Annotated in this window: 56 protein-coding genes and 1 pseudogene (2 of these 57 only partly in view); 32 read left to right on the top strand and 25 right to left on the bottom strand. The window is 65.1% G+C overall.

The features are described 5' to 3' along the window. A protein-coding gene (locus DCO45_RS04605) for a chorismate-binding protein (RefSeq protein WP_116924725.1) crosses the window boundary here: on the top strand, positions 1 to 369 show its 3' end. The gene continues 1,476 nt to the left of window position 1, outside the view; 369 of the gene's 1,845 nt are visible here — the last part of the coding sequence; its start codon lies beyond the left edge, outside the window; its stop codon occupies positions 367 to 369. A gap of 243 nt (positions 370 to 612) precedes the next feature. Continuing rightward, entirely contained in the window at positions 613 to 2,181 is a 1,569-nt protein-coding gene (locus tag DCO45_RS04610; protein WP_116924912.1) for a transporter associated domain-containing protein, read from the top strand. A 117-nt stretch (positions 2,182 to 2,298) separates the two neighbouring features. On the opposite strand, the gene DCO45_RS04615 is transcribed toward DCO45_RS04610, so the two are convergent. The 3 genes from DCO45_RS04615 to DCO45_RS04625 all read right to left on the bottom strand — a co-directional run bounded on the left by DCO45_RS04615 (position 2,299) and on the right by DCO45_RS04625 (position 3,865). Then, positions 2,299 to 2,661 (bottom strand): 5-carboxymethyl-2-hydroxymuconate Delta-isomerase, encoded by a 363-nt coding sequence (locus DCO45_RS04615; protein ID WP_116924726.1) that lies wholly within the window; start codon positions 2,659 to 2,661, stop codon positions 2,299 to 2,301. Positions 2,662 to 2,731: 70 nt separating this feature from the next. After that, on the bottom strand, positions 2,732 to 3,529 hold the full coding sequence (locus DCO45_RS04620; protein WP_230775496.1) for a ScpA family protein: 798 nt from the start codon (positions 3,527 to 3,529) through the stop codon (positions 2,732 to 2,734). A gap of 129 nt (positions 3,530 to 3,658) precedes the next feature. Beyond that, positions 3,659 to 3,865, bottom strand: coding sequence for a DUF3460 family protein (locus DCO45_RS04625; RefSeq protein ID WP_021026491.1), 207 nt, complete (start codon positions 3,863 to 3,865; stop codon positions 3,659 to 3,661). A gap of 44 nt (positions 3,866 to 3,909) precedes the next feature. On the opposite strand from DCO45_RS04625, the gene DCO45_RS04630 reads away from it, so the two are divergent. After that, positions 3,910 to 4,404: an outer membrane protein assembly factor BamE gene (locus DCO45_RS04630; protein ID WP_116924728.1), complete on the top strand. Its 495-nt coding sequence runs from the start codon at positions 3,910 to 3,912 to the stop codon at positions 4,402 to 4,404. A 162-nt stretch (positions 4,405 to 4,566) separates the two neighbouring features. Further along, on the top strand, positions 4,567 to 5,241 hold the full coding sequence (locus DCO45_RS04635) for a YitT family protein (protein WP_116924729.1): 675 nt from the start codon (positions 4,567 to 4,569) through the stop codon (positions 5,239 to 5,241). A gap of 21 nt (positions 5,242 to 5,262) precedes the next feature. Here the strand turns inward: DCO45_RS04635 and DCO45_RS04640 are convergent, their stop codons facing one another. From DCO45_RS04640 to DCO45_RS04655, 4 genes are all read right to left on the bottom strand, one after another. Further along, positions 5,263 to 5,640 carry a hypothetical protein gene (locus DCO45_RS04640; protein WP_116924913.1) on the bottom strand — a complete coding sequence of 126 codons (378 nt, stop codon included), beginning with the start codon at positions 5,638 to 5,640 and terminating at the stop codon, positions 5,263 to 5,265. 5 nt (positions 5,641 to 5,645) lie between these two features. Beyond that, positions 5,646 to 7,796: a methionine--tRNA ligase gene (metG, locus tag DCO45_RS04645; protein WP_116924730.1), complete on the bottom strand. Its 2,151-nt coding sequence runs from the start codon at positions 7,794 to 7,796 to the stop codon at positions 5,646 to 5,648. A gap of 123 nt (positions 7,797 to 7,919) precedes the next feature. Then, a complete protein-coding gene (locus DCO45_RS04650) occupies positions 7,920 to 9,185 on the bottom strand; it encodes a patatin-like phospholipase family protein (protein WP_116924914.1) in 1,266 nt (421 codons plus the stop codon). An 83-nt stretch (positions 9,186 to 9,268) separates the two neighbouring features. Beyond that, positions 9,269 to 9,847: a restriction endonuclease gene (locus tag DCO45_RS04655; protein WP_116924731.1), complete on the bottom strand. Its 579-nt coding sequence runs from the start codon at positions 9,845 to 9,847 to the stop codon at positions 9,269 to 9,271. 109 nt (positions 9,848 to 9,956) lie between these two features. Between DCO45_RS04655 and apbC the strand changes: the two genes are divergently transcribed. The 4 genes from apbC (at position 9,957) to DCO45_RS04675 (ending at position 14,716) form a co-directional block, all read left to right on the top strand. After that, entirely contained in the window at positions 9,957 to 11,048 is a 1,092-nt protein-coding gene (apbC, locus tag DCO45_RS04660; RefSeq protein ID WP_116924732.1) for an iron-sulfur cluster carrier protein ApbC, read from the top strand. Then, complete coding sequence (locus tag DCO45_RS04665) at positions 11,048 to 12,019, top strand: LysR family transcriptional regulator (protein ID WP_116924733.1); 972 nt, start codon at positions 11,048 to 11,050, stop codon at positions 12,017 to 12,019. The genes apbC and DCO45_RS04665 overlap by 1 nt, the downstream gene beginning before the upstream one ends. 118 nt (positions 12,020 to 12,137) lie before the next feature. Further along, the gene (locus DCO45_RS04670; protein ID WP_116924734.1) at positions 12,138 to 14,429 is read left to right on the top strand and encodes an FdhF/YdeP family oxidoreductase; all 2,292 of its coding nucleotides are present in this window, start codon (positions 12,138 to 12,140) and stop codon (positions 14,427 to 14,429) included. Beyond that, positions 14,429 to 14,716 (top strand): hypothetical protein, encoded by a 288-nt coding sequence (locus tag DCO45_RS04675; protein WP_133248069.1) that lies wholly within the window; start codon positions 14,429 to 14,431, stop codon positions 14,714 to 14,716. Before DCO45_RS04670 ends, DCO45_RS04675 begins: the two co-directional genes overlap by 1 nt. A gap of 31 nt (positions 14,717 to 14,747) precedes the next feature. On the opposite strand, the gene DCO45_RS04680 is transcribed toward DCO45_RS04675, so the two are convergent. Beyond that, positions 14,748 to 15,773: a sensor domain-containing diguanylate cyclase gene (locus DCO45_RS04680; protein ID WP_116924736.1), complete on the bottom strand. Its 1,026-nt coding sequence runs from the start codon at positions 15,771 to 15,773 to the stop codon at positions 14,748 to 14,750. Positions 15,774 to 15,958: 185 nt separating this feature from the next. On the opposite strand from DCO45_RS04680, the gene DCO45_RS04685 reads away from it, so the two are divergent. From DCO45_RS04685 to DCO45_RS04700, 4 genes are all read left to right on the top strand, one after another. Further along, a complete protein-coding gene (locus tag DCO45_RS04685; protein WP_116924737.1) occupies positions 15,959 to 18,475 on the top strand; it encodes an FtsX-like permease family protein in 2,517 nt (838 codons plus the stop codon). A gap of 108 nt (positions 18,476 to 18,583) precedes the next feature. After that, a complete protein-coding gene (locus tag DCO45_RS04690; protein ID WP_116924738.1) occupies positions 18,584 to 18,982 on the top strand; it encodes a group II truncated hemoglobin in 399 nt (132 codons plus the stop codon). A gap of 214 nt (positions 18,983 to 19,196) precedes the next feature. After that, on the top strand, positions 19,197 to 19,790 hold the full coding sequence (locus tag DCO45_RS04695; protein ID WP_116924739.1) for a LemA family protein: 594 nt from the start codon (positions 19,197 to 19,199) through the stop codon (positions 19,788 to 19,790). Positions 19,791 to 19,856: 66 nt separating this feature from the next. Next, on the top strand, positions 19,857 to 20,972 hold the full coding sequence (locus DCO45_RS04700; protein ID WP_116924740.1) for a M48 family metalloprotease: 1,116 nt from the start codon (positions 19,857 to 19,859) through the stop codon (positions 20,970 to 20,972). A gap of 169 nt (positions 20,973 to 21,141) precedes the next feature. On the opposite strand, the pseudogene DCO45_RS04705 reads toward DCO45_RS04700, so the two are convergent. Together DCO45_RS04705 and radC are read right to left on the bottom strand one after the other, a co-directional pair. After that, positions 21,142 to 21,801: pseudogene (locus tag DCO45_RS04705) on the bottom strand (Smr/MutS family protein); the annotation flags it as partial. Continuing rightward, positions 21,798 to 22,496 carry a DNA repair protein RadC gene (radC, locus tag DCO45_RS04710; protein WP_116924741.1) on the bottom strand — a complete coding sequence of 233 codons (699 nt, stop codon included), beginning with the start codon at positions 22,494 to 22,496 and terminating at the stop codon, positions 21,798 to 21,800. The gene radC and the pseudogene DCO45_RS04705, both read right to left, overlap by 4 nt. A gap of 277 nt (positions 22,497 to 22,773) precedes the next feature. On the opposite strand from radC, the gene DCO45_RS04715 reads away from it, so the two are divergent. From DCO45_RS04715 to serS, 3 genes are all read left to right on the top strand, one after another. After that, positions 22,774 to 23,259 (top strand): FKBP-type peptidyl-prolyl cis-trans isomerase, encoded by a 486-nt coding sequence (locus DCO45_RS04715; RefSeq protein ID WP_232539547.1) that lies wholly within the window; start codon positions 22,774 to 22,776, stop codon positions 23,257 to 23,259. A gap of 2 nt (positions 23,260 to 23,261) precedes the next feature. Then, complete coding sequence (gene ispH / locus DCO45_RS04720) at positions 23,262 to 24,245, top strand: 4-hydroxy-3-methylbut-2-enyl diphosphate reductase (RefSeq protein WP_021026409.1); 984 nt, start codon at positions 23,262 to 23,264, stop codon at positions 24,243 to 24,245. A gap of 116 nt (positions 24,246 to 24,361) precedes the next feature. Further along, entirely contained in the window at positions 24,362 to 25,678 is a 1,317-nt protein-coding gene (serS, locus tag DCO45_RS04725; protein WP_116924743.1) for a serine--tRNA ligase, read from the top strand. A gap of 66 nt (positions 25,679 to 25,744) precedes the next feature. On the opposite strand, the gene DCO45_RS04730 is transcribed toward serS, so the two are convergent. Continuing rightward, on the bottom strand, positions 25,745 to 26,494 hold the full coding sequence (locus DCO45_RS04730; RefSeq protein ID WP_116924916.1) for a type 1 glutamine amidotransferase: 750 nt from the start codon (positions 26,492 to 26,494) through the stop codon (positions 25,745 to 25,747). 263 nt (positions 26,495 to 26,757) lie between these two features. Between DCO45_RS04730 and yghU the strand changes: the two genes are divergently transcribed. Then, complete coding sequence (gene yghU, locus DCO45_RS04735; RefSeq protein WP_116924744.1) at positions 26,758 to 27,594, top strand: glutathione-dependent disulfide-bond oxidoreductase; 837 nt, start codon at positions 26,758 to 26,760, stop codon at positions 27,592 to 27,594. Between the two features lie 25 nt (positions 27,595 to 27,619). On the opposite strand, the gene DCO45_RS04740 is transcribed toward yghU, so the two are convergent. The 3 genes from DCO45_RS04740 to DCO45_RS04750 form a co-directional block, all read right to left on the bottom strand. After that, a complete protein-coding gene (locus DCO45_RS04740; protein WP_165841119.1) occupies positions 27,620 to 28,105 on the bottom strand; it encodes a ribosomal protein L7/L12 in 486 nt (161 codons plus the stop codon). A 100-nt stretch (positions 28,106 to 28,205) separates the two neighbouring features. Then, complete coding sequence (locus tag DCO45_RS04745) at positions 28,206 to 29,120, bottom strand: NAD(P)-dependent oxidoreductase (protein ID WP_116924917.1); 915 nt, start codon at positions 29,118 to 29,120, stop codon at positions 28,206 to 28,208. A gap of 70 nt (positions 29,121 to 29,190) precedes the next feature. Beyond that, entirely contained in the window at positions 29,191 to 30,084 is an 894-nt protein-coding gene (locus DCO45_RS04750; protein WP_116924746.1) for a LysR family transcriptional regulator, read from the bottom strand. Positions 30,085 to 30,156: 72 nt separating this feature from the next. Here DCO45_RS04750 and DCO45_RS22890 point away from each other — a divergent pair, with 72 nt between their 5' ends. Beyond that, a complete protein-coding gene (locus DCO45_RS22890) occupies positions 30,157 to 30,327 on the top strand; it encodes a hypothetical protein (RefSeq protein ID WP_165841120.1) in 171 nt (56 codons plus the stop codon). Here the strand turns inward: DCO45_RS22890 and DCO45_RS04755 are convergent. The 3 genes from DCO45_RS04755 to DCO45_RS04765 form a co-directional block, all read right to left on the bottom strand. Next, positions 30,324 to 31,970 (bottom strand): ATP-binding cassette domain-containing protein, encoded by a 1,647-nt coding sequence (locus DCO45_RS04755; protein WP_116924747.1) that lies wholly within the window; start codon positions 31,968 to 31,970, stop codon positions 30,324 to 30,326. The genes DCO45_RS22890 and DCO45_RS04755 overlap by 4 nt on opposite strands. A 226-nt stretch (positions 31,971 to 32,196) precedes the next feature. Then, entirely contained in the window at positions 32,197 to 32,805 is a 609-nt protein-coding gene (locus tag DCO45_RS04760; protein WP_165841121.1) for a M17 family peptidase N-terminal domain-containing protein, read from the bottom strand. A 76-nt stretch (positions 32,806 to 32,881) separates the two neighbouring features. Then, positions 32,882 to 33,871 (bottom strand): LysR family transcriptional regulator, encoded by a 990-nt coding sequence (locus DCO45_RS04765; protein WP_116924749.1) that lies wholly within the window; start codon positions 33,869 to 33,871, stop codon positions 32,882 to 32,884. An 81-nt stretch (positions 33,872 to 33,952) separates the two neighbouring features. On the opposite strand from DCO45_RS04765, the gene DCO45_RS04770 reads away from it, so the two are divergent. The 14 genes from DCO45_RS04770 to DCO45_RS04835 all read left to right on the top strand — a co-directional run bounded on the left by DCO45_RS04770 (position 33,953) and on the right by DCO45_RS04835 (position 46,545). After that, positions 33,953 to 34,588, top strand: coding sequence for a DsbA family protein (locus DCO45_RS04770; RefSeq protein ID WP_116924750.1), 636 nt, complete (start codon positions 33,953 to 33,955; stop codon positions 34,586 to 34,588). Between the two features lie 17 nt (positions 34,589 to 34,605). Continuing rightward, positions 34,606 to 35,001: a nuclear transport factor 2 family protein gene (locus tag DCO45_RS04775; RefSeq protein WP_116924918.1), complete on the top strand. Its 396-nt coding sequence runs from the start codon at positions 34,606 to 34,608 to the stop codon at positions 34,999 to 35,001. Further along, positions 34,998 to 35,291 carry a TagF domain-containing protein gene (locus DCO45_RS04780; RefSeq protein ID WP_243419243.1) on the top strand — a complete coding sequence of 98 codons (294 nt, stop codon included), beginning with the start codon at positions 34,998 to 35,000 and terminating at the stop codon, positions 35,289 to 35,291. Before DCO45_RS04775 ends, DCO45_RS04780 begins: the two co-directional genes overlap by 4 nt. Before the next feature lie 66 nt (positions 35,292 to 35,357). Further along, positions 35,358 to 36,308 (top strand): MBL fold metallo-hydrolase, encoded by a 951-nt coding sequence (locus tag DCO45_RS04785; protein ID WP_116924751.1) that lies wholly within the window; start codon positions 35,358 to 35,360, stop codon positions 36,306 to 36,308. 156 nt (positions 36,309 to 36,464) lie between these two features. Next, positions 36,465 to 38,273, top strand: coding sequence for a translation elongation factor 4 (gene lepA, locus DCO45_RS04790; RefSeq protein ID WP_021026425.1), 1,809 nt, complete (start codon positions 36,465 to 36,467; stop codon positions 38,271 to 38,273). Positions 38,274 to 38,299: 26 nt separating this feature from the next. Continuing rightward, positions 38,300 to 39,268: a signal peptidase I gene (lepB, locus tag DCO45_RS04795; RefSeq protein ID WP_116924752.1), complete on the top strand. Its 969-nt coding sequence runs from the start codon at positions 38,300 to 38,302 to the stop codon at positions 39,266 to 39,268. 25 nt (positions 39,269 to 39,293) lie between these two features. Further along, positions 39,294 to 39,662, top strand: coding sequence for a DUF4845 domain-containing protein (locus DCO45_RS04800; protein WP_043339557.1), 369 nt, complete (start codon positions 39,294 to 39,296; stop codon positions 39,660 to 39,662). Beyond that, positions 39,663 to 40,346, top strand: coding sequence for a ribonuclease III (gene rnc, locus DCO45_RS04805; protein ID WP_116924753.1), 684 nt, complete (start codon positions 39,663 to 39,665; stop codon positions 40,344 to 40,346). Between the two features lie 100 nt (positions 40,347 to 40,446). Next, entirely contained in the window at positions 40,447 to 41,430 is a 984-nt protein-coding gene (era, locus tag DCO45_RS04810; RefSeq protein ID WP_116924754.1) for a GTPase Era, read from the top strand. A gap of 114 nt (positions 41,431 to 41,544) precedes the next feature. Continuing rightward, positions 41,545 to 42,306 carry a DNA repair protein RecO gene (gene recO / locus DCO45_RS04815; RefSeq protein ID WP_116924755.1) on the top strand — a complete coding sequence of 254 codons (762 nt, stop codon included), beginning with the start codon at positions 41,545 to 41,547 and terminating at the stop codon, positions 42,304 to 42,306. Further along, positions 42,303 to 43,073: a pyridoxine 5'-phosphate synthase gene (locus tag DCO45_RS04820; protein WP_116924756.1), complete on the top strand. Its 771-nt coding sequence runs from the start codon at positions 42,303 to 42,305 to the stop codon at positions 43,071 to 43,073. Before recO ends, DCO45_RS04820 begins: the two co-directional genes overlap by 4 nt. Positions 43,074 to 43,097: 24 nt before the next feature. After that, the gene (gene acpS, locus DCO45_RS04825; RefSeq protein ID WP_116924757.1) at positions 43,098 to 43,490 is read left to right on the top strand and encodes a holo-ACP synthase; all 393 of its coding nucleotides are present in this window, start codon (positions 43,098 to 43,100) and stop codon (positions 43,488 to 43,490) included. 55 nt (positions 43,491 to 43,545) lie between these two features. Beyond that, complete coding sequence (gene nagZ, locus DCO45_RS04830; RefSeq protein ID WP_116924758.1) at positions 43,546 to 44,631, top strand: beta-N-acetylhexosaminidase; 1,086 nt, start codon at positions 43,546 to 43,548, stop codon at positions 44,629 to 44,631. Between the two features lie 156 nt (positions 44,632 to 44,787). Beyond that, positions 44,788 to 46,545 carry an ABC transporter ATP-binding protein/permease gene (locus tag DCO45_RS04835; RefSeq protein WP_116924759.1) on the top strand — a complete coding sequence of 586 codons (1,758 nt, stop codon included), beginning with the start codon at positions 44,788 to 44,790 and terminating at the stop codon, positions 46,543 to 46,545. A gap of 92 nt (positions 46,546 to 46,637) precedes the next feature. On the opposite strand, the gene DCO45_RS04840 is transcribed toward DCO45_RS04835, so the two are convergent. The 4 genes from DCO45_RS04840 to lysS all read right to left on the bottom strand — a co-directional run bounded on the left by DCO45_RS04840 (position 46,638) and on the right by lysS (position 50,316). Then, positions 46,638 to 46,811, bottom strand: a complete 174-nt coding sequence (locus DCO45_RS04840; protein ID WP_021026435.1) for a DUF1328 domain-containing protein — start codon at positions 46,809 to 46,811, stop codon at positions 46,638 to 46,640. A 128-nt stretch (positions 46,812 to 46,939) separates the two neighbouring features. Then, entirely contained in the window at positions 46,940 to 47,563 is a 624-nt protein-coding gene (locus tag DCO45_RS04845; protein WP_116924760.1) for a mechanosensitive ion channel family protein, read from the bottom strand. Positions 47,564 to 47,653: 90 nt separating this feature from the next. Further along, positions 47,654 to 48,667, bottom strand: a complete 1,014-nt coding sequence (locus tag DCO45_RS04850) for a hypothetical protein (RefSeq protein ID WP_116924761.1) — start codon at positions 48,665 to 48,667, stop codon at positions 47,654 to 47,656. A 107-nt stretch (positions 48,668 to 48,774) separates the two neighbouring features. Further along, a complete protein-coding gene (lysS, locus tag DCO45_RS04855; protein ID WP_116924920.1) occupies positions 48,775 to 50,316 on the bottom strand; it encodes a lysine--tRNA ligase in 1,542 nt (513 codons plus the stop codon). Between the two features lie 266 nt (positions 50,317 to 50,582). Between lysS and DCO45_RS04860 the strand changes: the two genes are divergently transcribed. Beyond that, positions 50,583 to 51,140, top strand: coding sequence for a YggT family protein (locus tag DCO45_RS04860; protein WP_116924762.1), 558 nt, complete (start codon positions 50,583 to 50,585; stop codon positions 51,138 to 51,140). 103 nt (positions 51,141 to 51,243) lie between these two features. On the opposite strand, the gene accD is transcribed toward DCO45_RS04860, so the two are convergent. The 4 genes in view from accD to DCO45_RS04880 are tightly spaced (at most 60 nt apart) and all read right to left on the bottom strand, a layout consistent with a single transcriptional unit that may run on beyond the window. Beyond that, on the bottom strand, positions 51,244 to 52,116 hold the full coding sequence (accD, locus tag DCO45_RS04865) for an acetyl-CoA carboxylase, carboxyltransferase subunit beta (protein WP_021026440.1): 873 nt from the start codon (positions 52,114 to 52,116) through the stop codon (positions 51,244 to 51,246). Between the two features lie 60 nt (positions 52,117 to 52,176). Then, the gene (gene trpA, locus DCO45_RS04870; RefSeq protein WP_116924763.1) at positions 52,177 to 52,986 is read right to left on the bottom strand and encodes a tryptophan synthase subunit alpha; all 810 of its coding nucleotides are present in this window, start codon (positions 52,984 to 52,986) and stop codon (positions 52,177 to 52,179) included. Further along, positions 52,983 to 54,251 carry a tryptophan synthase subunit beta gene (gene trpB, locus DCO45_RS04875; RefSeq protein ID WP_116924764.1) on the bottom strand — a complete coding sequence of 423 codons (1,269 nt, stop codon included), beginning with the start codon at positions 54,249 to 54,251 and terminating at the stop codon, positions 52,983 to 52,985. Before trpB ends, trpA begins: the two co-directional genes overlap by 4 nt. After that, positions 54,244 to 54,477, bottom strand: partial view of a phosphoribosylanthranilate isomerase gene (locus tag DCO45_RS04880; RefSeq protein ID WP_116924921.1) — the final stretch only. 489 nt of this gene lie beyond the right edge of the window; only the last 234 of its 723 coding nucleotides appear in the window; its start codon lies beyond the right edge, outside the window — the gene reads right to left on this strand; the stop codon is at positions 54,244 to 54,246. The genes trpB and DCO45_RS04880 overlap by 8 nt, the downstream gene beginning before the upstream one ends.

Below are 54,477 nucleotides of genomic sequence, written 5' to 3' on the forward strand. Positions count from 1 at the left end.
GCGCATGGCGAGTTTGTGCGCTTCAAGACCAGCCGCCGCGCGCACTATGAGCGCTGGGCGCCGCAGGACAGCAGCGTGTTTGACACCCTGCTGTGGAACGAGGCTGGCGAGATCACCGAGACCACCCGGGGCAATATCGCCATGCAACTCGATGGCCGCTGGGTCACCCCCGCGCTGCATTGCGGCTTGTTGCCCGGTGTAGGGCGCCGCCTGGCGCTGGAGGCGGGTCAGGTGGTGGAAGCGGTGGTAACACTGAGCGATGCGCCGCGTGTTGAGGCCTGGGCTTTTCTCAACAGCCTGCGCGGCTGGATACCGGCTCGGGTGTTGGGTGAGGCGCCGGTGGGGCCGCAGGCCGGAATGGCTGGCTGAGCCCGGCAAAAAGGCCGGTGCCTGCAGAATCACAGCATGTCGCCACCGTGACGAATGGGCCAGAGGCCCAGGGTTTTTTTGCCGCACGCTACCATGGAGGCTGTTTAGCAACCCTTCGGATTTTATGCCCGACAACCCGGACCCTGAGCCTCTCCCGTGTGCGACCACGCTGTCGCTGTTCTTTCGTTCTAGCCCCAGTACACCGCTGACGGTGTCTCTGCCCGTTGAAGGGAGCGCCGCATGATCGAGCTGCTCTCCGACCCGCAGATATGGATTGGTCTTCTCACCTTGGTGGTGCTGGAGATCGTTCTGGGCATCGACAATCTCATCTTTATCGCGATCCTGGCCGACAAGCTGCCGCCCCACCAGCGGGACAAGGCGCGTGTCATCGGCCTGTCGCTGGCCCTGGTGATGCGCCTGGGGCTGCTCACCGCCATCTCCTGGCTGGTCACGCTCACGCAACCGCTGTTTTCCGTCGGGCCGCTCAGTTTTTCGGGGCGCGACCTGATCTTGCTGCTGGGCGGTTTGTTCCTGCTGTTCAAGGCCACGACCGAGCTGCATGAGCGCATGGAAGGCGTGAGCATGAGCAAGTCCAGCAGCACGGTCTACGCCAGCTTCTCGGCCGTGGTCGCGCAGATCGTGGTGCTCGATGCGGTCTTCTCGCTCGACGCGGTAATCACGGCCGTGGGCATGGTCAACAACCTGGGCGTGATGATGGCAGCGGTCATCATCTCGATCGGTGTGATGCTGTTTGCCTCCAAGCCGCTGACCCGCTTTGTCAATGCGCACCCGACCATCGTCATTCTCTGCCTGAGCTTCCTGCTGATGATCGGCTTCAGCCTCGTGGCCGAAGGCCTGGGCTTCCATGTGCCCAAGGGCTATCTGTACGCCGCCATTGGTTTCTCGATCCTGATCGAGACCTTCAACCAGGTGTCCTCGCGCAACGCGATCCGCCATGAGCAGCGCGTGCCGCTGCGCGAGCGCACGGCCCTCAAGGTGTTGTCGCTGATGGCCGGGCGCAGTGGCAATGCCCAGGCCGAGCATGCGCAGGACGACCCGGCCGCCGCCGAGGCCGAGCTGACCTTTGCGCCCGAAGAGCGCATCATGGTGAGCGGCGTGCTGGCGCTGGCAGACCGCAAGGTGCGCTCGATCATGACGCCAGTCTCGGACGTGGACTGGGTTGATTTGGATGACGATGCCGAGGCCATCCAGCGCTCGCTCGCTGACAATCCGCACAGCCATTTGCCGGTGTGCCTGGGCCATGTGGACCAGCTCCAGGGGGTGGCGCGCGCCAAGGACATGCTGATGGACCTGATGCGGCATGGCGCCATCCAGCCGGCCACCATCCGCAAGCCGCTGATGGTGCCCGAGGGGGCTGGCGTCATCGCGCTGATCAACGACCTGCGCCAGTCCAAGGGCCATATGGTCATCGTGATCAACGAGTTCCATGTGATGAGCGGCGTGGTGACGCCCGTCGATGTGCTCGAGGCGATTGCCGGCGAGTTTCCCGACGAGGACGAGAGCTTCACGATCCAGGCGGTGGACGGGGAGCCCGACACCTGGATTGCCAGCGGCGCAGCCGATGTGCACATGGTGCAGCAGCTGCTGGGCTCCAGTGAGCTGGTGTCGTCGGCCGATGCCTTCACCACCTTGGGCGGGTTGCTCACCGAGTTCAACGGCGCGCTGCCCCAGCAAGGCGATGTGGTGGTGATCGATGGCTGGCAGTTTTCCGTCACCGAGGCCACCGATGGCGTGATGCGCAAGATCCGCATCGAGAAGGAAAACAAGGGCCAGATGCCTCTGGAGCACTGACCCCTGCGTAGGCGGCTGCCTGGCACCGCCTCTGCATGAATAAGGCCTGCCGTCTTCAGAGAGACGGCAGGCCTTTGTATTGGCGGTGCCGCGAAGCTCGCGGCCCCTGAAGGCTGCTTACAGCGTGCCCTTGTAGTACGCCCCCCGGTCCATGTCGACAATGTCCACGCTCAGCTGCACCAGCATGCCTTCGGGGTGGGGCGTGAACTCGCGCAGCACCGCGCCGATGCGGTCGGACAGGTCACGCTTGGCCTCGGGCGTGCGGCCGGCCAGCAGGCGCAGCTCGGCATGCACAAAGCCGCGCAGGGCGGTGGGGTCGGCGCCAATGACGAACTGCTCGGTGCGCACGGTGCGGCTCTTGAGGTCCTGCTCGTTTTGCACCTGGCCGCTGGCGATGACGGCGGCGTTGAGGGCATCGAGCAGATGGGCCTCGGGAAAGTTCTCCAGGTTGCTGGTGTATTCGATGACGAGATGCGGCATGGTGTGTCTCCGATGGAATAAAGGGCAGTGAAAAGGGGCTTGGGCAGCGGCTCGGTCCGATCCCGCCGTGCTAGACGGGCGTATAGGACAGCCGCACATAGATGGGCGCAAAGGCTTCTGCCTGGGTGATCTCGATCAGCGTTTCCTTGGCCAGCTCCAGCAGCGCGATGAAGGTCACCACCAGCACGGTGCTGCCTTTTTCCGGCTCGAAGATGTCCTCGAACTCAACAAAGCGCCGCCCTTGCAGTCGCTTGAGGATCGCGCTCATGTACTCGCGCACCGAGAGCTCCTCGCGGGTGATCTTGTGGGTCTGCACCAGCTTGGCGCGTTTGAGGATGTCGCGCCAGGCCTCTTGCAGCTCGGACATCTCCACATCGGGAAAGCGCGGCTGCAGCGCCTGCTCGATAAAGACCTGGGCCTTGATGAAGTCGCGCCCATACTGCGGCACGGCACCCAGGCCCTGGGCGGCGAGCTTCATCTGCTCGTACTCCAGCAGGCGGCGCACCAACTCGGCACGCGGGTCTTCGGCTTCTTCGCCCTCGGCCTGCTTTTTGGGCGGCAGCAGCATGCGCGACTTGATCTCGATCAGCATCGCGGCCATCAGCAGGTACTCGGCGGCCAGCTCCAGGTTGCGGCTGCGGATCTCGTCGACATAGCTCAGGTACTGGCGGGTGACGCTCAGCATCGGGATGTCGAGGATGTTGAAGTTCTGCTTGCGGATCAGGTAGAGCAGCAAGTCCAGCGGGCCTTCAAACGCCTCCAGGAACACCTCCAGCGCATCGGGCGGGATGTACAGGTCGGTGGGCATGGCAAACAGCGGCTCGCCGTAGAGCCGCGCGAGCGCGACCTGATCCACCACCTCGGGCATGGCGGCAGCCCCAGCGGCGGGGCGCACGTCGTCCTCAGCCTGGGTCAGGTTGCCGGGTGTTGCCATGCGCGGGGGCTATGCGGGATCGAAAGCCGCTGCGGGCCAGGCGGCCGGCAGCGGGCAGGGCGATCAATCGTGGTTGGTTTGGTACACGTAGGGCTTTTGCGCCACACGTGCGGTTTGGTACTCGGCTTGCTGCTGGCGGTCCAGATCCTTGTCCCAGAGCAGGGCACGGCCTTCGCGCTGGCCTTGTTCCAGCTCGGGCTTGTCGGCCTTGAGCTTGAGCAGGAACTGGGTGGTGTCGGATTGGTAGTCGGGGCGGCGGAAGAAAGACATAGCGTATATTTACCTCTTGTGCCTGGATTCTACCGAACCTGACCATGTCCTTCTTCACCAAGCTTGCAATCGCCACCTCTGCGCTGGCCGTTTCCGTGTTTTTGGCGGGCTGCGACCAGCAGCGCATCAAGGAACTGGAAGAGCACGTCTCCACCGAGCAGGACGTGCGCGACCGCTTTGGTGAGCCCAACCAGATCTGGGACGAGGCCGATGGCTCGCACACGCTGGAGTACACGCGCCAGCCCGCCGGTGCGCAGAACTACATGATCACCATTGGCACCGACGGCAAGATGAGCGCGCTGCGCCAGGTGCTGGCCCCTGCCTACTTTGCCAAGGTGCAGCCGGGCATGGATCAGCAGCAGATCCGCCGCCTGCTGGGCCAGCCGGCCAAGCGCACCAGCTATCCGCTGAAGAACGAGGCCGAATGGGACTGGGGCTGGATCGACCCGCCCAGCACCAAGATGCTGTTCACCGTGGTGTTCGACGCCCAGGGCAAGGTGCTGCGCAGCAACAGCACCCAGGTGGTGAATAGCCGCTGAGCGCTGCCTTCATTTGCACTGAAGGGCCCTGAACTGTTGCGGATATGCCTAACCGTAACGGGCTGAAACTCTTTAAAATTCGGGTTTATACCTAGCATTACCCATGCCAGGCAGCCCCGCGCACCACCCTTGTGCGGGCATGAAACTTGCTGTCAACCCGACATGTCCTCACCGCTATCCCGCCCTGATGGCCCCACGGCCCTGCCTGGCCCTGTCGCCGCTGCGCCCGCGTCGCTTGGCCCTGCGCTGCGCCATGGCCGCTTTGAAGATGCACAGGCGCTGTTCACCGGCTCGCTGTTTGTTTCGATCACCCTGGGGCTGTTTGCGCAGGCCGGGCTGCTGACGGGCAGCACGGCAGGCTTGGCGTTCTTGCTGCACTACGCCACAGGCCTGCCGTTTGGCGCGATTTTCTTTGCGATCAATCTGCCCTTTTACTGGTTCGCCTGGACGCGCATGGGGCCGGAGTTCACGATCAAGACCTTTGTCTCGGTGGCGCTGCTGGCGCTGCTGGTCGATATCGGGCCGCGCTTTATCCATATCGATTACCTCAACCCGCTGTATGCCGCGATTGCCGGAGGCCTGTTGATGGGCACCGGTTGCCTCTTCCTGGCGCGCCACCGCTCCAGCCTGGGCGGCGCCACCATCGTGTCGCTCTACCTGCAGGACCGCTATGGCATCCGCGCCGGCAAGGTGCAGATGGTCATCGACTGCACGGTCGTGCTGCTGGCGCTGTGGGTCGTGCCCCTCGAGCGCGTGGCGTACTCGGTGCTGGCCGCCATCGTGATGAGCGTGTTCCTGTGGATCAGCCACCGGCCCGGGCGCTATGCCGGTAACTGACCCGGCCTGAGCCCGCGCCATTCAGGGCCCGCTGGGGATGGCTCTTTCTGGGGGCATGGCCGGTGGCGCTGGCTGTGTGGGTGCTGGCAGCGGCTGGGCCTGCTGCTGCGGCGGGAAGGTCTCGCCCGGCTTGGGCTCCCGGTAGCGCACGGTGATGCCGCTGTTGTCCTGCTCCTCGCCGGTGGCCATGTCATAGGCCTTGCCGACGCCTTTGCCCACCACCTTGGCCGTGCCCACAGCTGCATCGGCCGCCAGCCCCACGGCAGTGGCGGTCACGCTGACGGCAGCGGCGCCCACGGTCACCACGCTGCAGCCGCCCAGCAGCGATGCGCAGATGCAGTAAAAAGCCCCTGCGGCTAGGGAGCGCAGGGGCTTGCAGCGGGGGCGGTCAGCAGCCATGCAGATCAATGGATGCGCATGCCGGGCAGCGCGCCGGGGAAGGGCTCGAGCACATAGATGCCGGGGTGGGCCTTCTCATCGGCGTGGCTGGCGGCCAGCACCATGCCTTCGGAGATGCCGAACTTCATCTTGCGCGGCGCCAGGTTGGCCACCAGCACGGTGAGCTTGCCTTGCAGCTGCTCTGGCGTGTACATGCTGCTGATGCCGCTGAACACATTGCGCATCTTCGGCTGGCCGTCATCGCCCTTTTCGCCGACATCCAGGGTCAGCTGCAGCAGCTTGGTCGAGCCTTCGACGGCCTTGCATTCGACAATCTTGGCGATGCGCAGGTCGATGCGGGCAAAGTCGTCAATGCCGATGGTCTCGGCCAATGGCTCGCCGCCGGGGGCGTTCGGGTCCACCACGGCCTCGGCTTTTTTGTCTGCCTTCTTGGCCTTGGCAGGCGCTGCAGCGGCGGCGGCCTTTTCCTGGCTGGCAGGGGTCTCGAACAGCGCCTCGAGCTGCAAGGGGTCCACGCGTTGCATCAAATGCTGGTAGATGCCAATCTGGTGGCCGGCGCCCAGCGCCTTGTCTACGTCGCCAAATTGCTCGGGCGGCACGATCAGGAAGTTCGCCACTTCGGCGGCGACGCCCGGCAGCATCGGCTTGAGGTAGATGGTCAGGATGCGAAAGGCCTCGATGCAGACCGTGCACACGTCGTGCAGGCGCGCCTGCATGTCGTCCTTCTTGGCCAGCTCCCAGGGCTTGTTGGCATCGACATAGCTGTTGACCTTGTCGCACAGCAGCATGATCTCGCGCGCGGCGCGGGCGGTGTCGCGCACCTCGTAGGCGGCCACAATCGCCTCCTTTTGCGCGCGCAGCACGGCCAGCAGCTCCTGGCCATCAGCGCTCACTTCGCCCAGGCGGCCTTCAAAGCGTTTGCTGATAAAGCCAGCGGCGCGCGAGGCGATGTTCACGTACTTGCCGATCAGGTCGGAGTTGACGCGCAGCATGAAGTCTTCGGCAGTGAAGTCGATGTCCTCGTTCTTGCCATTGAGCTTGGCGCCCAGGTAGTAGCGCAGCCACTCGGGGTTCATCTTGAGGGCCAGGTACTTGAGTGGGTCCAGGCCCGTGCCCCGGCTCTTGCTCATCTTCTCGCCGTTGTTCACCGTCAGGAAGCCATGCACGCAGATCTTGGTCGGGGTCTTGCGGCCGCTGAACTTCAGCATCGCCGGCCAGAACAGGGTGTGGAAGGTGATGATGTCCTTGCCGATGAAGTGGTACTGCTCGAGCGCCGGGTCGGCCATGTAGGCGTCGTAGTCTTCGCCGCGCTGGGCCAGCAGGTTCTTGAGCGACGCCAGGTAGCCCACAGGCGCATCCAGCCAGACGTAGAAGTACTTGCCCGGCGCATCGGGGATCTCGATGCCGAAGTAGGGCGCATCGCGCGAGATGTCCCAGTCGTCCAGGCCTTCGCTGGTCGAGCCATCGGGGTTGGTGCGCACGCCAAACCATTCCTTGATCTTGGCGGCCACCTCGGGCTGCACATGCTGGCCGTCCTGGGTCCAGCTGGTCAGGAACTCGACCGCGCGCGGGTCGGACAGCTTGAAGAAGAAATGCTCCGAGCTCTTCATCACCGGCTTGGCACCAGACAGCGCCGAGTAGGGATTGATCAGATCGGTGGGCGCATACACCGAGCTGCAGACCTCGCAGTTGTCGCCGTACTGGTCCTTGGCGTGGCAGCGCGGGCATTCGCCCTTGATGAAGCGGTCAGGCAGGAACATGTTCTTCTCAGGGTCGAAGAACTGCTCGATGGTGCGCGTCTCGATAAAGCCGGCTTTTTTCAGGTCCAGGTAGATCTGCTTGGACAGCTCGTGGTTCTCGGGGCTGTCGGTATTGCTCCAGTTGTCAAAACCGATGTGGAAGCCGTCGAGGTACTGCTTGCGGCCGGCGGCGATGTCGGCCACAAACTGCTGGGGCGTCTTGCCGGCTTTTTCGGCGGCAATCATGATGGGCGCGCCATGGGCGTCATCAGCACCGACAAAGTTGACCGCATTGCCCTGCATTCGCTGCGCACGCACCCAGGTATCGGCCTGGATGTACTCCATGATGTGGCCGATGTGGAAGTTGCCGTTCGCATACGGCAGGGCGGTGGGGACGAAAATCTTTCGTTGAGACATAGGGTTGCGGAACTTTCTAATCACAGAGAGGACGCAGGCCAGCGGCCGTTGCGGATTCTGGTCACAGGCAGGGCGGCGCGCGGCCAGCCCTCGCGCCCGCGGGCGCTCCAGAACCGAGCAATTCTAGGCGCTTACGGGGCCAGCTGGCGCGACCAGGGGTTTGGCGGGGCCGGTGGGGCGGCTGCCCCAGCCAAAAAAGGCACAGACCTCGTCGCGCCGGGCCATGGTGTCGGCTCGGCCCAGCGCCATCAGTGCCCGGGTGTAGCCCGGCTCGAACAGCAAATAGCTGGCCAGTGCTGCGCTGCCCACGTTCTGGCTGTGCATGGACACGCCCATCGCGCCCAGCAGCGTGCGCACCGGCGTAGGGAGCTCTTGCAGGTGGGCCAGCGCCAAAGCGTCCAGCGACTGCGACGGCGTGATTACCAGCAGGTCCAGCGGACGCAAGGCACTGCGGGCGCGCTCGGCCTCGGGGATCAGGCTCAAGGTGTGGTTGATGCGCTGGGCCCGCTCCACATCGACCGACAGCGCATCGAGAAAGATGGTGGACAGGGCGTGGCCGGCCACCTGCGCGAGCGAGGGGTACGGCGGGTGTTCGCCCTGGGGCAGGTTCAGCACCTCGTGTGAGCGGCCGACGCCGACGACAACGATGCGCTGGGCGCCCAGGTGCACGGCTGGGGCGAGCGGCGCGGTCTGGCGCATCGCACCATCGCCCAGGTAGTTGTACTGGCCGCGCAGCATCAGCTCGGCGGGCGCAAAGATGAAGGGGATGGACGAGGAGGCCATCAGGTGCTGGTGGCTGATGCGGTCCTGGATGGCGCGGCGCTGCGTGCGCGACCAGGCGGGCACATGCGGGCCGGCTTCATAGAAGGTGATGTGCTCGCCTGTGGTGTAGCTCGATGCGGTGATCGCCAGCGCCGACAGCTTGCCGCTGTGCAGCAGGTGCGGGATTTTCTCCAGCGGCAGCTCGGCCTTGAGCAGCTCCAGGAGCGGCGCGTTGTCCAGCAGCGAGCGCGGTTTGCTATGGTGCCAGCGCGTCAGCGCCCAGCCCAGCGTCAACAGGCTCAGCCAGCGCGCGCCGCTGCGCATCACGCCAAAGGCATCGGCACGGTAGACCTGGCTGGTGGAGAAATTGCGCCACACCCGCGAGAGGCGCTGCACGGCCAGGTCGAAATGGTCAGCGCCGCAGGCAAGACCTGCGGCATTGATCGCGCCGGCCGAGGTGCCAACCGCGATGGGAAAGGGCGTTGGTTCATGGTCGGCCCCGGCGTTCTGGCGCAGGCGCGAGAGCGCCTGCAGCACTCCCACCTGGTAGGCGGCACGCGCGCCGCCGCCGGAGAGCACGATGGCGGTGGCGGCGGAATGGGGGCTGTAGTGCAGAGCGGGCGACATGGCCTGCACCATAGCCGAAACTGCAGGCCTTCGCCAAGCGGCCCTGTCGCTCAATCGCTACTGCGGGCGCAGGCGGTGCAGCATCAGCGCGCCGCGCCCTTTTTCAGCAAGGTCGCCAGCTCCAGATTCTGCAGCAGCACGATTTTTTGGTCACGGGCAAACAGGCGGGCATTGTCGCTCAGCTCGCCTTGCAGCAGCACATAGACGCTGGCGGCGCCGGCCTGGCTGGCCGCGTCATGCAGCGCGCGCAGCGGCTCGATGCCGTGCACGCCGGCCTTGCTGCGCTTGGTCTGCACCAGGGTCGTCTGGCCGTTGCGCGCCAGCTGCAGATCGGCCGCGCCTTGCTGCACGGGGGTGACAGCGTAGCCCTCGGCCTGCCAGGCGCGGCTGAGCCAGGCCTGCAGATCGCGGCTGGACATGGCGCCAGCTTGCGCGAGCAGCGCCTCGGTGGCCGCAGCGCTGGGCTGGCTCCACTGGCGCTTGGCGGCCATGGCGCCGATCACGAGGAAAGGCAGGCTGCCGGCAGCGCCGACAAAGCGGATGTCCTTGGGCAGCAGCGCCAGGCACAGCACCACGATGATGGCTCCGACCACCACACTGATCCACCACGACGAGCGCAGCAAGATTGCAAACACGGAGTTCTCGGCCATTTTCAGTTTCACGGGTGCAGGTCTTTCAAGAGGTGCAGGGGCAAAAGCCCAGATTGTCGCTGGTTCGCAAGGGCAAGCGCGGTTCGCTAGACTTATTGCTGTCTCAGGAATAGAAAACACGATGACAGTGACCGAACCAACGATACTGGCCGCGCTGGCCAGTGTTCAAGACCCGCATACGGGCAAAGATTTTGTCAGCACGCGTGCCGTGCGCAACCTCCAGATCAACGGTGGCGACGTCGCCTTTGAGGTGGAGATGGGCTATCCAGCCAAAAGCCTGGTGCCGCAGCTGCGCAGCCAGTTCGTGGCCGCTGCCAAGACGGTGCCGGGCGTGGATAACGTCTCGGTGAGCATCAGCAACAAGGTGATCTCGCATGCGGTGCAGCGCGGTGTGCCGCTGATACCGGGCGTCAAGAACATCATTGCGGTGGCATCGGGCAAGGGCGGCGTGGGCAAGAGCACTACCACCGCCAACCTGGCGCTGGCCCTGGCGGCCGAGGGCGCCAGCGTCGGTGTGCTGGACGCCGATATCTACGGCCCCAGCCAGACCATGATGATGGGCGTGGACGGCAAGCCCGAGAGCAGCGATGGCAAGACCATGGAGCCCAAGCTCAACCATGGCGTGCAGGTGATGTCGATCGGCCTCTTGGTCGACCAGGACCAGGCGATGATCTGGCGCGGGCCGATGGCCGTGCAGGCGCTCGAGCAAATGCTGCGCCAGACCAACTGGGCGGGGCTCGACTACCTGCTGATCGACATGCCACCGGGCACCGGTGACATCCAGCTGACCTTGAGCCAGCGCGTGCCGTTGACCGGTGCGGTGATCGTCACAACGCCGCAGGACATTGCCTTGCTCGACGCGCGCAAGGGCATCAAGATGTTCGAGAAGGTGGGCGTGCCCATCCTTGGCGTGATCGAGAACATGGCCATGCATGTCTGCACGAACTGCGGCCATGTGGAGCATATCTTTGGCGCCGATGGCGGCAAGCACATGGCAGCCGATTACAAGCTGGACTACCTGGGCGCGCTGCCGCTGTCGATGCAGATCCGCGAGCAGGCCGACAGCGGCACTCCCACCGTGGTGGCCGCGCCCGACAGCGAAGTGGCCGCCATCTACCGGCAGGTGGCGCGCAGCATTGCGGTCAAGATTGCGCAGCAGGCCAAGGATTTCTCGTCGAAGTTCCCGACGATCTCCGTGAGCAGCAACACCTGATGAACCTGCTCGCTGCCATGCGCTACCTGGCCGCGCTCCATGCGCATGGCCATTTCGCGCGGGCAGCCCAAGCCTGCCACATCACCCAGCCGGCGCTGTCCAATGCGCTGCGCGCGCTGGAGGCCGAGTTTGGCGTGGCCATCGTGCGCCGGGGCCGGGTGTTTGCCGGCTTTACGCCCGAGGGCGAGCAGGTACTGCAAACCGGGCTTGAGATGCTGCAAAGCGAGGCGCGCCTGCGCCAGCGCCTCTCGGCCCAGGCGGGGCAGTTGCAAGGGCAGCTGCGCATGGCGGCCGTGCCCACGGCCATGCCAATGCTGCTGCGCTTTGCCAGTCTGCTGCGCCAGCAGCACCCGGGCCTGGTGCCGGCGCTGCATGCGATGAGCTCGCCCGACATCGAGCGCGGCCTCGAAGAGCTGAGCCTGGACCTGGCGCTGGGCTACAGCGACCGCATCCGCCGCCCGCGCACCCACTGCGCGCCCCAGTACCAGGAGCACTACTACCTGCTGCAGTCCGCGCCAGCACGCGCCTGCGTGGCCGATACCCTGCATGCGGCCGAGCCCCTCACCTGGGTGCAGGCTGCGCAGCAGCCGCTGTGCCTGCTGACCCCCGATATGCACAACCGCCAGATTGTGGAGCGCAGCTTTTTGGCCGTCGGAGTGCTGGTGCAGGCGGCGATGGAGACCAACTCGGTCCAGGCCTTGCTGCAGGCGGTGGGCGAGGGCCAGATGGCCAGCATCGTGCCCGGCGCCGTGCTGGCGACCGTGCGCCATACACCAGGTCTGCGCGCCTGGCCGCTGGCCGAGCCGGTGGTCGTGAGCGAGGTGGCCTTTCTCTACCAGCAATCCCAGCAGGCGATGCCCGCTATGGAGGCGGCGCGCGCACTGATGGCGTTGGATGAATGGCAGCAGCAATGCCTGCAGCATGCCGGGGCTTTGCAGGCCTTGGCAACTGCGCCGCCACCCCAGCCATAGTTTGTCGAATGCCGGCATTGCCGCATTGAATTTGACGGCCAGCGGGCAGCGGGTTGAAATGCAGGGCTGAGAACGTGTTCACGATCTCTACGCAGCCGCGTTCTAACCAGTCCCTGCCATGCAAGAACAGAAAATCGCCTTCTACAAAGGCCCAGCCGGTGGCTGGGGCGCTTTGAACAGTGTCAAGAACACGCTGCTGCACCACGACATTGCGCTCAAGGGTGCCAAGACGCTGCTGTCGGCCAACCAGCCCGATGGCTTTGACTGCCCGGGCTGCGCCTGGCCCGACCGCAACCATGCCTCGACCTTCGAGTTCTGTGAGAACGGCGTCAAGGCCGTCGCCGCCGAGGCCACGGCCCGGCGTGCGGGCCCCGAGCTGTTTGCCCGCTACAGCGTGCGCGAGCTGGCCCAGCACAGCGACTTTTGGTTGGAGGACCAGGGCCGGCTGACGCATCCGATGGTCTATGACGCGGCCAGCGACCACTACCTGCCCATTGCCTGGGACGATGCCTTTGCGCTGATTGCCCAGCACCTGAACGCGCTGCCCAGCCCGGACCAGGCGGTGTTCTACACCTCCGGTAGGGCGAGCAACGAGGCGGCTTTTCTCTACCAGCTGTTTGTGCGCGAATACGGCACCAACAATTTCCCCGATTGCTCGAACATGTGCCACGAGCCCAGTGGTTCGGCGATGCGCGAGCAGATCGGCGTGGGCAAGGGAACGGTGACCCTGGACGATTTTGAACAGGCCGATGCGATCTTCATCTTTGGCCAGAACCCGGGCACCAACCACCCGCGCATGCTGGGCGAATTGCGCGAGGCGCACAAGCGCGGCGCGCGCATTGTCAGCTTCAACCCCTTGCGCGAGCGTGGGCTGGAGCGCTTTGCCGATCCGCAGGACAAGCTGGAGATGGCGACCCTGGGCTCCAGCCCCATCAGCACGCACTATTTTCAGCTGCGTGTGGGCGGCGATCTGGCAGCGCTGCATGGCATGCTCAAGCATGTGCTGGAGCAGGAGGCGGCGCGGGGCGGCGTGCTCGACCATGCGTTTATCGCCGCGCACACCACCGGTTTTGAGACGATGGCGCAAAGCCTGCAGGCTGAAGACTGGGCGCTGCTGGTGCAGGAATCGGGCCTGAGCGAAGCGCAGATGCGGGCGGCGGCTGATGTCTACCTGGGCGCGGACAAGGTGATTGCCTGCTGGGGCATGGGCATTACCCAGCATGCGCATTCGGTGGCCACCATCCAGATGATTTTGAACCTGCTGCTGCTGCGCGGCCATATCGGCCGGCCAGGAGCGGGGCCGTGCCCGGTGCGCGGCCACAGCAATGTGCAGGGCGACCGCAGCATGGGCATCTGGGAAAAGCCGCCGGCGGCCTTGCTTGACCGGCTGCAGGAGGTCTATGGCTTTGCGCCGCCCCGCGCCCACGGCATGGACACGGTGGACGCCATTGCCAGCATGCGCGATGGCCAGGCCCAGGTGTTTTTTGCGCTGGGGGGCAATTTTGCCGCCGCCACGCCCGATACCTATGAAACCTGGAAAGGCCTGCAGCGCTGCGCGCTGACCGTGCAGGTCACCACCAAGCTCAACCGCAGCCATGTGGTCCATGGCCGCGAGGCCTTGCTGCTGCCCTGCCTGGGCCGCACCGAGATCGATCTGCAAAACGGCCAGCCCCAGGGCGTGACGGTCGAGGATTCGATGAGCATGGTGCACCTGTCGATGGGCATGAACCCGCCCGCCTCGGCCCATCTGCTGTCCGAGCCGGCGATTGTGGCGCGCCTGGCCCATGCCACCTTGGGCGCGCGCAGCCGGGTGGACTGGCTGGCGCTGGCCGCCGACTACGCGCTGATCCGCGACGAGATCGCCAAGGTCTTCCCCGATTTTGCCGACTTCAATCAGCGGGTGGCCGTGCCCGGTGGCTTTCGGCTGCGCAACACCGCCAGCGAGCGCATCTGGGCCACGGCCAGCGGCAAGGCCAGCTTCCACGCCCATGCGGTGCCGGTCGATACCCCCACGCACCGGGCGCGTGTGCGGCTGCGTGACCAGCAGGTGTTTACCTTGCTGACCACCCGCTCGCACGACCAGTACAACACGACGATCTATGGCATGGATGACCGCTACCGGGGCGTGTTTGGCCAGCGCCGGGTGGTGTTCATCCATGCCGATGACATCCGCGCGCTGGGCCTGGCCGATGGGGACTGGGTGAATATCCGCACCGTTTGGGACGATGGCCAGCAGCGCTGTGTCGAGGGCTTCAAGCTGGTGGCCTATGACATTCCGCGCGGTAACCTGGCTGCCTACTACCCGGAGACCAATCCGCTGGTGCCGCTGTCGGCCGTGGCGGCCCATGCCGGCACGCCCACCTCCAAATCGATCCCCGTGGTGCTCGAGCCCGGCCAAGCACCGCAGTGATGGGGACGTTGAGCACCGCCCCGGCCCTCTCGCCGCTGGCGCAGCATCTGCTGACGGCTTTGGCGCAAGAGCAGGCCCGCACCGGGCAGGCGGTACCGCTGGTGCGCATCGCCAAGCGCCTGGATGCCCCTGCCAGCAGCCTGCTGCGCGAGCTGGCGATGCTCAACCTGCTGTTGGAGCAGGCCCAGCAGCCTGCCTGGGTGCTTGCCCAGGCGGTGGATGGGCGCTGGATGCTGGCGCTGACGGCGGCCGGCGCAGCGGCTGCGGCGCAGATCGGCGAGGCTTGATCGCCGCCTCAGGGTTTGCTGAGGCGTTGGATCAAGCGGCGACCGGATGGCGGGCTTTACGCGCCTGCTTGGTCTGGTACATGGCCAGATCGGCCTGCTGCAACGCGGTATCGGCATGGGTGCCCGGCGTGACGGCCACCAGGCCCACACTGGCGCCGGTGTAGTTCAGGCTCACGCCCTGGCCCAGGCACAGCGACTCGGCCCGGGTGCTGGCAAACAGGCGCGCCTGTGTCTCGCTCAAAGCCGGCGCAATTGGCTCATGCAGGTGGGGGCCCAGCCCGGCAAAAACGAACTCATCGCCGCCCTGGCGGGCGATCAGGTCCGAGCCGCGCATCGCCTGGCGCATCTGCTCGGACAGCAGCTGCAAGAAGCGGTCGCCCGCTTCATGGCCATAGCCGTCGTTGATGGCCTTGAAGCCATCCATGTCGATCATGCCCACGAGCACATAGCGCTCCTGGCGGCGGGCAATGGCCTGCAGCTGGTCGAGCTGCTCGATCAGTGCGCGGCGGTTGGGCAGGCCGGTCAGCGCATCGGTGCGCGCCAGGCGCTGCAGCTCTTCGTTTTGCACCTGGATCTGCACGAGCAGCTGCTCGCGCTCGACCTGCTGGCCCAGGAACTGGGCAAACAGGCGCATCACATCCCGTGTCTCGGGCAGCAGCGGTTTGCGCGATGCACTGGCGCCGCACAGGGTGCCGTAGAGCATGCCATCGGACAGGTGCACCGGCGTGCTGGCATAGGTCTGGATGCCCAGCGCCTGCGCGGCCTGCGAGTCGCCCCAGAGGTGGCTGACATCGTCGGTGTAGAGGCAGTTCTCATCGATGGCGCGTTTGCACAAGGTGTCTTCCCAAGGCACGCTCAGGTTCTCGGGAATCTGCAGGCTTTGGGTATTGCGCGCGAACAGCACCTGCTGGACACGCTGGCCCAGGTCAATGCGTGTGAGGTAGGTGGATTCCAGACTGGTGACTTTTTGCAGCATCTCCAGCAGGGGGCGCGTCAGCTCCTCCAGACTGCGAGCTTTAGCAAACGTCTGGCCCAATTGTGAAATCAAGGCATTCATAGGATGGCTCGTTGGGAGATTGTTGTTTCATATCGTAACTCGCAATCGACTGCTTGGGGATGATCTCTTTCAATGGGGCCGGTAGGGTGCGTCTACAAAATCTGCTGGCACGGGTCTGCAGGGGGCAGGCTGCGGGGAAATCCGGCAAGGGCTGGGGGTAAACGCGCATCAGTTATGTTTGCTGCATGAAACACAACTTTTTTGCGTTGGGCTGGCGCCAATTGCTGCGCGACTGGCGTGCCGGTGAGCTGCGGCTTTTGTTGGTTGCGGTGGCGCTGGCGGTGGCCGCGCTGACCTCGGTGAGCTTTTTCTCGGACCGCCTCCAAGCGGGGCTGCAGCGCGATGCCAGCCAGCTGCTGGGCGGCGACGTCGTGGTGGTGAGCGACAACAGCACGCCAGCGGCCTTTGCCGACAAGGCCCGGTCGCTGGGTTTGCAGGGCGTGACGACAGTCACCTTCCCGACGATGGCGCGCTCGGACGATGCCGATGGCGGTGAATCGCGCCTGGTGGGCCTCAAGGCGGTGCAGGCCGGTTATCCGCTGCGCGGCAGTCTGCGCACGGCCGCCGCTGCCGGCCAGCCCGATGCGCCGACCCGCGACATTCCAGCGCGCGGCGAAGTCTGGGTGGACCCGAGCCTGATCGAGGCGCTGGGCCTCAAGACCGGCTCGGTGCTGTGGCTGGGCGACAAGCGCTTCACCATTGGCCGCGTGCTGACGATCGAGCCGGACCGGGGCGCCGGCTTTCTGGGCTTTTCTCCGCGCGTGATGCTGGACTGGAGCGACCTGGCCGCGACCGGCCTGGTGCAGCCGGCCAGCCGCTTGCTCTACCGCTTTGCCGTCGCCGGTGAGCCCGCTGCAGCGGCGCAGTTTTTGCAATGGTCCGAGACCGAAGTGGCCCAGCCCCACAGCCATGGCGTGCGCATCGAGTCGCTGCAAAGCGGCCGGCCCGAGATGGAGCAAACCCTCGAGCGCGCGCAGAAGTTCCTGAACCTGGTGGCCTTGCTGGCCGCGCTGCTGTCGGCGGTGGCCGTGGCCTTGGCCGCCCGCACCTTTGCCAGCGCCCACCTCAATGGCGCGGCATTGCTGCGCGTGCTGGGCCTGGCCCAGCGCGCCATTGCCGGCGCCTATGTGGTCGAGTTTGTCATCATCGGTCTGGCCGCCAGCCTGCTGGGCGTGGCGCTGGGCTATGCGATGCACTATTTGTTTGTCTGGCTGATGGCCGGCCTGCTGGCCGTCACCTTGCCCGCTGCCAGCGGCTGGCCCCTGGTGCTGGGCGTGGGCATGGGCATGACCTTGCTGCTGGCCTTTGGCCTGCCCCCTGTGCTGCAGCTGGCCCAGGTGCCGCCGCTGCGCGTGCTGCGCCGTGATCTGGGTGCGCTGCGCCCGGCCTCGGCCTCGGTGCTGCTGCTGGGGGTACTGGGCTTTGCGGCGATGCTGCTGCTGGTCAGCGGGGATGCCAAGCTTGGTGGTATTGCGGTGGGCGGTTTTGCGATGGCGATCGTGGTGTTTGGCCTCTTGAGTGCTGCGGCCATCACGCTGCTGCGGCGCATGGTCAATGAGCGCACGGCGCCGCGCTGGTTGCTGCTGGCCACGCGCCAGGTCGCCGCCCGGCCCTGGTTTGCCGTGGTGCAGGTCAGCAGCCTGGCGGTGGGCCTGATGGCGCTGGTGCTGCTGGTGCTGCTGCGCACCGACCTGATCCAGACCTGGCGCCAGACCACGCCGCCCGATGCGATGAACCGCTTTGTCATCAACATCCTGCCCGACCAGGCCGATGCCTTCCAGCAGCGCCTGCGCCAGGCCGGCATCGACAAATGGGACTGGTACCCGATGGTTCGCGGCCGCCTCATCCAGATCAATGGCAAGGATGTGGGGCCGGGCGACTACAGCGAAGACCGCGCCAAGCGCCTGGTCGACCGCGAGTTCAATATCTCCCACAGCGATGTGCTGCAGGAGCACAACCAGATCGTGCAGGGCCAGTGGACCCCAGGCGAGGCGGGGGGCGTCAGTGTCGAAGAGGGCATTGCCCAGACGCTGGGCCTGAAGATGGGCGACCGCCTGCTGTTTGACATGGGCGGCGTGCAGCACGAGAGCACGATCACCAGCCTGCGCAAGGTGGACTGGGGCTCGATGCGCGCGAATTTCTTTGTCATGTACCCGGTCGCGCAGATGAACGATGTGGCCGTCACCTACCTGGCCGCCTACCGCGCGCCCGATACGGCGGGCTTTGACAATGGCCTGGTGCGCGAGTTTCCCAACATCACCAATGTGGACCTGCGCGCCACGGTCGCCCAGCTCCAGCAGGTGCTCAACCAGGTGATCCGTGCGGTGGAGTTCCTGTTTGGGTTTACCTTGGCCGCGGGCCTGGTGGTGCTGTTTGCCGCGATCACCGCCACGCGCGAGGAGCGCGCCCGCGAGTACGCGATCATGCGGGCCGTGGGCGCGCGCAGCCAGTTGCTCCAGCAGGTGCAGCGCGCCGAGCTGGCCGGTGTGGGCCTGCTCGCCGGTGTGCTGGCCAGCGTGGTGGCCATGGCCATTGGCTGGGCGCTGGCCCAGTTTGTGTTTGACTTTGCCTGGGTGCCGCGCTGGTGGGTGCCGCTCGCTGGCGGCGCCTGTGGCGCCTTGCTGGCGCTGGTGGCCGGCTGGTGGGGCCTGCGCGAGGTGCTGCGCCGCCCGGTCGTCGTGACCTTGCGCGAAGCGGTGTGAATGCCGCGCCATAGAGCGGTAATATCGCGGGTGGCAGGACCGTGGGCGCTGTGCAGGCGCAGCGCCCGCTGCCTGATCCTCTGCCCCTGCGTACCCTGAGAGCCCTCTATGCACATCGAAGAAAAGCCCCCGTTTGACACCCCTTTTGACTGGATAGGCGGCGAGAGCCAGGTGCGGGCGCTGGTGGACCGCTTCTATGACCTGATGGACCTGGAGCCCGGCTACAAGGAGTTGCGTGACGCCCATGGCAGCACTTTGCAGGATGCGCGCGACAAGCTGTTCTGGTTTCTCTGCGGCTGGCTGGGCGGCCCTGACCATTACCAGCAGCGCTTTGGCCACCCGCGCCTGCGCATGCGCCATATGCCGTTTTCGATCGGCATTCTGGAGCGCGACCAGTGGCTGGCCTGCATGGACCAGGCGATGGGCGATGTCGGCGTCGATGAGAAACTGCGCAGCCGCCTGGGCCAGAGCTTTTTCCAGACTGCGGACTGGATGCGCAACCGCTGACTCCAGCCCGAGCCGCTGGTGGGTTGCGCAGGCATTCTGTGCAGCGCCCCGTCTGCGGCGGGAGGCTTGCCGCCCATTACCTGATTTCTTGACTTCTGTCATGCACCAGGTTCGCAAAATGCAACGTCCACGCTGGTTTGCATTCCCTATGGGGGCGCCGCAGCGCTTTGGCCCATAATCAAGCCACTAAAAACGATGAGGGTGGATGAGGGTTATGAATACCAATTTGATGGTGGTCTCGGCGGTGGTTGCTGCCTTGCTGGTCTGGGGCGTGCTGGTCTACAACCGCTTGATGGCCTTGCGCAACCGCACCAGCAATGCCTTGGCGCAAATCGATGTGCAGCTCAAGCGCCGCTACGACCTGGTGCCCAACCTGGTGGCGGTGGCCAAGAAATACCTGGAGCACGAGTCCCAGACCTTGGAGGCCGTGATCCGCGCGCGCGGCCAGGCGCAGGCTGCAGCCAGTGCGCTGCGCGCAGCCCCTGGTAAACCCGAGGTGGCGGACGCCATGGTGGCCGCGGAAGGGGCGCTGGGCGGTGCCCTGGGCCGCTTGATGGTGCTGACCGAGAGCTACCCGGACCTCAAGGCCGATGACACGATGCGCTCGCTCAGCGAAGAGCTGGGCAGCACCGAAAACCGCATTGGCTATGCGCGCCAGGCCTATAACGACCAGGTGCTGGCGTTCAACAACGCTTCGCGCGCCTTCCCGGCGATTGTGGTGGCCTCGATGCTGGGCTTTCATGCGATGCCGATGCTGCAGTCCACGCAAAATGCCCAGGAGCGCGACACCGTCCGCGTGCAGTTCTGAGCCGATGAAGGCCGCAGCCCGCGACCATGGCCACGCGCTGCGCGGTGAGCCTGCAGCGGCGCAGCCATGAACTTCTGGGATTTCCAAGCCAGCGCACGGCGCCGCACCTGGGGCCTGGTGGCCGCTTTTGCGCTGCTGGTGCTGGGCATTGCGGTGGGCGTGCACCTGGTGCTGGCGCTGGTGTTCTGGACGCCGGCGCTGGTCGCAGTGCTCTTCAGCCAACTGCGGCTGGAACAGGTCGCAGTGCATTACCCGGCCGGCTTTCTGGCCACCAATATCGGCATCGTCAGCCTGATGGTGCTGGGCGGCGCCTGGATCAAGCGCAGCAATCTGCGCCAGGGCGGCCTGCACCTGGCTAGGCAGCTGGGCGCGCGCGAACTGCGCCCATCGGTGTCTCATGCCGAGCAGCAGTACCAGAACATTGTCGATGAGCTGTGCATTGCCGCCGGTGCCCAGCGGCCCCAGGCCATGGTGCTGCCACGCGACCGCTCGCTCAATGCCTTTGCCGCTGCCTGGGAGGCCGAGGATGCGGTGATCGTGGTGTCCATGGGCGCGCTGGAATACCTCAGCCGCGATGAGCTCAAGGGCGTGGTAGCGCATGAGCTGTCCCATCTGCACGAGGGCGATACGCGGCTCAACATGGAGTTGGCCGGCTATGTGTTCGGGCTGGAGATGCTGTTCAACTATGGGCGCGACTGGGTCGAGCGCGGCGTGTCGCTGTTTGGCCGGCCGCTGATGGCCGTGGGCTGGCTGGGCTGGTTGGCGGCGCAGGCGCTCAAGGCTGCCGTATCGCGCCAGCGCGAATACCTGGCCGATGCCCGCGCCGTGCAGTGGACCCGCAATCCCGATGGGCTGGGCCGCGTGCTGCGCAAGGCGCTGTGGCAGCAGGACTACCCGTTGCAGGCCGATGCCCTGCAGCCCCGTGGCGGCGCAGCCGGGGCCTATTCGCCGCTTGTGGAGCACATGCTGCTGCTGGAGGTGCACAGCATCGAAGAGATGCATGACTTCTGGCACCTGGGCGGCGCGCGCTGGCTGGCCAGCCACCCCAGCCTGGAAGCGCGGATCGCCCGCATCTATGGCGAAGACGAAGCGCGCGAGGCGCTGCCGCTGCAGGACCCGGACCAGCGCTGGGTAAACCCTTTCAGCGCTCCCTTGCCGCAGGGCAAGCCCGGGGCTTCTTAAGGCCTGTCAATCAGCGCTTGGTCTTGTCACTGCGGTACTGCGCCGCCCAGGATGCGACCTGCTGGGCCACCGGGTCGGGTGCCGGCACGGCCGCTGCCTGCTGGGCCAGTGCCTGCATCTGCAGCAGCGCATCGGCCACATTGACGGCGCTGGCCGCCATCGATGCGGCACGCAGCAGCACCACCAGGGCGCCGGCGCCACCATCGGCCGGGCGCGCCTGTACAAAGGCCAGCACCTCGTTTTTCTGCACCAGCCAGCTGTGCACCCGGCCTTTGAGCACCGGCATGCGCCCGGGTGAGCCCAGGCCCTTGCCATGCACCACGCGCACGCAGCGCAGCCCCTGGCGCTGCGATTGACGGATAAAGCTGCCCAGCGCCTGACGCGCCTCGTCGGTGCGCAGGCCATGCAGGTCGATCTGGCGCTGGATGGTCCAGTGCCCGGCGCGCAGCTTGTGGACCACATCGCGGCCAATGCCCTTGCGCCGAAAGCTCAGCTGGTCGTCGGTGTCGAGCAGGGTGCTGGCGTCGAACTCATCGCTCATCGCTTCGAGCAGCACACGCTGCTCGTCGGCCCAGTGCTGCAGCGGTAGCGGGTCGGGCGGGGGCGTTTCGGCGCTGATCTGGCCGCTGCTGGGCAGCGGGCGCACGGCGCCTACGGTCTGGCGAAACAGCTGGCGGTCGCGCTCGCTCTGGCGCAGCGCCTGCTGGCGGGCGGCTTCTTGCAGCTGGCGCTGGGCTGCCTGCTCGGCCTGCAAGGCCGTCAGCGCCTTGCGCAGCTGCTTGAGCTCCCGCAGCGATGCCACGCTGCCGGTTTTGTCCTGCTTACTCACATCTCACCTTCCTCGGCCATCGACAGTGCTGCTCCGGGCCCAACAATAATATGGTCCAGCACACGCACATCGACCAGGGACAAGGCGGCCTGCAAGCTCTGCGTGAGTTGCTGGTCCGCCTGGCTGGGCGTGACCTGGCCGCTGGGGTGATTGTGCGCCAAGATCACCGCTGCAGCGTGGTGGTGCAGGGCCCGCACGACCACTTCGCGCGGATAGACGCTGGCCTGGCCCAGGGTGCCGCGAAACAATTCCTCCAGCGCAATCAGCTGGTGCTGGCTGTCGAGAAACAGCACGGCAAACACCTCATGGTGCTTGTGCGCCAGGTGCAACTGCACATAGGCTTTGACAGTGGAGGCACTGCCAAGCAGGCTGCGCTGCTGCAATTGCTGGGCCATCGCGCGGCGGGCCAGCTCCAGCACCGCGATCAGCTCGGCGCGCTTGGCCGGGCCCAGGCCCTTGACCTGTGCGAGCTCGGCGCTGCTGGCCTGCAGCAGGCCGTTGATGCCGCCAAAGCTGCCTGGGGCATCGGGCTGGCGCGGGGCCAGCAGTTCAGCGGCCCATTGCAGCACGCTCTTGCCGGCCATGCCGGTGCGCAGCAAGATGGCCAGCAGCTCGGCATCGGTCAGCGCGCCGGCGCCCTTGGCGAGCAGTTTCTCGCGCGGCTGGCAGTCGGTAGGGATGTCTTTGAGGGGCATGGCGTCCTCTCAGTGCAGCTGGCCCGGCAGCGGCTGGGCGCGAGACGGGCAGGGCAGGGGCCGTGCATGCCTTGCGCAAGCGCGGGCAGCGGCAGGGGCAAGGCAGCAAAGATGGGTGTTCATAGGCACTCCTGGAGGTTCGCTGTCGGCCGGTGGCCTGGGGACCGGGCAAAACCACTGCCTGGGGCGCGGGCTCTGCCTGGGATCTTTTGATGCAGGTTGCATGCAGGGGTTTCACCCTACAACCTACAATACACCCCAGTTTATAGGGATTTGCATGACTACTCCGATGGCCCCCGTGACGCCGCTGCCTGCCGATGCGCCAGTGGTACAACCCGGATCGTTTCTGACCTTGCACTACCGCCTGGCTGGCCCGGCGGGCGATGTGATCAACACCTTTGAAGGCAAACCCGCGACCCTGTCGCTGGGCATGGGTGAGCTGTCGCCGTCGGTCGAGAACCTGCTGCTGGGTCTGCCCGAGGGCACGCATGCGACCTTCCACGTTCCCGCCGGCGAAGCCTTTGGCGAGCGCAACCCGGACATGGTGCAGTGGGTGGCGCGCCGCCTGCTCAATGAGCTGGGCGATCCGATGGAGCAGTACACCCTGGGCGATGTGGTGCAGTTCCCCACCCCCGATGGTGCCAGCACCTATGCCGGTGTGGCGATGCAGGTGCGCGACGATGGCGCAGTGCAATTTGACTTCAACCACCCGCTGGCCAGCCAGCCGGTGACCTTTGAAGTCCAGCTGATCGGGGTGCTCTGAGCATGTTGCGGCCCCAGGAAATCGTATTGGCCGAGCCGCGCGGCTTTTGTGCGGGCGTGGATCGGGCGATCGAGATCGTCGAGCGTGCGATCGAGAAATTTGGCGCGCCCATCTATGTGCGCCACGAGATTGTGCACAACACCTATGTGGTCAACGACCTCAAGGCCAAGGGCGCGATCTTCATCGAAGAGCTCGATGACGTGCCGCCCGGCGCCACCTTGATCTTCTCGGCCCATGGCGTGAGCAAGGCCGTGCAGCTGGAGGCCGAGCGCCGAGGCTTTAGCATTTTCGACGCCACCTGCCCGCTGGTGACCAAAGTCCATGTGGAAGTGGCCAAGCTGGCCAAAGAGGGCTATGAGTTCATCATGATCGGCCACAAGGGCCACCCCGAGGTCGAAGGCACGATGGGCCAGCTGTCCGAAGGCATCCACCTGGTCGAAGAGGTGGGTGATGTGGCCCATGTCCACCCCAGCCAGACCGACAAACTGGCGGTGGTGACCCAGACCACGTTGAGCGTGGACGATGCCGCCGAGATCACGGCGGCCGTCAAGCTGCGCTTTCCGCAGATCCGCGAGCCCAAGCAGCAGGACATTTGCTATGCGACGCAGAACCGCCAGGATGCCGTCAAGGTGATGAGCAGCCAGGTGGACCTGGTGATCGTCGTGGGCAGCCCCACCAGCTCCAACAGCAACCGCCTGCGCGAGCTGGCCGTCAAGTTGGGCACGCCGGGCTATATGGTGGACAACGCTGACGAGCTCCAACCCGAATGGTTTGACGGCATCGCCCGCGTGGGCCTGACGGCAGGCGCCTCGGCCCCCGAGGTGCTGGTCAAGCAGGTGATCGAGCGCATCAAGGTGCTGGGCGCGACCTCGGTGCGCAAGATGGATGGCATCGAAGAGACCGTGAAGTTCCCGCTGCCCAAGGGCCTGAAAATCGATGTCGGCGGGCTGGAGATTTCTGCACGATCTCCGGAGACGGGTCGCTGAACGAGGCCTGGTGGCCTGGCGGCTCGTCCACTCCCGTTGATCGCGGTGGGCAGTGCCCACCCCCACCCCCTTTCATTGGGCAGGCCTAGGCGCTGCCCCACCCCAAGAGGTAATTCATGCTTGATATTTTGTTGCTACGCAAAGACCTGGACTCGGTCATCGCCCGTTTGCAGACCCGCAAGAGCCCCCAGGCGTTTTTGAATGTCGAAGCCTTCAAGGCCCTGGAGGCCGAGCGCAAGACCATCCAGACCCGCACCGAAGAGCTGCAGGCCAAGCGCAACCAGCTGTCCAAGCAAATTGGCATGCTGATGGGCAAGGGCGAGAAGGACGCGGCCGAAGCGGCCAAGGCCGATGTGGCCGCGATGAAGACCGAGCTGGAACAGTCGGCCACGCGCCTGGATGAACTGCAGGCCGAGCTGCAGGCCATGCTGGTGGCCGTGCCCAACCTGCCGCACGAGAGCGTGCCGGTGGGCGAGGACGAGTCGGCCAACGTTGAAGTGCGCCGCTGGGGCACGCCGCGCAGCTTTGATTTCGAGATCAAGGACCATGTCGATGTCGGCATGCCGCTGGGCCTGGACTTTGAGGCCGGCGTCAAGCTGACCGGCTCGCGCTTTACGGTGATGAAGGGTCCGATCGCCCGCCTGCACCGTGCGCTGGCGCAGTTCATGATTGACCTGCAGACCGAGCAGCACGGCTACACCGAGTGCTATGTGCCCTACATCGTCAACAGCGACTCGCTCAAGGGCACGGGCCAGCTGCCCAAGTTCGAGCAGGACCTGTTTGCCGCCAACAAGGGCGGCCAGGATGCTGAGCCGGTGCCCGATACCGCAGCGCTCTACCTGATCCCGACCTCGGAAGTGCCGCTCACCAACCTGGTGCGGGACGAAGTGCTGAGCGAAGACCAGCTGCCGATCAAGCTGACGGCGCACAGCCCCTGCTTCCGTTCGGAAGCGGGCTCGGCCGGCCGCGACACGCGTGGCCTGATCCGCCAGCACCAGTTCGACAAGGTCGAGATGGTGCAGGTGGTGCATCCGGACAAGAGCTACGAGGCGCTTGAAGAGATGACGCGCCATGCCGAAGACGTGCTGCAGCGCCTGGGCCTGCCGTACCGCGTGCTGGCGCTGTCGACCGGCGACATGGGTTTTGGCGCTGCCAAGACCTATGACCTGGAAGTCTGGCTGCCCGCGCAGAACACCTACCGCGAAATCAGCTCGGTGAGCAACTGCGAAGCCTTCCAGGCCCGCCGCATGCAGGCCCGCTTCAAGAACGCGCAAGGCAAGAATGAGCTGGTCCACACCTTGAACGGCTCGGGCCTGGCCGTGGGCCGCACCCTGGTGGCCGTGCTGGAGAACTACCAGAATGCTGACGGCTCGGTGACGGTGCCAGAAGCGCTGCAACCTTACCTGGGCGGCGTGGCCGTGCTGAAGGTCTAAGCTTTTTAGGCTTTCCCTCGTCCAAAGCCGGTGCAGCAATGCACCGGCTTTTTTGTGGGTGCCGGCTTATGCCAGCGCTAGGCGCGCCTCTCCCCACACCGGCATATAAAACAGGCGCGGGCGCGGCAGTTGTGCCGTCCAGGCGCTGTAGCTGCGCGCGGCAATCTGGTGCAACTGGCGGATGTGCTGGGGCAATTGCGCCAGGATCTGCGCCCGGCTTTGCACGGCGGGGCCAGCTGCGCTGCGCAACTCGGGCGCACCTTCATCGCACCAGTCGCGCACGCTTTGCGCGGTGACCTCCAGATGGCCTTGGAAGGCCCAATGGCGTCCATGCACAAAGCCCTTGTTCAGGCAGTGGCGGCCGTACATGCTGCGGCTTGCGCCTGGCGGAATCTCAAAGCTGTCGTAGTGCCAGTTGAAGATGGTGGCCTCGGCGGGCAAGTCCATCTGTTCTTGGGCTTGGGGCGTGACCCAGACGCGACCCCAGCCGATGTTGGCGCAGGGGTTGCGCCAGACGCGCGCGCCCATCGCACGGGCCAGCATCTGCGCGCCAAAGCAGTGGCCGAGCACGGGCACGTCCGCCGCCAGGGCGCTTTGCAACAGGCAGCGCTCCTGCTCGATCCAGCGCAGCTGCTCATTGGCGCAATGGTTGCTGCCCAGCACAATGATGCCGCGGTAATCACGCGCGCGCATGGCTGCGATGCCCTCGTTGCAGGGCCTGATCAATGCATAGGGGATGCCGTGCTGCTGCAAATGCGCGAGCAGCACGCCTGGGCCCTGCGAGGTTTCATGCTGGAGGATGGCGACAGGTTTCATGGAGGCTGGCTTGCAGGTCAAGCCCTGGGTGGAGAGGCCTCCACTGTAGAAAGCCTGGCATTGAGCGCATATCTAGACTGCGTGGGCTGGCATCAAGATGGCGTCAAGGGGCCGCAACCTGCGTTGTGGTCTTTTTCGGCACTGCTGCAGCGCGCTGGGCTCCTCTCTATGATCGGCAGCAGGTGGCCTTACCGCACTTGCGCCCGCACCCCGCCGGGCCGCAGCGGTGGGCCCCAGCCCTACACAGAAAGCTGAGGTAAAGCATGTCGGATCAAGCCTACCAACTGCCCAAGGTCTGGACCTGGGACAAAGGCAATGGGGGCGCATTCGCCCATATCAACCGCCCCGAAGCGGGCGCCACGCATGACAAGCTGCTGCCGGTGGGCAAGCACCCCTTGCAGCTGTATTCGCTGGGCACGCCCAATGGCGTCAAGGTGACGATCATGCTCGAAGAGCTGCTGGAGCTGGGCATTGCCGAGGCCGAGTACGACGCCTGGCTGATCAATATCGGCGAAGGCGACCAATTTGGCAGCGGCTTTGTCGAGGTCAACCCCAACTCCAAGATCCCCGCGCTGCTCGACCGCAGCGGCAGCACGCCTGTACGCGTGTTCGAGTCGGGCTCCATCCTGCTGCACCTGGCCGAGAAGTTTGGCCAGTTCCTGCCCAAGGAGGGCGCAGCCCGCACCGAGGTGCTGAACTGGCTGTTCTGGCAGGTGGGCAGTGCGGCCTTTCTGGGCGGCGGCTTTGGCCACTTCTATGCCTATGCGCCAGAGAAGATGGCCTACCCGATCAACCGCTATGCGATGGAGGTCAAGCGCCAGCTCGATGTGCTCAACCGCCAACTGGCCGAGCAGCGCTTTATTGCTGGGCAGGATTACAGCATTGCCGACATGGCCGCCTGGCCCTGGTATGGCGCGCTGCTGAACAACGAGGTCTACAACGCGGCCGAGTTCCTGGATGTCGAGTCCTACCAGCATGTGCGCCGCTGGACCGATGAGATCGCGCAGCGCCCTGCGGTGCAACGCGGCCAGCGGGTCAACAAGGTGCGCGGTAGCTCGCCGATGCCCGAGCGGCACAGCGCAGCGGACTTTCTGCGCTGATTCAGAAGCTGGCGTGCTGGGCCGATCAGGCGCGCCAGAAGTACCAGCCCGCCAGCACCAGGGCCAGCACCACCACGAATACGGCCGTCCAGGCGCCCGAGCTTTGCACCCGGCCGGGTTCATGGCCGGGGGCCATCCAGGCTGCGGTACCTACGGGCGCGGGCGCTGGGTGGCTGGGGGTGTGGGGCAAATGGGCCTCGACCAGCCATTGCTGCGGGTCGCCCGATTCAATGCGGTCCTTGGCGTCCTTCAAGCCGATGCCGGTCGCATCCCGCAGCAGCTTGATGGCGACGATCTTGTCGCCCCGGGCCAATGCCGTCTCGATGGCAGTTCGCAGCGCGGCACCCTCGCGTGGCGGCTCATGGCCGTCGCCGCCATCCAGCTGTGATTCCAGCGCATGCTTGGCTTCTGCCAGGCCCATGCCGGTTTCTTCGCGCAGGCGCTTGATGGCGGCAATCTTGTCGTTATTGCGCCAAAGCGACGCGATATGGGCAGGGATGGGAGCGGACATGGGCAAGGCTGCGGATGGTGGAGCAGCAGCCTTTGTACCCCGTTTGCGCGGCTGCGGCCATAGGACGGAGGCTGACATTACCGCCTCCTGGGTGGGCGCCTTAGCCCGGTGTCCATCCCTTGGGTACGCGCGGCTTGTCAATGCCGGCCAGGCCGCAGAGCACATCGGCCATGCCTGAAAAATCGAGACCGCCATGCTGGCTGGCGCGGGCCAGGCTGTAGGACTCGTGCACGGCCGCGGCCACCGGCATGGGCACCTTGCTGGCATGGGCGGCAGCGACGACCAGCGACATGTCCTTGTGGGCCAGGTCGATCGTGAAGCCCGGCGTGGTGTCACCCTGCAGCACCTTGTTGGCAAAGTTCATGCGCAGCTGGCCATTGGTGGCCGAGGTGCCCAGCAGCACCTGCAAGGTCTTGGTGATATCGAGGCCAAAGCGCTGCGACAGCGCCAACGCCTCGGCATTCACCTGGGTCAGGGTGACAGCCAGGTAGTTGTTGACCAGCTTGGTGCGCCCGCCCGTGCCCACCGGGCCGCAGTGGTGCGTGGTGGTGCCCATGGCGTCGAGCAAGGGCTGCACGCGGGCCAGATCGGCGTCGCTCGCGCCCACCATGAAGAGCGACTCGCCCCGGTCGGCATGCTCGGCCAGGCGGCCCACGGGCGCATCCACCATCGTCAGGCCCTTGGCAGCGGCCTGCTGGGCCAGCCGGTCGGTCGCTAGCGGGTCGATGGTGCTCATGTCCATCAGAATGCTGCCGGGCTGGGCATGCGCAAAGATGCCGCCATCGCCCAGCGCCGTCTGTTCCACCTCCACCGACGAGGGCAGCATGGTGACGATGATGCTGCAGTCGCGGGCCAGCTCGGCCACGCCGGCGCTTTGCGCGCCCATCGCGACCAGGTCCTTGACCGCTGTCGGGTTCAGGTCATGCACAACCAGTGCAAAACCCTTTTTGACGAGGTTGGCGGCCATGGGCTTGCCCATGCGGCCCAGGCCGATAAAACCGATCTTGTCTGCCATGCATGTCTCCTTGTTGGTATGCAGCCATGATGGCAGGCGTGAGGTGCTGCCCCCTGTCAAACACAGGACATCAGCGGGGTAGTGCAAAAGCGGCCAGCACCTCCAGCACTGCAGCGGCTGCCGGGTTGTGGCTGCCATCGCGGCGGTGGGCCACGGCCATGGGGCGCATCAGCCGGGGCCAGAGCTGGCGCACCTGCACGCCAGGCAGGTGCAGCTGGTCTTCCACCTCTTCGAGCGGCAGGATCACCGCACTTTGGCTGGCCGCTGCCAGGCTTTTGAGGGCGCCGGGGTAGCTGAGCGTGAGAAATGGCCGGGGGTGGTGGCCTGCCTGGCCGAACCAGCCGGCAATCAGCCCATGCATTTGCGTGGCCGGCGCAAACGAGGCCCAGCGCTTGTCCGCCAACCAGTCCGGCGTCACCCGCTTGGGCGCCTTCCAGGCCGCGGGCAGCAGCACCACCATCGGGTCATTGCGCCAGGGCGTGAGCACAATCTCGGCGCTGCTGGGCTGGGGGCTGGCCACAATCGCCACATCGAGCGATCCCGCGCGCAGGCGCTGCATCGCATCGGCCGAGCCCACCGCTTCGAGCTTGACCTCGACGCCCGGGCTGCGCTGGCTGAGTTGCTCGAGCATCATCGGCAAGAGGCGTGTGCTTACCCCTGCCGAGACGCCCACCTTGACCAGGCCTTCGCGGCCACTGGCGCGGCGCTGCACCAGGTCGATCAGCTCATCGCTGGCGTCGAGCAGTTGGCGGCCCTGGGCCACCAGCACTTCGCCCGCTGCCGTGAGCACCGCCTGGCGCCGGCCGCGCAGCAGCAGGGCCGTGTCCATGCGCGCCTCCAGCTCCTTGATATGCAGGCTGATCGCCGGTGGCGACAGGTGCAGCGCTTGCGCGGCTGCGGCAAAGGTGCCCAGGTCGGCGATGGCGACCAGGGTTTGCACCTGGTCGAGGTTGAGGTTTCGCATCAGTTTTTCTGAAGTGAATGCATAGGAAATTCAACTTTACAGAAGTCTGGCCGGCGCCGAGCATCGGTGTCCATGCAAAACCCTCGACCACTCCCCGATTCCAGGCTCCAGCAGCCGCCACCTATAGCTGCCCAGCTGCCGCTCGGCTGGCTGGCCAGGCGCTGGCGCCGCTGGCTGGATCTGTGCCAGCGCGCCGAGCAGCGCATCAGCGAGAACTTCCGGGTACCACCAGGTGGTGGCTAAATGGGTGCATCGTTTCTCCATGGCGCCATCTGCCAGCGGTCGCTATCGAGCGCCAACCGGTGCGTCAGCGCCAGCGCATCAAGCAGCGCCTCATCGTGCGAGACAACAACCAGGCAGCCCGGGTAGCTGCGCAGCATGTCCTCCAGCGCTTGCAGTGCGGACAGGTCCAGGTGGTTGTCCGGTTCGTCCAGCAGCAGGAGCTGCGCGGGCGCATCGCGGTACAGCGCGCAGGCCATCGCAGCTTTGAGCCGTTCGCCACCGCTCAGCTGGCCGCTGGGCTGCAGAATGCAGCGCGCATCGAGCCCCAGCTGCGCCAGGCGCATGCGCAGCACGCCTTCCGGTGTCTGGCAGTTGCTTTGCTGCAGCTGGGCGAGCAGGCTTTGCGCCGGGTCCAGCCCGCTTTGCTGCTGGTCCAGCATGGCCCAGGGCACATGCACTTGCCGCTGTCCGGCGCTGGGGGCCAACTGGCCGGCGAGGATCTGCAGCAGGCTGCTTTTGCCGCTGCCATTGGGCCCTGTGATGGCCAGGCGCTGGCCCGCGCGCAGCTGCAGGTTCAGGGGCTGCGCGCCGGGCAGGCGCGGTGACTGCAGCGCCTGCAGCTCGGCAACGATGGCATCGCTGCTGCGGCACCGATCAAAGGCCTCGGGCGGCAGCTGCCAGTGGATGGGGCCGGCCTGCCAGTCGATGGCCTGGGCCGCTTCGCTGACGCGGGCGTTCAGCGCCTCGCGGGCAGCGGCATGCTGGGTCAGCAGTTTGCCTGACGATGCCTGGGCGCGCTGCCTGGCGCCGCCCAGCAGGATCTTGGCCTGGTTGGCTTGCTTGCCCTCTTTTGCGCCTCTGGCCTGCCTTCGCTCCTGCCGCTCTTGCTGCGCGCGCAGCGCCTGCTCGCCGCGTTTGCGCTCCTGCTTGCTGCGGGCCAGCGCATCCGCCGCCAGTTGCGTGCGCTGCTGCTGGGCCTGCTGGTAGCCGCCAAAGGAGCCGCTGTACAGCTGCAGTCCCTGGCTGCTCAGCTCGGCAATCGTCTCCATCTGCGCGAGCAGGCGCCGGTCATGGCTGATCAGCAGCAGGCCGCCGGGCCAATGCCGCAGGCGCTGCGCCAGTGCGGCGCGGCCCGCGGCATCGAGGTGGTTGCTGGGCTCGTCCAGAATCAGAAAATCGGCCTGGGCCCGTTGCGCGCCCAAGAGCGCCAAGCGCATCGCCTGGCCGCCGCTCAATGCGCTGGCCGGGGTCTCTGCGGGCAGCGCGGGCAAGCCGCTGTCTTGCAGCAGGGTCTGGAACTGCTGGCGCAGATCCCAGCGCTCGGCCACCAGGGCAAAGTCCTGCGGGTCGCTGCTGCCTTGCTCGATGCGCTGCAAGGCCGCCAGTGCAGGCGCCAGCCCAGCCAGCGCGGCAATGCTCTGGCCGGGGAGCTGCACCAGCAGGTTCTGCGCCAGGTAGTGGATGCGGCCTGCGCGGCTGATGCGGCCACGCGTCGCCTCGAGCTCGCCGGCCAGCAGCCGTGCCAGCACCGTTTTGCCCACGCCATTGCGGCCGACCAGCGCGGTGTGCTGGCGGTCAAAACGGGCGTGGAGATCGGAGAAAAGCGGCCGGCCTTGCGGCAGCGAATAGGAGACGCCATGCAGCGCCAAATGTGTGTCTGTCATACCCGTGCGATGTCATCGATGCCGAACATCCCCGCGCCATGGCTGGTGAGCCTGCAGCCTTGGCGTCCGTTAGACAGGGCAGCCGCTGCCATCAAGGGGCGGGACGTGGGGCCGTCAGCAAGACGGCAGCATCAATGGCGCATGGGTAGAAGACCTCGCACAGGTAAAGAAGCGGCCCATTGTAGGCCGCATGCCGCAGCGGTCAAGGCTGCGGTTGGGCAGACCCTCAGCCCATCATGGATGCAAACGCTTGCTGGTACTGCTGCAGCTTGTGCGGGTAGTGGGCGGCACCGGTGTCAAACACCCAGTGCCCGATCGCAGGCGCGGGCGCCAGCCCCAGGCTGTGCAGCTGGTGCAGCGCATCGAGCTGGGTCTTGAAGCCATGCAGCATGGGGCCGTTGACGTCTTCATCGGAGTGGATGCCGGTGTCCAGAATGCTGGGCGCGATCGCAATGCTGCGGGCATTGCGCAACTGGCCGACGCGCAGTGCGCAGGCCACGGCCGCTGCGCTGGTCGCCGGGCTCCAGTCTTCGGGGTGGCCCATGCCGATGACCAAGATGGCAGCGGCTTGCGCGGCGCCCGCAGGCGGGGTGATGAGCAGCGTCTCGAGCGGCTGGGCGCGGAAGGCGCCATCGCGCCGGGCCTGGGCCAGCTGGCCGCCCAGGGCGGCATCGAGGTTGGCGAGGCCGCCTGCCAGGGGCTGGTGGTCCACTTCATGCGTGAACATGCAGGCGCAGGAGAGGTCGACCTGCGCCCCGGTGGCGTCCACCGTGACAAGTTCTATCTTTACGCCACGGTACTGGCCGATCTCGCCACGTTCTACTGCTGCTGCCATGCTGGGGTCTCCTGTCAAGCGGGGTTGCACTGCGGCCCGGTGCCGCAGGCGTGATCGATCGATCGTACCCAGCTCCTCAATGGGGTGCAGCGGACGGCCCATTTTTCGGAGTGTGGGGGCCTTCGTCATGGGTCTCTTGCTGCGCCAGCTGCTCTTGCAGCAGTTCGACAAAGGCACGCACCTTGACTGGGCGAAAGCGCGCGGCAGGGAACACCGCATGGATGCCGCCCGAGGGCAGCTTCCAGTCGGGCAGCACCTGCAGCAGCCGGCCGCTGTGCAGGTCGTCCGCCACCGCATAGTCGGGCAGCACCGACAGGCCCGCGCCGTGGCGCACTGCCTCGCGCACGGCCATCGTGGCGTTGAGCGACAGCACCGAGGGCATATTGACATTCTGGCGCTCCAGCGCGCTGCGCGAAAAGCTCCAGTGCAGCGGTTCGCGCAGCGCCGTGTTGGCAACAAAGGGCAGGGCGCGCAACTGCTGGGGCTCCTGGATGCCGGACAGCTGGCTGCGCCAGGCAGGTGCGGCCACCAGCAGCTGGCGAAAGCTGCCGATCTGGCGCGCCTGCAGATGCAGCTCGGTGAGCCAGCCCACGCGGATGGCCAGCTCCACCTGGCCGTCCATCAGGTCCAGCGACTGGTCGCTGAGCGACGCATCGACCTTGCACTGCGGGTAGCGGCGGCAGAACGCGGTGATCGCCGGCACGATGGCCGCGATGCCGTAGTCGAGCGGTGCTGTCAGCCGCAAGGTGCCCGAGGGTGCCTGGGCCGACTGCGACAGTTCATCAAAGGCGTCAGCGGCTTCCTTGAGGATCAGTGCACAGCGCTGGTAGAAGGCCTGGCCCGCATCGGTGGGGGCCACCTTGCGCGTGCTGCGGGTGAGCAGACTGGTGCGGAAGTCCGCCTCCAGCCGCGCCACCTGCTGGCTGACCACGGCCTTAGTGATGCCCAGGCGCTCGGCGGCCGCCGTGAAGCTGCCGGTCTCGACCACCGCACTGAAATAGGCCAGGCGCTTGAGGTTGGAGAAATGGCCAAGGCTGGCCTCGTCGACATTGTTTGCTTTTTGCATACGGATTATCTATTTGATATCTATTTATTTGTCAATCCAAACCACCTACTATGGCGGCATTGCATCCGATATGGAATAGATATGAAACGTCTGTACTACCTTTTTGACCCCCTGTGCGGCTGGTGCTATGGCGCGGGCCCGCTGCTGGAAACCCTGGTGCAGCGCAGTGGCGAGCAGCTGCAGCTGCTGCCCAGCGGCCTTTTCTCGGGCGAAGGTGCCCGCCCCATGGATGAGGCCTTTGCGGCCTACGCCTGGAGCAATGACCAGCGTATCGAGCGCCTGACCGGCCAGCCCTTTAGCCAGCGCTACCGCAGCGAGGTGCTGGACAAGCCCCAGCAGATGTTTGACAGTGGCCCGGCCACGGTGGCGCTCACTGCCGTGCACCTGACCGCGCCGCAGCGCGAGGCCGAGGCGCTCAAGGCGATCCAGCATGCGCGCTATGTCGATGGGCTGGACAACACCGCCATCGCCGTGTTGCTGGAGTTGCTGCGCGGCCTGGGCCTGGATGACGCGGCCGCCCGGCTGGCGCAGCCCGATGCCGCTTTGCTGCAAGCCAACAGCGCACGCGTGGCGCAGGCCCGGCAGCTGATGCGCGAGCTGGGCGCCCAAGGCGTGCCCAGCTTTGTGCTGGAGCGCGATGGCCAGCGCCAGCTGCTCAACGCAAGCACCGCTTTTTCCAACCCCGAAGCCTTTGTGGCGCAATGGCTGGCCGCCTGAACCTGTACGGAGACTGTATGACCACCAGCAACCTGGACACCATTGCTGCCACCTATGAAGGCAGCCCCGAGGACAACGCCCGCCATTTGATGGCCGCGCTCGCGCCCGAGGTGCTGTGGATCGAGGCTGCAGGCTCGCCCTATGCGGGCCAGTATGTTGGCGCGGCGCAGATCGTGGAGGGCGTATTTGCGCGGATTGGCAGCGACTGGGCGGTGTTCAGCGCTCAGGTACATACCTACCTGGCCGATGGCGACCGGGTCGCCGCTTTTGGCCGCTACACCGGCACGCACCGCGCCAGCGGCAAGGCCATGGTGGCGAGCTTTTCGCACCTGTACCAGCTGCGCGATGGCCAGATCATCCGCATGGAGCAGGTGGTGGACAGCGCCCCCATGCTGCAAGCGATGCAGCCATGACGGCCATGTACAGCGCCGACGAACTGCGCCAGCTGCAAGTGCTGGCGGCCCGGTTGCAAGCGGGCTACTGGCATGCCGCCCACGATGGTGTGCAGCGCTACTCCGGCCTCATGGCCGCCTGGCTGCATGGCATCGTGCATTTGCAAGAAGGCGATCTGGAAGACGCCGAGAACTGGTATGAGCGCGCGGGAAAGCGCTTTCGCCAGCGCGAGAGTCTGGCCCGGGAGCTGGAAAAACTGCAGGCGGCGATTGCGCAAGCTATTGCAGAGCGCATCGCTGCCGATGTCTGAATCCCTGGGGTGCAGCCTCGCCTGCGCCCACCTTTTTTCACTTCTCTTTTGAAAGCAAACACGACCATGAAACAACACTACTACACGCTGTCGGCCTGCGCACTGGCCGCTGCCCTGTTGGCCGGCTGTGAGCGCAGCAGCACGGCATCGGCGCCTGCTGCGCCAGCCGCCAGTGCGCCGGCAGCCCCCGCGCCGGCCGACACCCAGCAAGTTGCGCTGACCACCGAGGTCTTCAACCCGGGCGAGCAGGCGATCTTTGCCGTGTCCTCGGTGCTGGTGCAGGGCAAGAGCGAGGTGCTGCTGATCGATGCGCAGTTCTCGGCCGAGCAGGCGCGCAAGCTGGCCGACAAGATCAAGGCCACCGGCAAGCGCCTGACAACCATCTATATCAGCCATGGCGACCCGGACTTCTACTTTGGTCTGGACACCCTGCAGGCCGCGTTCCCCGAGGCCAAGATTGTGGCCACACCGCAGACCATTGCCCATATCGAGGCCACCAAGGACGCCAAGCTCAAGGTCTGGGGGCCGCAGCTGGGTGAGAACGCGCCCAAGCAGCTGGTGGTGCCCCAGCCGCTGCAAGGCGACAGCCTGCAGGTGGATGGCCAGGCCTTGCAGCTGATCGGCCTCGATGGCCCGACACCGGACCGCACCGTGGTGTGGATTCCGTCGATCAAGACCGTGGCCGGTGGCATCCCGGTGCTGGCCGGTGAGCATGTCTGGATGGCCGATACCCAGACGCCGCAGTCGCACAGCGACTGGCTGGCGATGCTGGCGCGCATCAAGGCATTGAACCCGGAGGTCGTGATCCCCGGCCACTTTGCCGGCGTGATGCCCGCTGGCACGGCGGCGCTGGACTTCACCGCTGACTACATCCGCGCCTTTGACGAAGAAACGGCCAAGGCCAAGGATGGCGCGGCGCTGGAAGCGGCGATGAAGCAGCGCTTCCCCAACCTGGGCGGCCTCGAAAGCCTGGCGCTGAGCGCCAAGGTGGCCAAGGGCGAGATGCAGTGGCACTGATGAAGGCGGAATAGGTCGCATCGAGTGGCACCCTGGCGGGATCGAGCCATCCCCGCCGGGGTGCATTGCTTTTTGCCTACAATGCGTGTTTTGGCTGGAATCTCCAGCCCCTTTGGCGTGCGCGCCAGATTCCAGGCCTTTTTCCGTTGTTTGTTAATGCAGCACATTCGTAATTTTTCCATCATTGCCCATATTGACCATGGCAAGTCGACCTTGGCGGACCGCCTGATCCAGTATTGCGGAGGCCTGGCTGAGCGCGACATGGAGGCACAGGTGCTGGACTCGATGGACATCGAGAAAGAGCGCGGCATCACGATCAAGGCGCAGACGGCGGCCTTGCAGTACAAGGCCAAGGACGGCAAAGTCTATAACCTCAACCTGATCGATACCCCCGGCCACGTGGACTTCTCCTATGAAGTCTCGCGCTCGTTGTCGGCCTGCGAAGGCGCGCTGCTGGTGGTCGATGCCTCCCAAGGCGTCGAAGCGCAGACAGTGGCCAACTGCTACACCGCGCTGGACCTGGGCGTGGAAGTGTTTGCCGTGCTCAACAAGATGGATCTGCCCAATGCAGACCCGGACAATGCCAAGGCCGAGATCGAGGATGTGATCGGCATTGATGCGAGCGATGCGATTCCCTGCTCGGCCAAGACCGGCATGGGCATTGAAGAAATTCTGGAAGCCGTGGTGGCCAAGGTGCCGCCACCCAAGGGCGAGCCCGAGGCACCCCTGCGCGCGATGATCGTGGACAGCTGGTTTGACCCCTATGTGGGCGTCGTGATGCTGGTGCGCGTGGTCGACGGCCAGCTCAAGAAGAATGAGCGTTTCAAGATGATGGCCACCGGCGCGGCCTATGAGGCCAACAGCCTGGGCGTGTTCACGCCCGCCAACGAGTCGCGCGATGTGCTCAGGGCCGGCGAGGTGGGTTACATCATTGCCGGCATCAAGGAGTTGAAGGCCGCCAAGGTGGGCGACACCATCACCCTGGAAAAGAAGCTGCCCAACAACCTGGGCCCGGCCAGCGCGCCGCTGCCGGGCTTCAAGGAAGTCAAGTCCCAGGTGTTTGCCGGCCTGTACCCGACCGAAGCGTCCGAGTACGACCAGCTGCGTGATGCGCTGGAAAAACTCCAGCTCAATGATGCGGCGCTGCACTACGAGCCCGAAGTCTCGCAGGCGCTGGGCTTTGGCTTTCGCTGCGGCTTCCTGGGCCTGCTGCACATGGAAATCGTGCAGGAGCGTCTCGAGCGCGAGTTCGACCAGGACCTGATCACCACCGCGCCCAGCGTGGTCTACCAGGTGCTCAAGGCCGATGGCGAACTCGTCGATGTGGAAAACCCCTCGAAGATGCCAGATGCCGGCCGTCTCGAAGAGGTGCGCGAACCCATCGTGACCGTGCATCTCTACATGCCCCAGGACTATGTCGGCCCGGTGATGACCCTGGCCAACCAGAAGCGTGGTGTGCAGATGGACATGGCCTACCACGGCCGCCAGGTGATGCTGACCTATGAGATGCCACTGGGCGAGATCGTGCTGGACTTCTTTGACAAGCTCAAATCGGTCTCGCGTGGCTATGCCTCGATGGACTACGAGTTCAAGGAATACCGGGCCTCCGACGTGGTCAAGGTCGACATTCTGCTCAACGGCGAGAAGGTGGACGCGCTGTCCATCATCGTGCACCGCTCGCAGTCGGTCTACCGTGGCCGCGCCGTGGTGGCCAAGATGCGCGAAATCATCAGCCGCCAGATGTTCGACGTGGCGATCCAGGCGGCGATTGGTGCCAACATCATCGCCCGCGAAACGGTCAAGGCCATGCGCAAGAACGTGCTGGCCAAGTGCTATGGTGGCGACATCACGCGTAAGCGCAAGCTGCTGGAAAAGCAGAAGGCCGGCAAGAAGCGCATGAAGCAGATCGGCTCGGTGGAAGTGCCCCAAGAGGCGTTCCTGGCGATTTTGCAAGTGGACGATTAAGAAGAGAAGAAGCCAAGAACAACGCTATGCAACTCCTGACAACACTGATTCTGGCCGCTTTTGTGGCCTATATGGGCGCCTGGTACAGCGGCGCCATCGAAGGCAATTTTGCACTGCTGCTGTTTTTGGCCACGGTGATCACCGGCGCCTACTGGCTGGCAGAGCGCTTTTACTTCTTCCCCCGGCGCCAGGCGGCCGCTGCCCAGCTCGAGGTCTCGGCGGCCGAGCGGCGCCGCCAGCTCGATGCCCAGGGCATCGACAAGGTTGACGGCGACGATGTGCAAGAAGGCAAGGCGCGCCTGTTGATGCAGCCCTGGTGGCTGGATTGGACCGCGGGCCTCTTCCCGGTGATCGCGGTGGTCTTCATCCTGCGCTCTTTCCTGTTTGAGCCCTTCAAGATTCCGTCTGGCTCGATGATTCCCACCTTGCAGGTGGGCGACCTGATCCTGGTCAACAAGTTCACCTATGGAGTGCGCCTGCCGGTGATCAACAAGAAGATCACCGAAGGCACGGCGCCCAAGCGCGGCGATGTGATGGTGTTCCGCTACCCCCCGCAGCCGAGCATGGACTACATCAAGCGTGTGGTGGGTGTGCCCGGTGACGAGGTGTCCTACATCAACAAGCGCCTGACCATCAATGGCAAGGCGGTGCCGACGACCAACCAGCCCGATTACTTCGAGCAGGATGCGATGCGCTACTTCAAGCAGATTGAAGAGCAGCTGGGCGACAAGCCGCACCGCTCCATCATCAACCCGGACGTGCCCAACTTCGTGCAGGGCGTGACGGATTTCAAGTACAAGGACAACTGCCGCTACAGCGTCGAGGGCGTGACCTGCAAGGTGCCCGAAGGCCATTACTTCATGATGGGTGACAACCGCGACAACTCGTTGGATTCCCGTTACTGGGGCTTTGTGCCGGATGCCAATATTGTCGGCCGGGCCTTCTTTGTCTGGATGAATTTCGGTAACATCAAGCGTATCGGACCGTTTAACTAAAAAAGTTTTCTAAGAGGGATTGACTATGCAGGCTATGAAACAAGCACCCCGGCAGCGCCAACGCGGCATGTCGTTCATCGGTGTGGTGCTCTGGGGTTTCATCATCGTGGCCCTCGCCATTGTGGGCAGCAAGGCAGTCCCGATCGTGATCGAGAACATGAACATCAAGAAGGCGGCCGTCAAGGCTGCCCGCCAGGGCACGACGGTGCAGGAAGTGCGCGCCATCTATGAGCGCTCGCAGGCGATTGATGACATGACCTCGGTCAATGCCAAGGATTTGGAAGTGACCAAAGACACGGACGGCAAGATTGTGGTGTCCTACAGCTACGAGCGGGACATCCCCTTGTACGGGCCAGCCTTTCTGGTCTTCCGTTTTAACGATAGTGTGAAGTAGGTGGAATCAGAACTCAGTCGATTGCAGGAACGCCTGCAGTATTCTTTTGCGAACGGTGCGTTGCTGCAGCGAGCGGTAACGCACCGTAGTTTTTGTGCGGACCACAATGAGCGCCTGGAGTTTCTGGGCGACTCGGTGCTGGGCCTGGCGGTATCGACGATGCTGTTCCAGAAGCTCAAGGGCACCCCGGAGGGCGAGCTCTCGCGCATGCGCGCCAACCTGGTCAAGCAAGACACCTTGCACCAGATTGCGCTGCGCCTGCAGCTGGCCAAGGTGCTGCGCCTGGGCGAAGGGGAGTCTAAATCGGGGGGGCGTGAGCGCCCCTCGATACTCGCCGATGCGGTCGAGGCGATTATTGGAGCGGTTTACTTGGATGCCGGCTACACGCGGGCCGAGGCGATCGTGCATCATCTCTATGAGCGTGTCGAAATCTCGCAGCACATGCCCGCCGCATCCAAGGATGCCAAGACGGCGCTGCAGGAGTGGCTGCAGGCACGCAAGAAATCGGTGCCGGAGTATGTGGTGACCGGCACAACCGGGGCTGCGCATGCGCAGACCTTCCATGTCGACTGTGTGGTGCCGGCCTTTCAGGCCCGCAGCGAAGGCGCTGGCGCATCGCGCCGTGCGGCCGAGCAGGCGGCAGCCGCCATCATGTTGCAACAACTGCAGACCCAGCATCGCTAAGCTTTTTATGACCTCGAAAAAACCCCTATCTCCAAGCGCTGCTGGCCAAGACCCTGCAGAGCTGTTGCCTTCGGGCCAGACCCTCTCTGACCTGGACGCGATGCTCGCGGCCGCCAAGCCCGGCGCGACTGTGGCACGCGTCAGCGCCCCCGATGCCGACCAGGCCGAGGCGCCTGCCGCGCCCACCGGCCCGCAGCGCTGCGGTCTGATTGCCATCGTCGGCAAGCCCAATGTGGGCAAGTCCACGTTGATGAATGCCCTGGTCGGCCAGAAGATCTCGATCACCTCGCGCAAGGCGCAGACCACACGCCACCGCATCACCGGTATCCGCACAAAGGACAACACCCAGTTCGTGTTTGTCGATACGCCGGGCTTTCAGACCCGCCACTCGCGCGCCTTGAACAAGTCGCTCAACAAGACGGTGATGGGCGCCATCGGCGATGTGGACCTGATCCTGTTTGTCGTGGAGGCGGGCAGCTTCACCTTGGCCGACGCCAAGGTGCTGTCGCTGTTCAAGCCCGGCATTCCCACCTTGCTGATCGCCAACAAGCTCGACACCGTGCACCGCCGCCACGAGATTGCGCCCTGGCTGCGCGACATGCAGGAGCGCCACCCCTTTGCCGAATTCGTGCCGATGTCGGCCAAGAACAAGGGCGATATCGAGCGCCTGTTCGGCATCTGCGAAAAGTACCTGCCCGAGCAGGCCTGGTTCTACGGTCCTGAAGAGCTGACCGACCGCAGCGAGAAGTTCCTGGCGTCCGAGACCGTGCGCGAGAAGCTCTTTCGCTTCACCGGTGATGAGCTGCCCTATACCTCGACCGTTGTCATCGACAAGTTCGACGAGGAGCCCAGCAAGACGCATGGCCGCTTCATGCGCATTGCAGCGACCATCGTTGTCGAACGTGATGGCCACAAGGCCATGGTGATTGGCGAGAAGGGCGAGAAGCTCAAGCGCATCAGCACCGAGGCACGCCAGGAGCTCGAAAAGCTGCTGGGCGCCAAGGTGTTCCTGGAAGTCTGGGTCAAGGTCAAGTCCGGCTGGGCCGATGACGAGGCCCGGGTCAAGTCCTTCGGCTACGAATAAGCGCAAGCCTGGCGCATACCGGCGCACCGCCTGCTGTGCCCGGTCGGCGCCCAGTGCGTGGTACCCGATCTCTTCTCTGGCCCCAACGGGGTCACGTACTGCACCCCCTGAGCCATGGCTGTCAAGCGCGTCAATGAGGAACCGGCCTACATCCTGCACCGGTATGACTGGAGCGAATCCAGCCTGGTGCTGGAATGCTTTACCCGGCACCGGGGACGCGTAGCCCTGGTCGCCAAGGGCGTTAAAAAACCCACGTCCAACTTTAGGCCGGTGCTGCTGGCCTTGCAGCCGCTGCGCCTGTCCTGGGGCATCGCGGGCGAGGGGGCCTCGGACATCCATACGCTCAAAAGCGCCGAGTGGGTAGGCGGCCACACGATGCCGGTGGGCGCGGGCCTGCTCTCGGGCCTGTACCTCAATGAGCTGCTGATGCGGCTGCTGGCGCGCGAAGACCCGTTTGCCAACCTGTTCGACATCTATGCCGGTGTGGTGCGGGTGCTGGCCACCGACCATGGCGAGGTGCTCGAGCCCGTGCTGCGCGCCTTTGAGCTGCTGCTGCTGCGCGAGCTGGGGCTGCTGCCATCGCTGGCGGCGCAAACCCTGTCGCTGCAGCCGCTCCAGCCCGCCACCCGCTATGTGCTGGTGCCCGACGCCGGCCTGCGCGAGGCCCATGGGCAGGACAGGGCGGGGCTCAGCGGTGCACAATGGGAGGGCTTGGAGCAAGCGCTGTCCGCTGCAAACCCCTATCCCGCAGTGCTCAGGGCTTGCGTGTTGTGCGCCGCAGAGTTAAAAGTTCAGTTGCGTACGCTGCTGCAACACCATTGTGGTCAGCCGGTATTGCGTACGCGCCAGTTGATGATGGATATCCAATCACTATGACTACCCCCGTGAAAACTGCCCTGTCTATCAACCTCAACAAGGTGGCACTGGTGCGTAACACCCGCCACCTGGATATCCCCAGCGTGACGCGTGCGGCACGTCTGTGCCTGGAAGCGGGCGCGCAGGGGATCACCGTGCACCCGCGGCCGGACGAGCGCCATATCCGCCCGGGCGATGTGGAGCGGCTGGCCGATGTGATCGCCACCTGGCCGGTCAAGCGCGAGTACAACATCGAAGGCAATCCTTTCCAAAATCTGATGACCTACGTGCGCCAGTACCGCCCGCACCAGGCCACCTTTGTGCCCGATGGCGAGGACCAGTTCACCAGCGACCATGGCTGGAACTTTCCGCAAGACGCCGCGCTCCTCAAGCCGCTGGTGGACGAGTGCAAGGCACTGGGTGTGCGCGTGAGCCTGTTCATGGACCCGATCCCCGAGCAGATGGCCGCTGCCAAGGCGGTGGGCGCCGACCGGGTCGAGCTCTACACCGAGCCCTATGCGGCCGCCTTTGGCACGCCGGAGCAAAGTGTGCAATTGGCGCGCTACGTGGCCGCGGCCAAGGCGGCGCAGGCTGTGGGCCTGGGCGTCAATGCCGGCCATGACCTGAGCCTGCGCAACCTCACCCCCTTTGTGACCCATGTGCCCCAGGTGCTGGAAGTGTCGATTGGCCACGCCTTTGTCACCGATGCGCTGGAGATGGGCTACGCCGAAGCCGTGCGTGCCTACCGCCGCTCGCTCGATGCCCGCGCCGATGGCGTGCTGCTGTAACCGCACGCCCAGGTCTGTGACAGCATGATCTACGGTATTGGCACCGACATCTGCGATATCCGCCGCATCCGCGCTACGTTGGAGCGCCAGGGCGAGCGCTTTGCCCACAAGGTGCTGGCCGAGGGCGAGCTGGCCGTCTGGCGCCGCCGCAGCGAGCGCTGGCCTGACCGGGGCGTGCGCTACATGGCCACCCGCTTTTCGGCCAAGGAGGCCTTCAGCAAGGCCGTGGGCCTGGGTATGCGCATGCCGATGACCTGGCGCAACTGCGAGGTCATCAACCTGCCCAGCGGCAAGCCGGGCATCCGGCTGCATGGCGAGCTGGCCGCCTGGTTCGAGGCGCAAGGGCTGACGGCCCATATCACCGTGACCGACGAGGTCGACTATGCCGCGAGCTTTTGCGTCGTCGAAAAGCTCTGATTCCCGCTCCCCGGGCCCTGCCAGGGCCCGTTTTTGAATTGTCCGCATCCCTCCCATGCACGCTCCTCTGATCATTGATATCGCCGGCAAGGCCCTGACCGATGCCGACCGCGCCCGCCTGGCCCACCCGCTGGTGGGGGGCGTCATCCTGTTTGCCCGCAACTGGGAGAGCCGCTCGGCGCTGGTGCAGCTGTGCGCGCAAATCAAGGCCATCAAGCCCGATTTGCTCATTTGTGTGGACCATGAGGGCGGGCGCGTGCAGCGCTTCCGTACCGATGGCTTCACGCACCTGCCATCGATGCGCCATTTTGGCCAGATGTGGATGGACGACGGCCAGGGCCGCCAACACCGCACGGGCAGCGGCGCGATGCGCGCGATGAATGCCGCCACTGCAGCGGGCTATGTGCTGGGTGCCGAGCTGCGCGCCTGCGCGGTGGATTTCAGCTTTACCCCGGTGCTGGATCTGGACTATGGCGAAAGCTCGGTGATCGGTGACCGCAGCTTTCACCGCGACCCGCGCGTGGTGGCGATGCTGGCCAAGAGCCTCATGCATGGCCTGCTGCAGGCGGGCATGGGCAACTGCGGCAAGCATTTCCCCGGCCACGGCTTTGTGAAAGCCGATTCGCATGTGGATATTCCCGTCGATGGGCGCAGCCTGACTGCCATCCTGGCCGAGGATGCCGCGCCTTACCCGTGGCTGAGCAGCGTGCTGACGGCCGTGATGCCCGCCCATGTCATCTACCCCAAGGTGGACAAGCGCCCGGCCGGCTTTAGCGAGAAATGGCTCAAGGATGTGCTGCGTACGCGCCTGCGCTATGACGGCGCGATCTTCAGCGACGACCTGAGCATGGAAGGCGCGCGCCGCATCAATGGGAGCTTGATCAGCTACACCGAGGCCGCGCTGGCCGCCTTGTCCGCCGGCTGCGACATGGTGCTGCTGTGCAACCAGAGCCTGGGCCTGGGCGCCCATGTCGATGAGCTGCTCGATGGCATGGACGACGCGCTGCGCAGCGGCCGCTGGCAGCCCGACGAGGATTCGGAATCGCGCCGCCTGGCGCTGCTGCCCGAGACCGTCCCCCAGCCCTGGGATGAGCTGATGCGCCAACCCGCCTACCAGGACGCGCTGGACCTGCTGGGCTGAGCGGGGAGGGCCACCCGGGGAGGGCTGCCCGGGGAGGGCTGCCCGGGTAGGGCCACCCGGGGAGGGCCGCCCGCATTGCTGGCTGCGGCAGCGGTTTAAGCCTCGCCTCAGCCCCGTCCTCTAGATTGCTCTTATCCCCTAGATGGCTGAGAGCATATGCCCCTTCACAACCCCTTGCGCCGCGTGGCGCTGGCCGGCCGCGAGGCCCTGACGCTGACGCGGCCCTATTTTGTCTCCGAGGAAAAGCTCCGCGCCTGGGGCCTGCTGGCCGCCATCGTCGCGCTCAACCTGGCAGCGGTGTTCATGCTGGTGCAGATCAACAGCTGGAACCGGGTGTTCTACGACGCGCTGCAAAACAAGCAGGCCGATGTGTTCTGGCACCAGCTCTGGCGCTTTTTGTGGTTGGCGCTGGTCTACATCGTCATTGCGGTCTACAAGTTCTACCTCACCCAGCTGCTGCAGTGGCACTGGCGGCGCTGGCTCACCGAGCACCTGCAAGGCCGCTGGCTGGCCCACAAGGCCTTCTACCGCATGGAGCTGGGCCGCTACAGCAGCAGCGAGCAGATGCCGGACAACCCCGACCAGCGCATCCAGGAAGACATCAACCTGTTTAGCAGTTATACCGTGGCGCTCAGCATGGGGCTGTTGAACGCCCTGGTCACCTTTGTCAGCTTTGTCGGCATCCTCTGGGGGCTGAGCGCGGCGATGGATCTCAGCCTGCCTGCTGTGCTGGGTGGCGGCAGCCTGCATATTCCCGGCTTTATGGTCTGGATGGCCGTCGTGTATTGCCTCGTGGGCAGCGCCCTATCGCTTTGGCTGGGCAAGCCCCAGGTGGGCCTCAATATCGCGCAGCAGCGCCTGGAGGCCGACTACCGCCACCACATGGTCCGGGTGCGTGAGCATGCCGAGGCCATTGCGATGGACGGCGGCGAGCGGGTGGAGGGCGCGCAGCTGCGCCTGCGCTTTGGCGATGTGCTGGGCAACTACCTGCAGCTGATCCGGCAGCAAAAAAAGCTTGCCTGGTTCACCAATTTCTTTGGCCAGGCCGCCGTGGTGTTTCCCTTCATCATTGCGGCGCCGCGCTTTTTCAGCGGCGCCATCCAGCTGGGCCAGCTGATGCAGATTGCCTCAGCCTTCAACCAGGTGCAGGACTCGCTCAGCTGGATCGTCAACAACTACAGCGATATAGCCGCCTGGCGCGCTACCACGCGGCGTCTGGCCAGCTTTGAGGCCGGTCTGCGCGCCCAGGCCCAAGCCCAGGGCCCGTCGCTGGAAGCGGCCGACCATCTGCAAACCCAGGGCCTGCAGGTGGCGCTGCCGGGGGGCCGGGTGGTGATCGAGGATGCGGCCTTGCAACTGGCCGCCGGCCAGGATGTGCTGATCAGCGGCTGCTCGGGCAGCGGCAAGTCGACCCTGCTGCGCAGCCTGGCCGGCATCTGGCCGTTTGCGCGCGGCCGGGTGCAGCGGCCGCTGGACAGCATGTTCATCGCGCAGCGCCCTTATTTTCCCGATGGCAGCCTGCGCCAAGCCTTGGCCTACCCGCAGCCTGCTAGCGACTATGGCGATGGCCAGCTGCAGGCAGCCTTGCGTGCAGCGCAGTTGGCGCCGCTCATGGAGCGGCTCGATGAGGTTGCCGCCTGGAACGCCGTGCTCTCCGGGGGCGAGCAGCAGCGCCTGGCGATTGCACGGGTGCTGCTCAAACGCCCGGCCTGGGTGTTTGCTGATGAGGCCACCAGCGCGCTGGACCAGGCGACCGAAGCCGAGGTCTATGCGCAGCTGGTGCAGCTGGTACGTGAGCGTGGTGGATCGCTGGTGTCGGTCGCCCACCGCGACAGTGTGCAGGCCTTCCATCGCGGGCGCTGGCAGCTCGATCCAGCGCAGCGTGCGGTAGTGCCAGGTTCCGTCACGCGCTAGCCTGGATCGCCTTCAGCTCTCCAGCTGCGATGGGCCAAAAAAATGCCTGCACAAGGCAGGCATTTGTCAGTGTCAGATGGTTAATGCACAGGTCAGGCGACGGCGCCCACACCCAGCAGGGCAATCACCAGGAAGATCACCGTGATGGCAATGAAGATGAAGAACAGGATCTTCGCAATACCCGCCGCGCCCGAGGCAACACCGGTAAAGCCGAAAACGCCGGCCAGCAACGAGATCACCGCAAAAATAATGGCCCACTTAAGCATCGAAAACCTCCTGTTGTCATGTGATGGTTCATCTTAAGCAGGGGGCCCGGTACCTGCCGTGGGCCGAAGATGTAAGTAGCGGTAGGCTGGCGCTGACAGCGCTTGGTGGGCACCTCACGGGGGCTGTATCAGGGAGCGGCCGGCCTATCGGCTGGCACAGCGGGGCTGGCTTCAGGGGGTTGCTGCGGTGGCGGATCATCGGTCCAGCGGCGCACCACCTTTTGGAAGATATGGGTGTTAGGAATCTGCAGCACCACGCTCTGGCTGCGGTCGGCTGCGAAGTCTTCGATGGTGGTGTAGAGCATGTTGATATCGACCACGCGGCCCTTGGCCCCGGGCTTGTCCAGGCCATCGAGCACCTCGATGTAGTCGCCCAGCCGGTAGGGCCGCACGGTGAAGATCAGCACCGCACAGAAGAAGTTGGACAGCACGCTCCAGGCGGCGAAGAAGGCCACAGCGCCAACGGCGGCAAAGCCCGAGAACGCCGTCCACAGCACGGTGGCGCTCACTCCCAGGCGCTCCAGAATCAACAGGCAGGTGCCGCCAATGATGAGCCAGCGCACCAGGCCCTTGATCGGCACGGCCAGTTCCAGCGGCCAGTGGTAGTGCTGGGCCACGCGGGTGATGAGCTTGCGGGTGACATAGTTGAGCGTGATGGCCAGCAGCAGGATCAAGGTGATCTGCATCGCCGGCACGATGATGTCCACCCATTCGGTGGCCCAGTCAGGGATCAAGAGTTTGAGTCGGTTCATGGCAGGCGTCGGGAGCGCAGCGGGTGCAAAGCAGCCCGTGGTGGTGGATGCGCCGATTATCGGCGACGAGAGGCCGCGTTGGGGCCGCGTTCAGGCCAGCGGCAGCTGGCTTTCTTCGGCCCGGCAGGCCTCGTCATGCCAATCGACCAGCGCCTGGATATCCATCGCAATGCGGGCCTGGCCCAGCTGCGCAACGAAGCGGCAGGCGCTGTACTGCGCCGCTTGCTTGTCGTAGACATGCGTCCAGTCTGCGCGCGCTGCCAGCTGGTTGGCCGCGACCGGCCAGCGCCGCACCTGCGGGCTGGGGCCGGACATGCCCATGCGCCAGGGCTTGCCGGTGACGCGGGCACGAAAGCACTGCTGCTGCAGGCACAGGCGCTGGTAGATCGGATCGACCTGCAAGGCCGCGAACAGGTTCTGCACCGCGCCGTCCGTGGGCGCCATGGCCTCATGGGTGACGATGATGCGCAGGCCCTTGGGTGTGCTGTAGACGCGCAGACCCCAGTCGGGGTGCTGCTGGCTGAAGGCGGTGACCCGCTCCAGCGCCAGCTGCCGGGGATCGGCGCTGCCGGCCTGCTTCTGCCGCGCATTCAGCAAGCGCCGGAGCCACAGCGCCATCACCACCACCGTGCCTGCCAGCACCACCATTGCGGGCAGCGCGCCGCCCTGCGCAAAGATGACAAAGCAGGCCGCCAGCGCAAAGAAAGCCGCGATCAGCAGTGGTGCCGCGCTGGGGGGCTTTGGCTGCGGCGGGAAGTCCATGTCGGCAATGGCGACATCGGGGGTGTTGAGGCAGTGCGCGCCGTAGCTGTTGCGCGTCATCACCGCCCGGCCGCGCTGGCCCAGAATCTCTTCGCGGATGGGGGTCTGGTCGTTCAGTCCGTATTCGCCGAGCCGCTCCATGCGCTGAAAGCGGGCATCGAGGTTGCGCGCCTGCGGGGCGCTGAGCACCTGGTCGAGCGCGGCCTGGGCGCGCTGCTGCGCATGGGCTTGCGCGGCATCGGGGCTCTGGTCGGACCAGCCCCAGCGCTGGACGGTGGCGCCATGGCGGGGGCTGGTTTCATGGCGCAGGCGCGCTTGCGCCCAGTAGCGAGGTATCTGCATGCAGGCCAGTATATCGGCGGCAACTGGCCATGAAAAAAGCGGCACAGGCTCTGGGCAGAACCTGTGCCGCTGGGCGCAGTTGGCAGGCCGGGGGCCTGCGGGGCGCCTTATTGCTCCCGGCGCAGTGCGGGGAACAGGATGATGTCGCGGATGCTGGCGCTGTCGGTCAGCAGCATCATGAAGCGGTCGATACCGATGCCGCAGCCGCCGGTGGGGGGCATGCCGTACTCGAGGGCGCGCACAAAGTCGTGGTCGTAATACATGGCTTCGTCATCGCCGCCATCCTTGGCAGCGACCTGGGCGTTGAAGCGCGCGGCCTGGTCTTCGGCGTCGTTGAGCTCCGAGAAGCCGTTGCCGAACTCGCGTCCGGTGATGTAGAGCTCAAAGCGCTCCGTCACTTCGGGGCGGTCATCGTTGGCGCGGGCCAGCGGGCTGATCTCGGTCGGGTGCTCCATGATGAAGGTGGGGTTCCAGAGCTTGTCCTCGACCACTTCCTCGAAGTACAGCACCTGCAGGCTGGCCAGCGTGCGGCCAGCCAGCTTGTCTTTCTCCTCCTTCATGCCCAGCTTCTTCAAGGCATTGGTGAGCCATTCGCGGTTGCCCACGTTCTCGCCGGCATCGGTGTACTTGACGATGGCTTCGGTAATCGTCAGGCGCTCGAAAGGCTTGCTCAGGTCCACCGGCTTGCCGCCATAGGTCAGCTCCAGGGTGCCCACGGCCTTCATCGCCGCGTCGCGGATCAGTGCTTCGGTGTAGTCCATCAGATCGCGGTAGTTCCAGTAGGCCGCGTAGAACTCCATCATCGTGAACTCGGGGTTGTGGCGCACCGACACCCCTTCGTTGCGGAAGTTGCGGTTGATCTCGAACACGCGCTCGAAGCCGCCCACGATCAGGCGCTTGAGGTAGAGCTCAGGCGCAATGCGCAGGTACATCTCCTGGTCCAGCGCATTGTGGTGGGTGATGAAGGGCTTGGCATTGGCACCACCGGGGATGGGGTGCAGCATGGGGGTTTCCACTTCGAGGAAGCCGTGCTCGACCATGAACTCGCGGATGCCGGAGACCGCCTTGGAACGGGCCACAAAGCGCTTGCGGGCCTCTTCGTCGGTCATCAGGTCGACATAGCGCTGGCGCACCTTCTGCTCCAGATCGGCCATGCCGTGGAACTTGTCGGGCATGGGGCGCAGGCTCTTGGTGAGCATGCGGATCTGGGTCACCTTGATCGACAGCTCGCCGGTCTTGGTCTTCATCAGCTGGCCTTCGGCACCGATGATGTCGCCCAGATCCCACTTCTTGAAATCTGCGTACAGCTCTTCGCCCACCGCATCGCGGGTGACGTAGAGCTGGATGCGGCCGGTGGCATCCTGCACGGTGGCAAAGCTGGCCTTGCCCATCACGCGCTTGAGCATCATGCGGCCGCCGACGCTGACGGTCAGCGCAGCCGCGTCCAGGTCAGCGGCGTCTTTTTCGGCATGGGCCGCAATCAGGTCGGCAGCGCGGTCGGCGGGCTTGAAGTCATTGGGGAAAGCCACACCTTTGCCTTGGCGCTGTGCTTCGCGCAGGGCTTTGAGTTTTTCACGGCGCTCGGCAATCAGTTGGTTTTCGTCGTGCGCAACCGGCGCGGTCTCGGGAGTGGTGTGGTTTTCAGACATGAAGAGGCCAGCATTGCGCTGGTAAACGGCCAAAACCTGTCATTTTAAGATTTTTAGCGCACCCCTTGCCGGCAATTGCCGTAGTGTCCGACTGCTGCACCGCTTTTCGTCCCTGGCCGCCAGGGGGATTTGCGGCCACTGGCGCACACTGCGAGCCTAGAATAACTGCTTCAAGCCCTTTGCAATGGGCCTGTCAGCTTCATTTTTAATAGCAAATTCAATAGCAAATTTTGCGCAATCGGGACCGATCCCGACTGGAAACACCGATGCTTTTTCAAATCCTGTCCCTGCTGCTCAATATTGCAGGCGGTCTGCTGACCGGCGCATGCCTGCTGCGCTGGTACATGCAGTACCAGCGCATCTCCTTCAACAACCCGCTGGGGCAGCTGGTGCTGGCGCTGACCAGCTGGATGGTGCTGCCCTTGCGCAGGATCACCAAGGGGCTGCCCGGTGGCGACTGGGCCAGCATCCTGGGTGCCTGGCTGGTGCAGGTGGTCCAGTTTGTGCTGCTGTGGCTGGTCTCGGGCGGCCTCGCATCACTGCTGTCGGTGCTGGTGGTCGCCACCATTGGCGTGGCCAATATCGCCATCTCCACGATGGTGGTGGTGACCCTGGTGCACGCCGTGCTGTCCTGGCTGTCCTCGGGCAATGCAGTGATGAATGCCGTGTTCCACCAGCTCACCGCGCCGCTGCTGCGCCCCTTGCGCAAGGTCATTCCGCTCATTGGCGGGGTCGATCTGTCGCCCATCGTGCTGCTGGTGGGCTTGCAGATCATCTCCATCATGCTGGCCCACCTGCAGTCGCGCCTGTTGATGGCGGTGTGATACGGTAGTGGGGCCGGAGCCCAGACGCAGAAAAACCGCCAGAGGCGGTTTTTTTGTGGGTGTTTAGCGCCCCAAGCGGGGCCACTGGGCCGCGCCGGGCCGATCAGGCCACCGCGTCAGCGGGCAGGCGCTGCAGCATGGCCAGGCTGCTGGCAATGCGGTCGCGCAGCTCGCGGCGGTCGACAATCATGTCCACGCCACCCTTTTGCTGCAGGAACTCGGCGCGCTGGAAGCCCTCTGGCAGCTTGACGCGCACGGTGTTCTCGATCACGCGCGGGCCGGCAAAGCCGATCAGCGCCTTGGGCTCGGCCATGACGATATCGCCCATGAAGGCAAAACCGGCAGACACGCCGCCCATCGTCGGATCGGTCAGCACGCTGATGTAGGGCAGGCCCTTCTTGGCAAATCGGGTCAGCGCGGCATTGGTCTTGGCCATCTGCATCAGGCTGAGCAGGCCCTCCTGCATGCGCGCGCCGCCGGTGGCGGTAAAGCACACAAACGGCACCTTTTGCTCGATGGCGGTTTCAACGCCGCGCACAAAGCGCTCGCCAACGACCGAGCCCATCGAGCCGCCCATGAATTCAAACTCGAAGCAGGCGACCACCAGGTTGATGCTCTTGACCGAGCCACCCATGACGACCAGTGCATCGGTCTCGCCGGTGTTTTCCAGAGCTTCCTTGAGGCGCTCGGGGTACTTGCGGCTGTCCTTGAACTTCAGCGCATCGACGGGCAGCACTTCCTGGCCAATCTCGTAGCGGCCTTCGGCGTCGAGGAACTGGTTCAGGCGCGCGCGCGCCGACATGCGGTGGTGGTGGCTGCACTTGGGGCAGACATTGAAGTTGTGCTCCAGGTCGGCCTTGTACAGCACGGCTTCGCATGCAGGGCACTTGATCCACAGACCTTCGGGCATCTGGCGACGCTCGGCCGGGTCGGTGTGCTGGATCTTGGCGGGTAACAGTTTCTCTAGCCAGGACATGGTTGTTTTCCTTTGCTCTCGCACTCAAGGGGCTGCGCACGGCGCAGCCCAGGAGGCGCATTATGCGTCAAGCGCCTTGCGGATGCCACGCAAAAAATCGGAGACCAGCGCCACGACTTTCTCGTGCGGCTGGTTTTCGATCAGCTGGATGATGCGGGTGCCGATCACCACGGCATCGGCCACCTTGCCGATGGCCTGGGCCGTCTGCGCATCGCGAATGCCAAAGCCCACGCCCACAGGGATGTGCACATGCTGGCGGATCAGCGGCAGCATCGCCTCGACGGCGCCGGTATCGAGCGTGCCCGCACCGGTGACGCCCTTGAGCGAGACGTAGTACACATAGCCACTGGCCACGCGCGCCACCTGCTGCATGCGCTCTTGCGTGGAGGTGGGCGCCAGCAGGAAGATGAGGTCCATGCCATGCGCACGCAGATCGGCCGCAAAGGCTTCGCATTCTTCGGGCGGGTAGTCTACCACCAGCAGGCCATCGACTCCGGCGGCAGCGGCATCGCGCACAAAGGCGCCCTTGCCATGCAGCTGGTCATAGCGCTCGACCGGGTTGGCGTAGCCCATCAGCACCACAGGGGTGGTGTTGTCCTTGACGCGGAACTCGGCCACCATGGCCAGCACCTGCTTCATGCCGATGCCCAGCGACAGGGCTTTTTCTCCGGCCTTCTGGATGACGATGCCATCGGCCATCGGGTCCGAGAAGGGCACGCCCAGCTCGATCACATTGGCGCCGGCATCGACCATGCCATGCATCAGCGCAGGCGTGATGTCGGCAAACGGAAAGCCGGCAGTGACATAGGGAATCAAGGCCTTGCGGCCGGCCAGTTTCAGCTGGTCAAAAGTTGCGGCGATACGGCTCATTTGGTGTAGTTTCCCTTGACGGCCACGCCGCGGCTGGAGGGTTGGGCGTAAAAGTCGACGCCCGAGAGGTCGGCCACGGTGCCAATGTCCTTGTCGCCCCGGCCTGACAGGCTCACGAGGATGGACTGGTCGGCGCGCATGGTCTTGGCCAGCTTCATCGCATAGGCCACCGCATGGCTCGACTCCAGCGCCGGGATGATGCCCTCGGTATGGCACAGGTAGTGGAAGGCGTCAAGCGCCTCCTGGTCGGTGATGCCGACATACTGGGCGCGGCCGATTTCCTGCAACCAGGCGTGCTCGGGGCCCACGCCGGGATAGTCGAGACCTGCACTGATCGAATGGGTTTCGGTGATCTGGCCGTTGTCGTCCTGCAGGATGAAGGTGCGGTTGCCATGCAGCACGCCAGACGAGCCGCGCTGCAGCGACGCCGAGTGCTTGCCGCTGTCCAGGCCTTCACCGGCCGCTTCCACGCCGATCAGGCGCGTGTTCTCATGGGGGATATAGGGGTAGAAGATGCCCATCGCGTTGCTGCCGCCACCCACGCAGGCGATCACGGCATCGGGCTGCTCGGCAGCCATGTTCTGTTCCTTGAACAGCGCCGGCATCTGGGTCAGGCACTCGTTGCCGATCACGCTCTGGAAATCGCGCACCATCATCGGGTAGGGGTGGGGGCCAGCGACGGTGCCGATGATGTAGAAGGTGTTGTCCACATTGGCCACCCAGTCGCGCATCGCTTCGTTGAGAGCGTCCTTCAAGGTCTTGCTGCCCGACTCGACCGGCACCACGGTGGCGCCCAAGAGCTTCATGCGGTAGACGTTCGGGCTTTGGCGGCGCACGTCTTCACTGCCCATGTAGACCACGCATTCGAGGCCATAGCGGGCGCAGATGGTGGCCGTCGCCACGCCGTGCTGACCGGCGCCGGTCTCGGCAATGATGCGCGGCTTGCCCATGCGCTTGGCGAGCATGGCCTGGCCGATCACATTGTTGATCTTGTGGGCGCCGGTGTGGTTGAGGTCCTCGCGCTTGAGGTAGATCTGCGCGCCACCCATCTCGCGCGACATGCGCGCTGCGTGGTAGACGGGCGAGGGGCGGCCGACATAGTGGGCCAGCTCGTACTGGAATTCACGCAGGAACTCCGGATCGTTCTGGTACTTGTCATAGGCCTCGCGCAGCTCGACCAGGGCGTGGGTGAGGGTTTCGCTGGCAAAGCTGCCGCCATAGGGGCCGAAATGGCCCGCGGTATCGGGTTGCTGGTATTCAAACATGGAAGGGATTCTTGGCAAGTAGTGTGTCAGCGGCACGCACGGCAGCGACAAACTGTTGGATTTTTTCGGCGTCCTTGGTGCCCTTGATGGGTTTGCCATCGGCACCAGTCATCTCAACGCCGGAGCTCACATCCACCGCGAGCGAGATGCAGCGCGGTCTGACTTGCACAATGCCATCGGTCACGTTTGCAGGCGTGAGTCCACCAGACAAAACGAGATGAGAGGC

It is taken from the genome of Comamonas sp. JNW, assembly GCF_003105075.1.
In the GTDB taxonomy this organism is placed as follows: domain Bacteria; phylum Pseudomonadota; class Gammaproteobacteria; order Burkholderiales; family Burkholderiaceae_C; genus Comamonas; species Comamonas squillarum.

Excerpts from the sequence above, each read along its gene's own strand:
- DCO45_RS04615 (WP_116924726.1), bottom strand. The coding sequence starts at position 2,661 with ATGCCGCATCTCGTCATCGAATACACCAGCAACCTGGAGAACTTTCCC.
- DCO45_RS04640 (WP_116924913.1), bottom strand. The coding sequence starts at position 5,640 with ATGGCTGCTGACCGCCCCCGCTGCAAGCCCCTGCGCTCCCTAGCCGCA.
- DCO45_RS04765 (WP_116924749.1), bottom strand. The coding sequence starts at position 33,871 with ATGCAAAAAGCAAACAATGTCGACGAGGCCAGCCTTGGCCATTTCTCC.
- DCO45_RS04800 (WP_043339557.1), top strand. The coding sequence starts at position 39,294 with ATGCAGGCTATGAAACAAGCACCCCGGCAGCGCCAACGCGGCATGTCG.
- DCO45_RS04680 (WP_116924736.1), bottom strand. The coding sequence starts at position 15,773 with ATGAATGCCTTGATTTCACAATTGGGCCAGACGTTTGCTAAAGCTCGC.
- DCO45_RS04690 (WP_116924738.1), top strand. The coding sequence starts at position 18,584 with ATGCACATCGAAGAAAAGCCCCCGTTTGACACCCCTTTTGACTGGATA.
- era (WP_116924754.1), top strand. The coding sequence starts at position 40,447 with ATGCTCGCGGCCGCCAAGCCCGGCGCGACTGTGGCACGCGTCAGCGCC.
- DCO45_RS04850 (WP_116924761.1), bottom strand. The coding sequence starts at position 48,667 with ATGCAGATACCTCGCTACTGGGCGCAAGCGCGCCTGCGCCATGAAACC.
- DCO45_RS04780 (WP_243419243.1), top strand. The coding sequence starts at position 34,998 with ATGACGGCCATGTACAGCGCCGACGAACTGCGCCAGCTGCAAGTGCTG.
- DCO45_RS04635 (WP_116924729.1), top strand. The coding sequence starts at position 4,567 with ATGTCCTCACCGCTATCCCGCCCTGATGGCCCCACGGCCCTGCCTGGC.
- DCO45_RS04630 (WP_116924728.1), top strand. The coding sequence starts at position 3,910 with ATGTCCTTCTTCACCAAGCTTGCAATCGCCACCTCTGCGCTGGCCGTT.
- DCO45_RS04650 (WP_116924914.1), bottom strand. The coding sequence starts at position 9,185 with ATGTCGCCCGCTCTGCACTACAGCCCCCATTCCGCCGCCACCGCCATC.
- DCO45_RS04695 (WP_116924739.1), top strand. The coding sequence starts at position 19,197 with ATGAATACCAATTTGATGGTGGTCTCGGCGGTGGTTGCTGCCTTGCTG.
- DCO45_RS04760 (WP_165841121.1), bottom strand. The coding sequence starts at position 32,805 with ATGGCAGCAGCAGTAGAACGTGGCGAGATCGGCCAGTACCGTGGCGTA.
- DCO45_RS04715 (WP_232539547.1), top strand. The coding sequence starts at position 22,774 with ATGACTACTCCGATGGCCCCCGTGACGCCGCTGCCTGCCGATGCGCCA.
- DCO45_RS04685 (WP_116924737.1), top strand. The coding sequence starts at position 15,959 with ATGAAACACAACTTTTTTGCGTTGGGCTGGCGCCAATTGCTGCGCGAC.
- DCO45_RS04840 (WP_021026435.1), bottom strand. The coding sequence starts at position 46,811 with ATGCTTAAGTGGGCCATTATTTTTGCGGTGATCTCGTTGCTGGCCGGC.
- DCO45_RS04755 (WP_116924747.1), bottom strand. The coding sequence starts at position 31,970 with ATGACAGACACACATTTGGCGCTGCATGGCGTCTCCTATTCGCTGCCG.
- DCO45_RS04730 (WP_116924916.1), bottom strand. The coding sequence starts at position 26,494 with ATGAAACCTGTCGCCATCCTCCAGCATGAAACCTCGCAGGGCCCAGGC.
- nagZ (WP_116924758.1), top strand. The coding sequence starts at position 43,546 with ATGCACGCTCCTCTGATCATTGATATCGCCGGCAAGGCCCTGACCGAT.
- serS (WP_116924743.1), top strand. The coding sequence starts at position 24,362 with ATGCTTGATATTTTGTTGCTACGCAAAGACCTGGACTCGGTCATCGCC.
- DCO45_RS04670 (WP_116924734.1), top strand. The coding sequence starts at position 12,138 with ATGCAAGAACAGAAAATCGCCTTCTACAAAGGCCCAGCCGGTGGCTGG.
- DCO45_RS04625 (WP_021026491.1), bottom strand. The coding sequence starts at position 3,865 with ATGTCTTTCTTCCGCCGCCCCGACTACCAATCCGACACCACCCAGTTC.
- radC (WP_116924741.1), bottom strand. The coding sequence starts at position 22,496 with ATGCCCCTCAAAGACATCCCTACCGACTGCCAGCCGCGCGAGAAACTG.
- DCO45_RS04700 (WP_116924740.1), top strand. The coding sequence starts at position 19,857 with ATGAACTTCTGGGATTTCCAAGCCAGCGCACGGCGCCGCACCTGGGGC.
- trpB (WP_116924764.1), bottom strand. The coding sequence starts at position 54,251 with ATGTTTGAATACCAGCAACCCGATACCGCGGGCCATTTCGGCCCCTAT.
- lepB (WP_116924752.1), top strand. The coding sequence starts at position 38,300 with ATGCAACTCCTGACAACACTGATTCTGGCCGCTTTTGTGGCCTATATG.
- lepA (WP_021026425.1), top strand. The coding sequence starts at position 36,465 with ATGCAGCACATTCGTAATTTTTCCATCATTGCCCATATTGACCATGGC.
- DCO45_RS04820 (WP_116924756.1), top strand. The coding sequence starts at position 42,303 with ATGACTACCCCCGTGAAAACTGCCCTGTCTATCAACCTCAACAAGGTG.
- metG (WP_116924730.1), bottom strand. The coding sequence starts at position 7,796 with ATGTCTCAACGAAAGATTTTCGTCCCCACCGCCCTGCCGTATGCGAAC.
- accD (WP_021026440.1), bottom strand. The coding sequence starts at position 52,116 with ATGTCCTGGCTAGAGAAACTGTTACCCGCCAAGATCCAGCACACCGAC.
- DCO45_RS04835 (WP_116924759.1), top strand. The coding sequence starts at position 44,788 with ATGCCCCTTCACAACCCCTTGCGCCGCGTGGCGCTGGCCGGCCGCGAG.
- DCO45_RS04860 (WP_116924762.1), top strand. The coding sequence starts at position 50,583 with ATGCTTTTTCAAATCCTGTCCCTGCTGCTCAATATTGCAGGCGGTCTG.
- DCO45_RS04785 (WP_116924751.1), top strand. The coding sequence starts at position 35,358 with ATGAAACAACACTACTACACGCTGTCGGCCTGCGCACTGGCCGCTGCC.
- DCO45_RS04675 (WP_133248069.1), top strand. The coding sequence starts at position 14,429 with ATGGGGACGTTGAGCACCGCCCCGGCCCTCTCGCCGCTGGCGCAGCAT.
- trpA (WP_116924763.1), bottom strand. The coding sequence starts at position 52,986 with ATGAGCCGTATCGCCGCAACTTTTGACCAGCTGAAACTGGCCGGCCGC.
- DCO45_RS04740 (WP_165841119.1), bottom strand. The coding sequence starts at position 28,105 with ATGTCCGCTCCCATCCCTGCCCATATCGCGTCGCTTTGGCGCAATAAC.
- yghU (WP_116924744.1), top strand. The coding sequence starts at position 26,758 with ATGTCGGATCAAGCCTACCAACTGCCCAAGGTCTGGACCTGGGACAAA.
- DCO45_RS22890 (WP_165841120.1), top strand. The coding sequence starts at position 30,157 with ATGCAAAACCCTCGACCACTCCCCGATTCCAGGCTCCAGCAGCCGCCA.
- DCO45_RS04750 (WP_116924746.1), bottom strand. The coding sequence starts at position 30,084 with ATGCGAAACCTCAACCTCGACCAGGTGCAAACCCTGGTCGCCATCGCC.
- ispH (WP_021026409.1), top strand. The coding sequence starts at position 23,262 with ATGTTGCGGCCCCAGGAAATCGTATTGGCCGAGCCGCGCGGCTTTTGT.
- DCO45_RS04770 (WP_116924750.1), top strand. The coding sequence starts at position 33,953 with ATGAAACGTCTGTACTACCTTTTTGACCCCCTGTGCGGCTGGTGCTAT.
- DCO45_RS04620 (WP_230775496.1), bottom strand. The coding sequence starts at position 3,529 with ATGCCCGAGGTGGTGGATCAGGTCGCGCTCGCGCGGCTCTACGGCGAG.
- lysS (WP_116924920.1), bottom strand. The coding sequence starts at position 50,316 with ATGTCTGAAAACCACACCACTCCCGAGACCGCGCCGGTTGCGCACGAC.
- DCO45_RS04845 (WP_116924760.1), bottom strand. The coding sequence starts at position 47,563 with ATGAACCGACTCAAACTCTTGATCCCTGACTGGGCCACCGAATGGGTG.
- DCO45_RS04775 (WP_116924918.1), top strand. The coding sequence starts at position 34,606 with ATGACCACCAGCAACCTGGACACCATTGCTGCCACCTATGAAGGCAGC.
- DCO45_RS04665 (WP_116924733.1), top strand. The coding sequence starts at position 11,048 with ATGAACCTGCTCGCTGCCATGCGCTACCTGGCCGCGCTCCATGCGCAT.
- recO (WP_116924755.1), top strand. The coding sequence starts at position 41,545 with ATGGCTGTCAAGCGCGTCAATGAGGAACCGGCCTACATCCTGCACCGG.
- acpS (WP_116924757.1), top strand. The coding sequence starts at position 43,098 with ATGATCTACGGTATTGGCACCGACATCTGCGATATCCGCCGCATCCGC.
- apbC (WP_116924732.1), top strand. The coding sequence starts at position 9,957 with ATGACAGTGACCGAACCAACGATACTGGCCGCGCTGGCCAGTGTTCAA.
- DCO45_RS04745 (WP_116924917.1), bottom strand. The coding sequence starts at position 29,120 with ATGGCAGACAAGATCGGTTTTATCGGCCTGGGCCGCATGGGCAAGCCC.